This is a genomic window from Streptomyces sp. NPDC127119, from assembly GCF_042677425.1.
In the GTDB taxonomy this organism is placed as follows: domain Bacteria; phylum Actinomycetota; class Actinomycetes; order Streptomycetales; family Streptomycetaceae; genus Streptomyces.
In genome coordinates this window covers 1-57,671 of sequence record NZ_JBHXTO010000013.1, presented here as the reverse complement: position 1 = coordinate 57,671, position 57,671 = coordinate 1, and the positions used below count along the sequence as shown (strand labels likewise).

General features: G+C 71.1%; 47 protein-coding genes (1 of these 47 running past the window's edge). 24 read left to right on the top strand and 23 right to left on the bottom strand.

Translation table 11 applies throughout. The features are described 5' to 3' along the window. Nucleotides 1-204, bottom strand: partial view of a GntR family transcriptional regulator gene (locus ACFVH5_RS09240; RefSeq protein WP_385832922.1) — the start only. The gene continues 561 nt to the left of window position 1, outside the view; only the first 204 of its 765 coding nucleotides appear in the window; it begins with the start codon at nt 202-204; its stop codon lies off the left edge, out of view. A gap of 134 nt (nt 205-338) precedes the next feature. Between ACFVH5_RS09240 and ACFVH5_RS09235 the strand changes: the two genes are divergently transcribed. The 14 genes from ACFVH5_RS09235 to ACFVH5_RS09170 all read left to right on the top strand — a co-directional run bounded on the left by ACFVH5_RS09235 (nt 339) and on the right by ACFVH5_RS09170 (nt 15,606). Further along, nucleotides 339-2,282 (top strand): primary-amine oxidase, encoded by a 1,944-nt coding sequence (locus ACFVH5_RS09235; protein ID WP_385832920.1) that lies wholly within the window; start codon nt 339-341, stop codon nt 2,280-2,282. 228 nt (nt 2,283-2,510) lie between these two features. Then, nucleotides 2,511-4,178, top strand: a complete 1,668-nt coding sequence (locus ACFVH5_RS09230) for an ABC transporter substrate-binding protein (protein WP_385832919.1) — start codon at nt 2,511-2,513, stop codon at nt 4,176-4,178. Beyond that, nucleotides 4,171-5,088: an ABC transporter permease gene (locus ACFVH5_RS09225; RefSeq protein WP_385832918.1), complete on the top strand. Its 918-nt coding sequence runs from the start codon at nt 4,171-4,173 to the stop codon at nt 5,086-5,088. Before ACFVH5_RS09230 ends, ACFVH5_RS09225 begins: the two co-directional genes overlap by 8 nt. Further along, nucleotides 5,085-6,170, top strand: coding sequence for an ABC transporter permease (locus ACFVH5_RS09220; RefSeq protein ID WP_384797293.1), 1,086 nt, complete (start codon nt 5,085-5,087; stop codon nt 6,168-6,170). Before ACFVH5_RS09225 ends, ACFVH5_RS09220 begins: the two co-directional genes overlap by 4 nt. Before the next feature lie 5 nt (nt 6,171-6,175). Further along, nucleotides 6,176-6,865, top strand: coding sequence for an alpha/beta hydrolase (locus ACFVH5_RS09215; RefSeq protein ID WP_385832917.1), 690 nt, complete (start codon nt 6,176-6,178; stop codon nt 6,863-6,865). Then, entirely contained in the window at nt 6,862-8,001 is a 1,140-nt protein-coding gene (locus ACFVH5_RS09210; RefSeq protein ID WP_385832916.1) for an ABC transporter ATP-binding protein, read from the top strand. Before ACFVH5_RS09215 ends, ACFVH5_RS09210 begins: the two co-directional genes overlap by 4 nt. Next, nucleotides 7,998-9,068 carry an ABC transporter ATP-binding protein gene (locus ACFVH5_RS09205; protein ID WP_385832915.1) on the top strand — a complete coding sequence of 357 codons (1,071 nt, stop codon included), beginning with the start codon at nt 7,998-8,000 and terminating at the stop codon, nt 9,066-9,068. The genes ACFVH5_RS09210 and ACFVH5_RS09205 overlap by 4 nt, the downstream gene beginning before the upstream one ends. A 6-nt stretch (nt 9,069-9,074) precedes the next feature. Beyond that, entirely contained in the window at nt 9,075-9,839 is a 765-nt protein-coding gene (locus tag ACFVH5_RS09200; RefSeq protein WP_384797305.1) for an amidohydrolase family protein, read from the top strand. Continuing rightward, nucleotides 9,836-10,333, top strand: coding sequence for a cytidine deaminase (locus ACFVH5_RS09195; RefSeq protein WP_385832914.1), 498 nt, complete (start codon nt 9,836-9,838; stop codon nt 10,331-10,333). The genes ACFVH5_RS09200 and ACFVH5_RS09195 overlap by 4 nt, the downstream gene beginning before the upstream one ends. A 64-nt stretch (nt 10,334-10,397) precedes the next feature. Beyond that, nucleotides 10,398-11,282, top strand: a complete 885-nt coding sequence (locus ACFVH5_RS09190) for a creatininase family protein (RefSeq protein WP_385832913.1) — start codon at nt 10,398-10,400, stop codon at nt 11,280-11,282. After that, nucleotides 11,279-11,911 (top strand): cyclase family protein, encoded by a 633-nt coding sequence (locus ACFVH5_RS09185; RefSeq protein WP_385832912.1) that lies wholly within the window; start codon nt 11,279-11,281, stop codon nt 11,909-11,911. Before ACFVH5_RS09190 ends, ACFVH5_RS09185 begins: the two co-directional genes overlap by 4 nt. A gap of 2 nt (nt 11,912-11,913) precedes the next feature. Beyond that, entirely contained in the window at nt 11,914-13,413 is a 1,500-nt protein-coding gene (locus ACFVH5_RS09180; RefSeq protein WP_385832911.1) for a gamma-glutamyltransferase, read from the top strand. An 83-nt stretch (nt 13,414-13,496) separates the two neighbouring features. Beyond that, nucleotides 13,497-13,847 (top strand): hypothetical protein, encoded by a 351-nt coding sequence (locus ACFVH5_RS09175; protein ID WP_385832910.1) that lies wholly within the window; start codon nt 13,497-13,499, stop codon nt 13,845-13,847. A gap of 157 nt (nt 13,848-14,004) precedes the next feature. Further along, complete coding sequence (locus ACFVH5_RS09170) at nt 14,005-15,606, top strand: hypothetical protein (protein WP_385832909.1); 1,602 nt, start codon at nt 14,005-14,007, stop codon at nt 15,604-15,606. A 79-nt stretch (nt 15,607-15,685) separates the two neighbouring features. On the opposite strand, the gene ACFVH5_RS09165 is transcribed toward ACFVH5_RS09170, so the two are convergent. From ACFVH5_RS09165 to ACFVH5_RS09140, 6 genes are all read right to left on the bottom strand, one after another. Further along, nucleotides 15,686-16,564 (bottom strand): TauD/TfdA dioxygenase family protein, encoded by an 879-nt coding sequence (locus tag ACFVH5_RS09165; protein ID WP_385832908.1) that lies wholly within the window; start codon nt 16,562-16,564, stop codon nt 15,686-15,688. An 81-nt stretch (nt 16,565-16,645) separates the two neighbouring features. Continuing rightward, complete coding sequence (locus ACFVH5_RS09160; RefSeq protein WP_385832907.1) at nt 16,646-26,065, bottom strand: amino acid adenylation domain-containing protein; 9,420 nt, start codon at nt 26,063-26,065, stop codon at nt 16,646-16,648. Further along, nucleotides 26,065-30,132 (bottom strand): amino acid adenylation domain-containing protein, encoded by a 4,068-nt coding sequence (locus ACFVH5_RS09155; protein ID WP_385832977.1) that lies wholly within the window; start codon nt 30,130-30,132, stop codon nt 26,065-26,067. The genes ACFVH5_RS09160 and ACFVH5_RS09155 overlap by 1 nt, the downstream gene beginning before the upstream one ends. A 741-nt stretch (nt 30,133-30,873) precedes the next feature. Then, nucleotides 30,874-34,422, bottom strand: a complete 3,549-nt coding sequence (locus ACFVH5_RS09150; RefSeq protein ID WP_385832906.1) for a substrate-binding domain-containing protein — start codon at nt 34,420-34,422, stop codon at nt 30,874-30,876. Between the two features lie 168 nt (nt 34,423-34,590). Next, nucleotides 34,591-35,562, bottom strand: a complete 972-nt coding sequence (locus ACFVH5_RS09145) for a polysaccharide lyase family 1 protein (RefSeq protein WP_385832905.1) — start codon at nt 35,560-35,562, stop codon at nt 34,591-34,593. Nucleotides 35,563-35,768: 206 nt separating this feature from the next. Further along, nucleotides 35,769-36,182 (bottom strand): NUDIX hydrolase, encoded by a 414-nt coding sequence (locus tag ACFVH5_RS09140; protein WP_385832904.1) that lies wholly within the window; start codon nt 36,180-36,182, stop codon nt 35,769-35,771. Nucleotides 36,183-36,326: 144 nt separating this feature from the next. On the opposite strand from ACFVH5_RS09140, the gene ACFVH5_RS09135 reads away from it, so the two are divergent. Together ACFVH5_RS09135 and ACFVH5_RS09130 are read left to right on the top strand one after the other, a co-directional pair. Then, complete coding sequence (locus ACFVH5_RS09135; protein WP_384797346.1) at nt 36,327-36,689, top strand: PRC-barrel domain-containing protein; 363 nt, start codon at nt 36,327-36,329, stop codon at nt 36,687-36,689. Nucleotides 36,690-36,716: 27 nt separating this feature from the next. Next, entirely contained in the window at nt 36,717-36,887 is a 171-nt protein-coding gene (locus ACFVH5_RS09130; RefSeq protein ID WP_385832903.1) for a hypothetical protein, read from the top strand. 49 nt (nt 36,888-36,936) lie between these two features. On the opposite strand, the gene ACFVH5_RS09125 is transcribed toward ACFVH5_RS09130, so the two are convergent. The 4 genes from ACFVH5_RS09125 to ACFVH5_RS09110 form a co-directional block, all read right to left on the bottom strand. After that, nucleotides 36,937-37,734 carry a hypothetical protein gene (locus ACFVH5_RS09125; RefSeq protein ID WP_385832901.1) on the bottom strand — a complete coding sequence of 266 codons (798 nt, stop codon included), beginning with the start codon at nt 37,732-37,734 and terminating at the stop codon, nt 36,937-36,939. Between the two features lie 249 nt (nt 37,735-37,983). Then, nucleotides 37,984-38,433, bottom strand: a complete 450-nt coding sequence (locus ACFVH5_RS09120; RefSeq protein ID WP_384797355.1) for a spore-associated protein — start codon at nt 38,431-38,433, stop codon at nt 37,984-37,986. 353 nt (nt 38,434-38,786) lie between these two features. After that, nucleotides 38,787-39,473 carry an SDR family NAD(P)-dependent oxidoreductase gene (locus ACFVH5_RS09115; protein WP_385832900.1) on the bottom strand — a complete coding sequence of 229 codons (687 nt, stop codon included), beginning with the start codon at nt 39,471-39,473 and terminating at the stop codon, nt 38,787-38,789. A gap of 72 nt (nt 39,474-39,545) precedes the next feature. Next, nucleotides 39,546-39,938, bottom strand: a complete 393-nt coding sequence (locus ACFVH5_RS09110) for an ester cyclase (RefSeq protein ID WP_385832899.1) — start codon at nt 39,936-39,938, stop codon at nt 39,546-39,548. 353 nt (nt 39,939-40,291) lie between these two features. On the opposite strand from ACFVH5_RS09110, the gene ACFVH5_RS09105 reads away from it, so the two are divergent. Continuing rightward, entirely contained in the window at nt 40,292-40,900 is a 609-nt protein-coding gene (locus ACFVH5_RS09105; protein ID WP_385832975.1) for a TetR/AcrR family transcriptional regulator, read from the top strand. Nucleotides 40,901-40,925: 25 nt separating this feature from the next. On the opposite strand, the gene ACFVH5_RS09100 is transcribed toward ACFVH5_RS09105, so the two are convergent. Beyond that, on the bottom strand, nt 40,926-42,155 hold the full coding sequence (locus tag ACFVH5_RS09100; protein ID WP_385832898.1) for a cytochrome P450: 1,230 nt from the start codon (nt 42,153-42,155) through the stop codon (nt 40,926-40,928). Nucleotides 42,156-42,698: 543 nt separating this feature from the next. On the opposite strand from ACFVH5_RS09100, the gene ACFVH5_RS09095 reads away from it, so the two are divergent. After that, nucleotides 42,699-43,295 (top strand): SDR family NAD(P)-dependent oxidoreductase, encoded by a 597-nt coding sequence (locus tag ACFVH5_RS09095; protein ID WP_385832897.1) that lies wholly within the window; start codon nt 42,699-42,701, stop codon nt 43,293-43,295. A gap of 62 nt (nt 43,296-43,357) precedes the next feature. After that, the gene (locus tag ACFVH5_RS09090) at nt 43,358-43,633 is read left to right on the top strand and encodes a hypothetical protein (RefSeq protein ID WP_385832896.1); all 276 of its coding nucleotides are present in this window, start codon (nt 43,358-43,360) and stop codon (nt 43,631-43,633) included. An 89-nt stretch (nt 43,634-43,722) separates the two neighbouring features. On the opposite strand, the gene ACFVH5_RS09085 is transcribed toward ACFVH5_RS09090, so the two are convergent. After that, nucleotides 43,723-43,932 (bottom strand): 4-oxalocrotonate tautomerase family protein, encoded by a 210-nt coding sequence (locus tag ACFVH5_RS09085; protein WP_384797373.1) that lies wholly within the window; start codon nt 43,930-43,932, stop codon nt 43,723-43,725. Nucleotides 43,933-44,081: 149 nt separating this feature from the next. On the opposite strand from ACFVH5_RS09085, the gene ACFVH5_RS09080 reads away from it, so the two are divergent. Next, nucleotides 44,082-44,945: a helix-turn-helix transcriptional regulator gene (locus tag ACFVH5_RS09080; RefSeq protein WP_385832895.1), complete on the top strand. Its 864-nt coding sequence runs from the start codon at nt 44,082-44,084 to the stop codon at nt 44,943-44,945. Here the strand turns inward: ACFVH5_RS09080 and ACFVH5_RS09075 are convergent. After that, the gene (locus ACFVH5_RS09075; protein WP_385832894.1) at nt 44,915-45,952 is read right to left on the bottom strand and encodes a CPBP family intramembrane glutamic endopeptidase; all 1,038 of its coding nucleotides are present in this window, start codon (nt 45,950-45,952) and stop codon (nt 44,915-44,917) included. The genes ACFVH5_RS09080 and ACFVH5_RS09075 overlap by 31 nt on opposite strands. 292 nt (nt 45,953-46,244) lie before the next feature. On the opposite strand from ACFVH5_RS09075, the gene ACFVH5_RS09070 reads away from it, so the two are divergent. The 3 genes from ACFVH5_RS09070 (at nt 46,245) to ACFVH5_RS09060 (ending at nt 49,030) form a co-directional block, all read left to right on the top strand. Next, nucleotides 46,245-46,682: a hypothetical protein gene (locus ACFVH5_RS09070; protein ID WP_385832893.1), complete on the top strand. Its 438-nt coding sequence runs from the start codon at nt 46,245-46,247 to the stop codon at nt 46,680-46,682. Then, nucleotides 46,663-47,397 (top strand): sensor histidine kinase, encoded by a 735-nt coding sequence (locus ACFVH5_RS09065; RefSeq protein ID WP_385832892.1) that lies wholly within the window; start codon nt 46,663-46,665, stop codon nt 47,395-47,397. The genes ACFVH5_RS09070 and ACFVH5_RS09065 overlap by 20 nt, the downstream gene beginning before the upstream one ends. A gap of 202 nt (nt 47,398-47,599) precedes the next feature. Beyond that, complete coding sequence (locus ACFVH5_RS09060) at nt 47,600-49,030, top strand: hypothetical protein (RefSeq protein WP_385832891.1); 1,431 nt, start codon at nt 47,600-47,602, stop codon at nt 49,028-49,030. A gap of 168 nt (nt 49,031-49,198) precedes the next feature. Here ACFVH5_RS09060 and ACFVH5_RS09055 read toward each other — a convergent pair whose 3' ends face one another. The 9 genes from ACFVH5_RS09055 to ACFVH5_RS09015 all read right to left on the bottom strand — a co-directional run bounded on the left by ACFVH5_RS09055 (nt 49,199) and on the right by ACFVH5_RS09015 (nt 56,288). Next, complete coding sequence (locus tag ACFVH5_RS09055; protein WP_384797388.1) at nt 49,199-49,327, bottom strand: LPFR motif small protein; 129 nt, start codon at nt 49,325-49,327, stop codon at nt 49,199-49,201. A gap of 504 nt (nt 49,328-49,831) precedes the next feature. After that, a complete protein-coding gene (locus tag ACFVH5_RS09050; protein WP_385832890.1) occupies nt 49,832-50,140 on the bottom strand; it encodes a hypothetical protein in 309 nt (102 codons plus the stop codon). Between the two features lie 137 nt (nt 50,141-50,277). Next, nucleotides 50,278-51,057, bottom strand: a complete 780-nt coding sequence (locus tag ACFVH5_RS09045; protein WP_385832889.1) for a DUF1963 domain-containing protein — start codon at nt 51,055-51,057, stop codon at nt 50,278-50,280. Nucleotides 51,058-51,185: 128 nt separating this feature from the next. Then, nucleotides 51,186-52,151: a bile acid:sodium symporter family protein gene (locus tag ACFVH5_RS09040; protein WP_385832888.1), complete on the bottom strand. Its 966-nt coding sequence runs from the start codon at nt 52,149-52,151 to the stop codon at nt 51,186-51,188. A 112-nt stretch (nt 52,152-52,263) separates the two neighbouring features. Further along, a complete protein-coding gene (locus ACFVH5_RS09035) occupies nt 52,264-52,758 on the bottom strand; it encodes a lamin tail domain-containing protein (RefSeq protein WP_384797400.1) in 495 nt (164 codons plus the stop codon). Nucleotides 52,759-52,866: 108 nt separating this feature from the next. Then, on the bottom strand, nt 52,867-53,718 hold the full coding sequence (locus ACFVH5_RS09030) for a DUF4184 family protein (protein WP_385832887.1): 852 nt from the start codon (nt 53,716-53,718) through the stop codon (nt 52,867-52,869). Nucleotides 53,719-53,859: 141 nt separating this feature from the next. Next, nucleotides 53,860-54,762, bottom strand: coding sequence for a hypothetical protein (locus ACFVH5_RS09025; protein WP_385832886.1), 903 nt, complete (start codon nt 54,760-54,762; stop codon nt 53,860-53,862). Beyond that, nucleotides 54,759-55,100 carry a PadR family transcriptional regulator gene (locus tag ACFVH5_RS09020; RefSeq protein WP_384797409.1) on the bottom strand — a complete coding sequence of 114 codons (342 nt, stop codon included), beginning with the start codon at nt 55,098-55,100 and terminating at the stop codon, nt 54,759-54,761. Before ACFVH5_RS09020 ends, ACFVH5_RS09025 begins: the two co-directional genes overlap by 4 nt. Nucleotides 55,101-55,427: 327 nt before the next feature. Continuing rightward, nucleotides 55,428-56,288, bottom strand: a complete 861-nt coding sequence (locus ACFVH5_RS09015; RefSeq protein WP_385832885.1) for a helix-turn-helix transcriptional regulator — start codon at nt 56,286-56,288, stop codon at nt 55,428-55,430. Nucleotides 56,289-56,467: 179 nt separating this feature from the next. Between ACFVH5_RS09015 and ACFVH5_RS09010 the strand changes: the two genes are divergently transcribed. Then, nucleotides 56,468-57,463: an aldo/keto reductase gene (locus ACFVH5_RS09010; protein WP_385832974.1), complete on the top strand. Its 996-nt coding sequence runs from the start codon at nt 56,468-56,470 to the stop codon at nt 57,461-57,463. The last annotated feature ends 208 nt before the right edge of the window (nt 57,464-57,671 follow it).

Here is a 57,671-nt window from a genome sequence, read left to right as displayed (position 1 = left end):
GCCCGCCTGGAGCTGACGCAGCGCCTCCCGCACGGGAGTACGGCTCACCCCGAGCAGCTCCGCGAGTTCGACCTGGCGCAACTGCGCCCCGATGGGGATCTCGCCGGACAGGATCCGTGCCCGGATCGCGGCCGCGGTGTCGTCGACGAGCGCCTTGCCCTTTCCGGCCGGCGAGTCCGCGTCGGGGAGCGGGGCGGTGTCCATGAGGTCTCCGTCTGGTCGGGAAGGGCGAAGGCAACGGCGCGGGCCGGCGGTGACCGCCCCTCACAGCTTTATGTATCCATTCTAAAGGTTGCAGGATCCAAGGACTGCGGCCGTGCAGATGAGCGGAGCACACCATGCACAACCCGCCCGGAAGTGTCAGTACTCGTGTCCATGCCCGGCGTGCGCGCACCCATCCTCTCGACCCGCTGTCTCCCGCGGAGATCGACGCTGCCGTCGCCGTGGCGCGGGCCGACGGTCGGCTCGGTGAGCGGACCAGGTTCTGGGGCGCGGTGCTGGACGAGATCTTCGCCCGCGAGGTGATGGCCGGCCGACAGCCCGCGGACGAGGTGCGGGTGGGCCTGGTGGCCATGGACCACGATCTGCCCGGCGCCTGGGAGATCGACGTGCAGCTCGGCGCCGAACCGCGCTGCCTGGAGTGGCGGCCGGTGGACATCCGGCGGCCCGGCATCACCTCGACGGAGGCGCGCGCGGCGGCCCAGGCCTGCCGGGCGAACCCGCAGTTCCGCGAGGCACTGGCCAAGCGGGGCATCCACGACGTGTCGCTGACGGTGATCGACGCGGAGTCCATCGGCGGCTTCGTGCCGGAGAAGTACAAGGACCGCCGGATCACCTGGGGGTCGGTCTGGCACCGCGTCCAGGAGGACGACAACGCCTATGTGCGCCCCGTGCAGGGCGTCATCCCGATCATCGACATGGCGACCATGGAGGTCCTGGAGGTCGAGGACCACGGTGTCGTGCCGGTCTCCGGGGAGCCGGGACCGCTGGCGGCCGGCGGATTCGGCCCGGACCGCGCGGGGCTGAAGCCGCTGGAGGTCGTACAGCCGGAGGGGCCCAGCTTCACCGTCGACGGGCATCGGGTCAGCTGGCAGGGCTGGGAGTTCCGCGTCGGCTTCACCCACCGCGAGGGCCTGGTCCTGTACGACCTCGGCTTCCTGGGCCGCTCGGTCCTCAAGCGGGCCGCCTGCAACGAGATGTACGTGCCCTACCTCGACCCGAGCAGCACGCAGTTCCGCAAGAACTTCTTCGACTGGGGCGAGTACGGCGCCGGCCCGCTGACCAACTCGCTGGCGCTGGGCTGCGACTGCCTGGGTGTCATCCACTACTTCGACGCGGCCTACCTCGGAGGTGACGGCGCCGCGCAGGAGATCGAGCAGGCGATCTGCATGCACGAGGAGGACGACGGCATCCTCTGGAAGCACAACGACCTGCGCCGCGGGGTGAGCGAGGTGCGCCGCTCCCGGCGGCTGATCATCTCCAGCTTCGCGACGGTGGCCAACTACGACTACGGCTTCTACTGGTCGCTCTACCAGGACGGCCGGATCGAGCTGGAGATCAAGCTGACCGGCATGCTGTCGGCCTCCGGCATCGAGGAGGGCGAGGAGGTGCGGCACGGCCGGGTGGTCTCGCCCACCGTGCAGACGCCCACGCACCAGCACTACTTCGGCCTGCGCCTGGACGCGGCGGTGGACGGGCCGCTCAACCGCCTCGTGGAGGAGAACGCCCAGGCGGAGGACGACCCGCGCCACGACCCGTACGGCAACGCGGTCCGTATGGTCCGCACCCCGCTGCTGTCGGAGTCGCAGGCCGCCCGCCGGACCGACCCGGCGACGTCGAGGCACTGGCGGGTGGAGAGCGCCGACCGGCAGAACCGCTACGGGGATCCGACGGCGTACCGGCTGCTGCTGCCCAACACCACCCGGCCCTTCGCGCGGCCCGACTCGGTGATGGCCCGCCGGGCGCCCTTCGTCCACCAGCATCTGTGGGCGACGGTCTCCGACCCCGCCGAGAGTTACGTCGGCGGGCAGTATCCGAACCAGGCGGAGCCCGGCGAGGACGGCGTACAGGTGTGGCAGCGCAAGGACCGTTCGCTGGACGGGGCCGAGCTGGTGCTGTGGCCGGTCGTGGGCAGCCATCACTTCCCCCGGCCCGAGCAGTGGCCCGTCATGCCCGTCGACCGGGTGCGGCTGGTCTTCGAACCCGATGGCTTCTTCGACCGCAACCCGGCCATGGACATCCCCGACCCGTCGGCCGGCGCCGACCACTGCTGCGGAACCTGACAGCCGGTCATGGGTCCTGCCTGTCAAGAGATGTAGGCAGATAACACCCAAGATCCCGGTTTCATGTGCTCGTAACACACGGGACACGGCTCGGACTCGCGAGCCGGACACGATGATTTTGGATCCAATCGGTACGAGATTAGATCCATTCCCCCAGATTTTTCAGAGTCTCAAGAGTTTCAAGAGTCTTCAGATTTCTCAGAGGAACGGCGCCCCAAGGAGGCCCTCATGCCGGATCAGTCGCAGGGAACGCCCGCACTCCGCCCGGCCGAACCGCAGGTCGCCCGCCGGACCGTGCTGCGCGGCGCCAGTGTCCTCGGTGTCGGAGCGGGCTTCGGGCTGACCCCGCTGCTCGCCGCCTGCGGGGTGGCCGACGACGGGTCCGAGGAGTCCGGCGGTGGATCCAAGAAGGGCGGCACCCTCACCCTCGCCATCGACTCCACCAGCGCGGTCAACGACCCCGCCTTCTACACGACGCTGGGGGACTGGATGGCGGTGGACTGCGTCTGCCGCGGTCTGACCTTCATCTCCTTCGAGTCCAACGAGCCCGCACCGGACCTGGCCGAGAGCTGGAAGATCTCCGACGACCGGCTCACGTACACCTTCGTCCTCCGGGACGGCGTGAAGTTCCACGACGGTACGACGCTGTCCTCGGCCGATGTGCTGGCCACCCTGAACCGGCAGTTCGACCCCGAGAACAAGACCCTGCCGAAGGGCGCGTCCAGACCGCTCGCCTCCCTCGGCAACAACGTGGCCTCGCTGACCGCGGAGGACGACCTCACGGTCAAGCTGGTGCTCAAGGCGCCCGACCGGACCGTCCTCGCCCAGCTCTCCGACATCGGCGGGCGCGTCATCTCCAAGGCCGCCCTCGACAAGTACGGGGACGCCATAGGCAAGCACCTCGTCGGCACCGGCCCCTTCAAGTTCGCCTCGGCCACCTCCGGCCAGTCCATCACCCTTGAGGCGTTCGACGACTTCCGGCTCGGCCGGCCGCCGATCGACCGGCTGGTGCTGCGGCAGGTGCAGGACCCCTCGGCGATCGTCAGCTCCCTGCTCAGCGGGGATGTGTCCGCGACCCAGTTCACGCCCTACTCGGCCGTCGCGCAGCTGAAGTCCGACCCGTCGGTCACCGTCCACGACACCAAGGAGGGCTTCGACGCGATCCTGATGATCGACGCCCGGCGGATTCCCGAACTGAAGGTGCGCAAGGCCATCAACCTGGCCATCGACCGCAAGGCGATCGTCCAGCAGGCGTTCTTCGGCGTCGCCAGCGAGCCCGAGGGGTACGCGATCCCGCCCGCCCAGAACGGTTACGACACCGGCCTCGCCGACCTCAGCACCAAGAACCTCGCCCAGGCGAAGAAACTCCTCAAGGAGGCCGGAGCGGTCGGCCGCGAACTGGGACTGATGGCGGCCAGCGACTCCTGGCACCCCAAGGCCGCGCAGATCGTCAAGCAGAACCTGGAGGACGCCGGCTTCAAGGTGAAGACCACCTCCGTCGACCCCGCCTCGTACTTCAGCCGGCTCAGCGACGGCAAGGACGACCACCACGACCTGATGATCTGGGAACGCAACTCCTACGTCCCCGACCCCAACAACATGGTCGGCGCCATGGCCAACCCCGCCGGTCTCTACGGCAGCACCATCACCGGCCTGGACACGCTGGACGGCGTCGACACCCTGGCCGAGGACCTCCTGACGGCCAAGAACCTCCCCGTCGGCAAGAAGCGCACCGCCGCCTACTCGAAGATCCAGCGGCGCTGGGCGGAGGAGTACATGGTGATCGCCATGCTGGCCTGCTCCACCAACCTGGTCGTCAGCGGAGCCAAGGTGAAGGGCATCAACACCGCGGCACTCGGAAACCACCGCTGTTTCATGGAGAAAGCCAGTGTCTGACCACGCGGGGGCCCACGCGGGGGCCGTCACGGGCCCGAGCGGCGGCCCCACGACGGCCCCCGCCGGTCCGGGCCGGCCGGCCAGGCTGCGGCAGCGCGGGATCGGCACCTCCTGGCCCGCGTTGGTGTCCTGGGTGTTCCTGGTCGCGATCGTCCTCGTCGCGCTCGTCGGGCCGCTGCTGATCCCGGCCGACCCGGTCCGGCAGACCTCCTCGGCGATGCTGCCCTTCGGCTCGTCCGGCCACCTCCTCGGCACGGACGACCTGGGCCGGGACGAACTGGCCCGGCTGGTGCACGGGGCACGGCCGCTGCTGTTCGTGGCGTTCGCCTCGACCGCGCTGGCCGCCGTGCTCGGCACCGGCATCGGGCTGCTCGCCGGCTACGCGGGCGGTGTCGTCGAACAGGTGCTGATGCGCGTCGTCGACCTGGCCCTGGCCTTCCCGTCGATCCTCCTCGTCATCCTGCTGGTCGCCGCGGCCGGACCGGGCACCACCAGCCTCGTCATCGGCGTCGGCGTGTCCCTCGCGCCGGGTCTGGCGCGGCTGGCCAGGGCCCTCGCGGCCAGGGAGACGGCCCGGGACTACATCGTCGCCGCCCGCCTGGGAGGCACCCGTACCCCGCGCATCCTGGCGCAGGAGATCCTGCCCAACATCGCCGGGCCGCTGGTGGCCCAGGTCGTCATGACCCTGTCGGTCGCGGCGGGCTTCGCCGCCGGCCTGTCCTACCTCGGCCTCGGCATCCAGCCGCCCACCCCCGACTGGGGCTACATGGTCCAGGCCGGACAGGAGTTCCTGTACTCCGCGCCCCGCCTGGTGGTGCTGCCGGCGGCCCTGACCCTGCTGTTCGTCGTGGCCTGCAACTTCGTGGGCGACGACCTGCGGGACGCGCTCGACCCGAAGGGCTCCGCATGAGCACCCTCCCGCTGCCACGCCTGCGGCGCCCCGCCCGGCCCCGGTCCGAGCGCGCCGACACCCTGTGGGCCATGGCCCGCAGGCTCCTGGGCATCCCGGTCGTCCTGTTCGCCCTGGCGACCCTGGTGTTCGTCGCGATGCGCCTGCTGCCCGGCTCGCCCACCGCCTCCCTCGCGGGCGGCGGAACCAACCTCACGGCGGCGGAGATCGCGCAGAACGAGGCCAGGGCCAGCGAGGCACTCGGCCTCGACCAGCCGCTCCTCACCCAGTACGGGACCTACCTCGACAACCTGGTCCACCTGCGCTTCGGTGAGTCGTTCTTCGGGTCCAACAGCGTCCTGAGCCTGCTCGGCGACGCCCTGCCGGGCACCATCGAACTGACCCTCGCCGCGATGACCGTGGCCGTGATCCTGGGCGTGGTCACCGGCGTGGTCGCCGCACTGCGCAAGGGCACCTGGATCGACACCGCGACCCGGACCGTGGCGACCGTCAGCTTCTCCCTGCCGTGGTTCGCGCTCGGCGTGATCGCCATCGTCGTCTTCGGCGTGTGGCTGCGCTGGCTGCCCGTGCTGGGACGGCTGCCCAGTTCGCTGGACTACCGGCCCACGACCAACTTCGTCGTCCTCGACGCGATCCTGCAGAACCGCTTCGAACTGATCGGCCCCTGGATCCAGCACCTGATCCTGCCCGCCACCACCCTGGCCCTGTCCATGGCCGGGTACATCACCCGCATCGTGCGCGCCTCCGTCCTGGACGTCCTCGGCGACGATTTCGTCCGGACCGCCCGCATGAAGGGGCTCGCCGAGTCCGCGGTGATCCGCCGCCATGTCCTGCGCAACTCCTGGCTGCCCATCGTCACGGTCCTCGGCCTGCAGTTCGGGTCCCTGCTCGGCGGCTCCGTGATCACCGAGACCGTCTTCTCCTACGGCGGGGTGGGCCGGCTGCTGGTGCAGGGCGTGCTCCAGCGCGACTACCCCGTCGTCCAGGGAGCCGCGCTCGCCATCGCCCTGCTCTTCGTCCTCGTCAACTACGCGGTGGACGTGCTCTACATGATCCTCGATCCCCGTATACGGAAAGGCTGAGCCGCATGGACATCGTGCTGGTCCACGGAGCGGGCGGACGCCCCACCACCTGGTCGGAGGTCGAGCCCCTGCTCGCCGCCCTGGGACACCGGACGGTCGCCGTCACCAACCCCCTGACCTCCCTCGACGCGGACGTGGCGCACACCGCCGCAGCCGTGGCGGAGCTGCCGGGACCGGTCCTCCTGGTCGGCCACTCCTACGGCGGCGCGGTCATCACCAACGTCGGCCACCACCCCGCGGCCCGGGGCCTCGTCTACATCGCGGCCTTCGGACCGGACGAGGGCGAGACCGTCAGCGGCATCGTCGAACGGTACGAGCCCGCGGAGATCTCCAAGTACATGCGGCGCGGCCCGAACGGGGAGTGGAAGTCGGAGGCGAGCGAGGAGTTCTGGGCCGAGATCGGCCCCGACCTGTCTCCCGCGCAACGGGCCGTCGTCGAGGCCGAGGGACGCAAGGCGGAGAACCTCATCTTCACCCAGCCGACCGGCAAGCCTGCGTGGCAGACCCTGCCCAGCTGGTACCTGGTCGCCGACGACGACCGCACCCTTCGTCCGGACGCTCAGCGCGACATGGCCGCCCGGATGGAGGCCGTCACCGAGCACGTACCGGGCAGCCACTACACGACGCTCGTGCATCCGCGCCGGGTGGCCGACCTGATCCACACCGCGGCCACGGCCGTGAGCGGCACACCGTGAACGGGCCCGCGCCCGCCGGAGTCCGCGGGCAGGAGGGGCAGTCTCCTGTCGTCCTGGAGGTGCGCGGGCTGCGGGTCGGGTTCGACGTCCCCGCGGGCCGGCTCCCGGCCGTCGCCGGCGTCGACCTGACCCTCCACCGGGGCGAGATCCTCGCCCTGGTCGGCGAGTCAGGCTCGGGCAAGTCCGCGCTGTCCATGAGCCTGGTCGGCCTCAACCGGGGCCCGCGCACCCACATCAGCGGCGACGTCGCCTTCGGCGGCCGCAACCTCGCCGAGACGTCCGAGCGCGAACTGCGTTCCATCCGGGGCAAGGACATCGCCGTCGTCTTCCAGGACGCGCTGGCCGCACTCAACCCGCTGCACCGGGTCGGCGCCCAGGTCACCGAGATGATGCGCGCGCACCGCCGGATGCCGTACGCGACGGCCATGGACCGGACCGTTGACCTGCTCGGCGAGGTCGGCATCGCCAATCCGCGCGCCAACTCCCGCGCTCTGCCGCACCAGTTGTCGGGCGGTATGCGTCAGCGCGTGATGATCGCGATGGGCCTGGCCAACGACCCCGCCGTCCTGATCGCCGACGAACCCACCACGGCGCTGGACGTCACCATCCAGGCGCAGGTCCTCTCCGTGCTCCAGCGGGCCAGCGCCGACCACGGCACCGCCGTCCTCCTGATCACCCACGACCTGGGGGTCGTCGCCGAGGTCGCCGACCGCGTGGCCGTGATGTACGCCGGCCGCATCGTCGAGCAGGGCTCGCGCGACGAGGTGCTCTTCAACCCGCAACACCCGTACACCATCGGCCTGTTGGGCTCGGTGCCGCCGATCGAGGGACCGGTCGCCGACCGGCTGCCCGCCATTCCCGGCAGCCCGCTGACCGGTGTGGACCGCCCCGAGGGATGCGCGTTCGCCGCGCGCTGCGCCCAGGCCCACGACGCGTGCGCGGAGCAGCCCGAACTGCGCCACCGGAACGGCGAACCCGGCCACCTCGACGCCTGCGTCCTGACCGGGCCCGTACGCCGTACGGCACGGGATGCCGGACCGGACCCGCAGCCGGCGGGGGCGGAAGAGGGCGTGACCCGCCCGGTGGGGCCGGTGCACCCGGCGGACCTGGTACGCAACGAGAAGGGGCGCTCATGACCTCGCCACCGGCCACACCGCCGGCCTCGGCCGACGCGGTTTCCGCCCCGATACCCCCGGCGCCGCCCGGAACCCCGCTCATCCGGGCCGAGAAGCTGCGCGTCGAGTACCGCGGCCGTTCCGGCGGCAGGGTACGCGCACTGCGCGACGTCGACCTGGAGATCCTGGAGGGCGAGACGCTGGGCCTGGTCGGTGAGTCGGGCTGCGGCAAGTCCACCCTGGGCCGGGCCCTGCTGAGGGTCATCGAGCCCGCGTCCGGCACCATCGACTTCCTCGGCCTCAACATCACCCGGCTCAGGGGTACGCGGCTGCGGCGCACCCGGGCCGACCTGCAGATGGTGTTCCAGGACCCGTTCGGCTCGCTCAACCCCCGGCGCAGGATCGCCGACATCGTCGCCGAACCGCTGCGGCGGGCGCGCGGCGCGAGCCGGGCCGAAGCCGGGCCGGTGGTGGGGGAGTTGCTGGACCGGGTGGGTCTCGGCGCCGAGGCAGGCCGGCGCAAGCCGCACGAGTTCTCCGGCGGCCAGCGTCAGCGCATCGGCATCGCCCGGGCGCTGGCCTCCTCGCCCAGGTTCGTCGTGGCGGACGAGGCCGTGTCCGCGCTGGACGTCTCCATCCAGGCACAGGTGCTGAACCTCCTGTCGGACATGGTCCGCGAACGCGGTCTGACCATGCTGTTCATCTCCCACGACCTGGGCGTCGTCCGGCACATCGCCGACCGCGTGGCCGTCATGTACCTGGGCCAGATCATCGAGGTCGCGTCCCGGGACGACTTCTTCGCCGGTCCCGCACACCCCTACTCCGAGGCGCTGCTGTCCTCGGTGCCGTCCCTGCACCCCGGCGGGCGGCGCGAACGACGGGTCCTGGAGGGCGAACTGCCCGATCCCGCGAACCCGCCCGAGGGCTGTCTGTTCCAGACCCGCTGCCCCTTCGCCGAGGACATGTGCCGTACCCGTATGCCGGAACTGCGGACCGTCGCACCCGGCCGCACCGTGCGCTGCCACCTGCCTCTGGTGCCGAGCGACAGCACCAGCACTGTTCCGCACAGCTCAGTTCAGAAAGGCTGATCCCGCGTGATCATCGACGCGTACAACACCACCCAGGACGTCCGGGGACGCTCGGACTACCTCACCGGCGTCCGCAAGGGGGAGGCGCCGCCGCCCTACACCCCGTTCGAGCCCCGGCGCATCCTGGACCGGATGGACGCCGCCGGCGTCGACATGGCGATGGTCTGCTCGCTCGCCCAGCGCATCGAGAACGACTTCATCAGCTCGCTGGTCGCCGCCCACCCCGACCGCTTCTTCGGCTTCGGGCAGGTCCTCCCGCAGGCCGACGACGCCATCGAGGAGATCGACCGCATGGCCGACGCCGGTCTGGTGGGCCTCAAGCTCCACCCCAGCCTGCACGGCTACCACGTCGCCGACCACGGCCTGCTCGACCCGCTGTTCGAGGCTTGCGCCCGCCGCGGACTGATGGTCCTCATCAACGCCCTGGACGACTCCTTCTGCGCCCCGCTGTCGATCGAGGAGATCGCCCGCGACCACCCCGGCGTGCCCACGATCATCGCCCACATGGGTGCCGTGTGGAACGTCCCCGAGGCGATCATCGTCGCCGAGCGCCAGCCCCACGTGTATCTGGAGACCTCGGCGACGCTGATGAGCGACGTGAAGCGCGCCTACGCCCGACTGGGTCCGGAGAAGATCCTCCTGGGCAGCGAGTGGCCCGGCTCCGACTTCGACCTGGAGCGTATGAAGATCGCGAAGGCGATACCGGACGACAAGGACCGCGCGCTCGTCGAGGGCGGCAACATGGCCCGGCTGCTGGGGATCACCGCGTGAGTGGCCCGTCCTCCGGCGAGGCGCTCTCCGGCACGGCGCTCGCGGCAGGCCCGGAACGCGTCACCGTGCCCGCCTCCATGAGCGAGGCCGACGCCGAACTGCTTGTCCTGGCACAGGAGTTGCTGGCCCGCGTCTGGCGCGACGGCCGGCACGAGGTGGCGTCCGCGGTGCGTACGGCCGACGGAGCCGTGCACACCGGGGTCCATCTCGAAGGCTCCTGCCGACGCAGCTCCATCTGCGCCGAGGGGGTCGCCCTGGGCGCGGCCCGCGGCGCGTACCCCGGCGACCGGCCGCTGGACGTCACCTCGGTCGTCTCCGTGCAGATCAAGCCCGCCGGACGGTTCCGGGTGATCGCGCCGTGCGGTGTGTGCCGGGAACTGATCAGCGACTACAGCCCGGACGCGACGGTCTGGATCACCACGGTCGATGAGAACGAGGTCGTCCCGGTACGGGCCCTCGACCTGCTGCCCGACAAGAGCCGCCGCGCGTGGTGACCACCGGCCGTGTGGCACGCCCGCGTACATCTGGCCGCGAGGCCGCGAAGAAGAGGGAAGCACCATGACACCAGCCGTCCCCGGGCCCGATGCGCAGCCCGTCCCCACCGGCCCGGACGTCCCCACCGGCCTCGACGTCCCCGCCCTCGCCGCCGAACTCGGCGGCTCCGGAGTCCCCGTGCGATGGGAGGAACTGACCTGGCAGCAGGCGGAGACCACCGCCGCCGCACGGAACGCCGTGATCATCCCCGTCGGCGCCACCGAACAGCACGGCCCGCACCTGCCGTTGGCCGTCGACACCCTCATCTGCCGGGCCGTCGCCGACGGCGTCTCGGCACTCACCGGCGTACCGGTCGTGCCCCCGCTCAGCTTCGGCGTCTCCGCCTCCCACGGCGACTTCGGCGGCACGGTGGCGCTCCGCCCCGAGACGATGATCGCCGTCGTCGAGGACGTCATCGACTCCCTGTACGCCTCCGGGGTACGGCAGTTCATCCTGCTCAACGGGCACATCTGGAACAACGGCGCGCTCGACGTGTCCGCGGAGAAGCTGCGGGTGCGCCACCGCGACGCCCGCGTACGGGCCCTGGGGTACGTGACGATGTACCCCGGACCCGAGGTCGACGGCCATGTCCAGTACGGCCGGGCGTTGATGCACGCCAACTTCTTCGAGACCTCGGTCATGCTCCACCTCCACCCCGACCTCGTGCGGATGGACAAGGCCACCTCGCACATCGACGTGGACTCCTTCTGGGACTACCGGATGGACCAGGTCAGCGAGACCGGGGTCTGGGGCCGCGACGTGGGCGACGCCGACGCGAAGCACGGCGGCGAGGAGTTCGACCGCTGCCTGCTCACCACCGCCCGGGCCGTGTCGGCCGCCGTCGGCGAACCGTGGCCCGACCCGACCCACCGTCCTGGAAAGACCCACCGTCCTGGAGCCACCGCGTGAAGATCTACGACATCACCCTGCCCATCCACCCCGAGATGCTGCACTGGGGACGCAAGCCCGAGGTCGAGGTCGTCGAGTCCCTCTCCCACGGCGACGCCTCCAACGTCACGCGCTGGCGGCTCGGCGCCCACACCGGCACCCATGTCGACGCCCCCGCCCACTTCCGCGACGGCGCCACGCCCATCGACGAGGTGTCCCTGTACTCGCTGGTCGGACCCGCCCTCGTCATCGACCTGACTCATGTCGAGGGCGACGTCGAACCGCACCACCTGGAGGAGGGCGGGGCGGCCGGGCACACCCGGATCCTGCTCAAGACCTCCAACTCCGCGGGCCCCCTCAAGGAGACCGAGCGGGCCCCGCAGTGGGTGGGCCTCTCCCCGAAGGCGGCCGACTGGCTGATCGAGCACGAGGTCGAACTCATCGGCATCGACTACCTGACCATCGAGAGCCACCACCGCACCGACACCTGGGACGTCCACCACTCCCTGCTGGGCGCGGGTGTCCTCATCCTGGAGAACGCGGACCTCGACCAGGTGCCCGGCGGCACCTACGACCTGACCTGCCTGCCCACGAAACTGGTCGGCGCCGACGGTTCCTTCGCCCGCGCCATCCTCACCACCCGGGACTGACCGTGGCCACGATCGCGATCGCCGCGCCCCATCCCGCCGCCGTCGAGGCGGCACGCCAAGTGACCGCCGCGGGCGGCGGGTTGATCGATGCCGCGCTCGCCGCCGCGGCGGCGCTCACGGTGGCGTACCCGCACCAGTGCTCCATCGGCGGCGACCTCGTGGCCCTGGTCCGCGACGGCGTACGCGGCACGGTCCGCTCGGTGCTGTCGGCAGGGGCCGCGGCGGCGGCCACCGACCCGGCACGGCTGCGGGCGGCGGGAGACCGGATGCCGCCCGGCGGCCCGCTCACGGTGACGGTCCCCGGAGTGGTCGCCGGCTGGGCGGAACTCGCCCGTCTCGGCGCACGTCTGCCGCTCGCCCGGAGCCTCGCGCCGGCCATCACCCTGGCCGACGATGGCGTCCCGGTGAGCGAGGGCCTGGCCCGCGCGATCCGCAACCGCCTCGACGTCGTACGGGCCGACGCGGGCCTCTCGGCGCTGCTGCTGGACAAGGCGGGGAACCCGCTGCCCGTCGGAGCCACCCTGCTCCAGCCGGCGCTCGCCGCGACCCTGCGGGAACTCTCCGACGACTGGCGCCACTTCTACACCGGGCCGACCGCCCGTCGCCTGGTGGCGGGCCTGCGCGAACGCGGCAGCGTCCTCGACGCGACGGACTTCGCCGGCCATCGGGCCGAGAACACCGCCCCGCTGAGCGCGACCGCGACCGCGACCGGCGTCACCTGGTGGACGGCCCCGCCTCCCAGCCAGGGAGCCTCCCTCCTCGCTGTACTGGGACACGGGACGGACCCGCTGACGGCAGCCCGGCAGGCGGAACTGAGCCGGGACGCACTGCTCGGCGACCCCCGCTCGGGAACCGTGGACCTCGACGGCCTGCTGCTGCGCGCGGAGCGTGACATCACCGCGCTGCCCGCCGGCCCCAGACCGGCCGGGGACACGGTCGCCGTCACCGCCGTCGACGACGAGGGCAACGCCGTATCCCTGATCCAGAGCGTGTTCCAGAGCTTCGGATCGGGCATCGCCGAGCCGGCCACCGGCATCGTGCTCCACAACCGCGGCTCGGCGTTCAGCCTGGACCCGGCGCACCCCGGGGCGCTGCGGCCCGGGGCACGGCCCCCGCACACACTGTGCCCGGCGCTCGCCACCGCCCCGGGGCGCGTGGTGGCCCTGGGCTGCCAGGGCGGCAGGGCCCAGGCCTGGATCCTGTCGCAGGTGGCCGAGGACCTGCTCGACGCCCCGGCCCCGGAGGCCGTACTGGCCCGCCCCCGGTGGGTCATCGGCTCCCGCGACCTGAACCGCCCGCACCCCACCCTCGTCCTGGAACCCGGCACCCCGGACACCGACCACCTGACCGCCACCGCCCACCGCCTGGGCCTGGAGGTGTCCGTGACACCGGGCCCGCACGACGAGGCGGGCCACGTACAGACGGCCCGCCTGCGGGACGACGGAATCGACGCGGCAACGGACCCCAGAGCGGACGGAACGACAGCCGTACTCGCCCTGTAGACAGCCCAGTTGACGAGGTGCGGACGCCGGGCGCGGAGCACCTAGGATCTCAAGCCGACTGCTTCATCTGCGGAGGGCTGGGGATGTTTCCTCGAACGCGTACACATCGGCTGCAGGACGGCTCCGAACGGCGAAGACGTGACGCCGTGGCCGTCGCCCTGCTCGTCGGGGTCCTGGCGGCGAGCGGTTGTTCGGCGCAGGATGCCGAAGAGCCGAAGCCCTCCGCTCCGGCCGGGGCACGCTCACTCGACCAGCACCAGTTGGAAGCGGCGAGGCTGACGAAGCCGGAAGCGACCGAGTACGTCAGCGCCACCGGCGGTTTCGGCTCCACCCTGTCGGAGGAGAAGAAGGCGCAGTTCTTGCCGGTGCTGAAGGACGAACTGATCTCCAAGCAGGTCACCAAGGTCGAAGCGGCCCTGAAGGCGGCCTCCTAGGCCGCTCGCCGATGGCACCGCGGACGGCCTGGCGGTCGCCAACTGGGCTGTGGGCGAGGCCCGTTGTCAGTGGCGGCGGTTAGTGTCCGGGACGACATGGAGCACTGGCCGGTCGCCCGACCGTGTGCGGTGCAGTGGACGCTCGTGAGGAAATGCAATGGACCCTGTCTTCGTCGATTTCGCCACCCGGCCCGCCAGGCTGTCGAACGCCGTCGTTCGCCAGCACCGCTGCGCAGTCGCCCCGACCTACGTGGTGGTGGCGTCCGGCGGGCACCTCACTGTGGACTTCATGGTGCCGGACGGGGAGGAGATCGCCGAAGCCGAGCTGCGGTTGTCGGTGCTCGGTGTCGCCGCGCCCCTCACCGCCGAGGTGAACGGGGAGCCGGTGGCCAAGAGCTTCCTGCTGCCCGGCGCCGAAGGGCCCGACACCGTAAGGGAGTACGTGCTGACCGTGCCCGGTACGGCGCTGCGGCCGGGCGCCAACGTCCTGGCGATCCAGAACGCCGCCGATGAGGACGAGGGCGACGGCAACGGAGACGGCAACGGTGTGATTCGGCTGCGGGCCCTCACGGTCGAGTCCGTCGGACACGACGGCCGGGCACGGCGGGCGGCCGGGCGCGGGGCAGGTGAACGATCCGGATGGGTCTTCGCCACCGAGCGCCGCCGTCTGGGAGCCTCCACCTGGCAGCCGGGAGCGGATCTGCGCCTCCAGCTCGACCGGAGCGAGACCCGCGACGCGGCGGGCGAGCGGGAACCCGTCACCCGGCTTGCGTGGCGCGGGGCCACGGGAGCGGAGTCCTCCGTGGCGTTCCGCACGGACCTGTCAGGGTTCCATGGTCACTTCAGGGACGCCGACGGCTCCCTCGGCGAACTGCGCGGCACCCTCACCGGACCGCTGCCCCATGATGGGCGCGCCGCCGGTGCCGTCGCCCAGCACTTCACCACCGAGGAGGAGCACGACGGTGTGTGGAGCCCGGCCGGGCTGCTGCGGCTGCTGCTCGACGACGGCGGCGCCCCGGTGGACCGCGTGACGTGGAGCGACCGCGCCGGCGCGGCCACCTCGCTCTCTCTGCTCCTCCCGGTCGTAGCGGGACGGCCCGTGGCACCCGGCGAGCGGCGTGACGTCACCGAACTGGTCTCGCAGGTGTGGGCCAGCGACGAGTTCACGGACTTCGGGGAGGTCGCGGAGAACCTGGTGAAGTCGGGCGGCAAGTGGCTCGCTCACGAGCAGGACCCCGAGCTGAGCTTCACCTTCGACCTGCCGGTCGCTGTGAGTGCCTACAGCCTGACCTCCGCCAATGACGTCCCCGAACGGGACCCGGCGGTCTGGGCGCTGGAGGGTTCGTCCGACGGCCGGTCCTGGACACTGCTGGACTCCCGCGCGGGTGAGGTCTTTCAAGGACGCTACCAGTGCAAGGAGTTCACGCTCGCCCGCTCCGAGGCCTATCGGTACTACCGTCTGCGGATCACCGACAACCACGGTGCGGACGAGACCCAGTTGCTCGATGTGCGGTTCTTCGACGGGGGTGCTGAGGCCGCCGCTCCCGGCGACAGCGACTTCGTCGGCTACCGCCAGGGTGCGGACGCGCAGCCGGTGGGCTACCGGGGGACGAGGATTCCCGCTCCCGTGTCCGGGGCCGACGGGCAGGAAGGCGACGAGACCGGCGAACTCCTCGCCGTGGACTTCTCGGACACCGCCCGCAACCTCCAGGACGCCGCGCGCCTGCTGGACCAGCTGACGCGGTACCTGCGCCCCTGACACCCCGACACGGGCAGGGACACAGACAGGCGGGCCCGCCCCGGCAGTCCGGGGTCGGGTCCGGCCGTATCGCCCGGGGTCATGCCTGGGGTCGGGTCCCGTCGATCGCGATGCGCTGCCCGTAGCGGGAGTACGGGAAGTAGTCCCAGGTGGCGTGGTGCTGGACGCAGCGGTTGTCCCAGAACACCAGGGTGTTGGCCTGCCAGCGGACCCGGCAGTGCAGCAGGTTCGTGCGGGTGACGTGGTCGTACAGCATGTCCAGGACGGCCTTGCTCTCGCCGGTGGACAGCTGGGTGATGTGCGAGGTGTACGGCCCGTTCACGAACAGGATCTTGCGTCCGGTGTCGGGGTGGCGCACCACGACCGGGTGCTCGTTGCGCGGCACGTCGTACTCCGCCGGGGGCAGCTGCCCCAGCGTGAGCCAGGGCCGGGCACCGTCGTGGACGGCGGTCAGTCCGTCCAGGAACGTCTTCATCGCCGGGGACAGCATGTCGTAGGCGAGGTGCATGTTGGCGAAGAGGGTGTCGCCCCCGCTGCCGATCTCCGGAACCTCGGTCACATAGAGCATCGAGCCGAGCGAGGGCTCGTCGTCGGCGGTCCCGTCGGCGTGCCAGCCGTTGCCGACGACGACCTTGGAGTCCTTGTTCGCACTGACCTTGAGGATGTACGGGTCACCCCCCTCCTCGGGCAGGGAGTCCAGGTGCAGCGGCCCGAACAGCGCGGCGAACCGCTTGTGGTCCTCGGGGGTGAGGTGCTGGTCGCGGAAGACGAGGACGTGGTGGGTCAGGAAGGCCGTCCGGATGTCCTTCTGCTGGGCCGGAGTCAGTTCCTCGGAAAGGTCGAGGCCGGCTATCTCCGCACCGAGGAGCGGTGTCAGCGGATCGACGGTGAAGCTTTCGTAGGTCTCACGGGGTGCCGTCGTGATGCGTGCGATGGCGTCGAGGGTGAACTGATCCATGGGTGTCTCCGATGTTCCGGTGTTCCGATGTGAGGGGCGGAGGAGGGGCAGGGAACGGTTGGCGGCGGCCGTCGGCCGTGGCTACCGGTCGGCGTCGATCGCGCGGGCTATGTCCTGTACGTGCCGTCCGGTGACGATCTCGTAGTGCGTGGCGTGTACGTGGTGCACCTGGGCGGGGTGGGCGAGCAGCGCCGTCCACTCCTCGGCGGCCGTCGGCGCGGGCGGGGCGAGGGGCAGGTCGGGCGTGATCTCGGTGGCCAGCCACAGGGTGCTGGGCGTGCGGGTCAGACGGGGTGCCGTATGGGCGGTCATCGCGGAGATGTTGGCCCGGCAGCACTGGGCGAGCCGTTCGGCGTAGGTCGTACCTGTTGTACCTGCCCCTGTTACCCCTGTCGACGGCGACGCCGACTGGGCCTTGTCGCCCTGGAGTTCGTGCTCGAAGACGGCACGCAGGGCGTCTTCATCGAGACTGTCCGGGCCGTCTTGGGTTCTTGGTTGCGGCGCGGGCGGATCCAGCAGATACAGCCGGTCGACAGGGCGCCCCGCCGCTTCGGCGCCCGCGGCCATGGAGTGGGCGACCAGCGCGCCGAACGACCAGCCCGCGAGCCGCAGTCGGGTCCGCGGGTCGGGGAATCGGGCGCGCAGCGCGGCGAGATAGCGGTCCGCCCGCTCGGCGACCGACCAGGGCGGCAGGCCGGGATCGTGCAGAGCGGGGTCGGGGACGAGGCAGACCGTGGTGCGCGCGTCCAGGGCGGAGACCAGCGGCCGATAGGCCTGGATGTCGCCGCCGACCGGGTGGATCACACACAGGACGTCCTGGTCGTCACCGTTCTGCCAGGTCTCGACGGTCACCGGGTCGTCGGTGGGCTCCTCCGCCCGCGCGGGTCGGCCGAGGCGGGCGAGGAGATCGTTGACGCTCACCTGATGGCTGAGATGAGAGAGCTCGATGTCGACCCCGTACAGCCGCTTCACCTCGGAGAGCAGATCGAGCAGGGTGAGGGAGTCCGCGCCCAGGTCGTACAGGGACGCTGCCGGGTCCAGTGTGTCCGTGCCGAGCAACTCCCGTGCCGCCTCGACGAGTTCGGTGGCGTCGGGTGACGTCGCTGCCCCGGCCGGTTCCCGGGTGACCTCATCGGCGGTCTGTGCCTCGGGCTCGTAGAAGTACCGGGAGGCCTCCAGCGGCGTACTGGACACGAGCAGGTGCGGCAGCTGGAGTTCCATGGCGTCGGCGAAGACGCGCAGTCCCTCGGCGGTCGACAGCCCTGTCCGCAGATGTGCCTGGTGGCGCGCGTCGGTGCCGAGCGCGTCGAGGGCCATGCCGGCGTCCCGCCACACGTCCCAGCCGATGCTGAGGCGCACGGTCGCCGAGGAGGCCTCGCCGCTGTGGTGGGCGAAGGCGTCGAGCACCCCGTTCGCGGCCGCGTAGTCGAACTGGCCGACCCCGCCGAACAGGGCCGACAGGGACGAGCAGTAGACGGCGTAACGCGGCCCGTGGCGGGCGATCAGCCGCTCGGTGAGCAGGACGGCGCTGAGTTTCGCCCGGTCGGCGTTGCGCATGGCCTCGCTGTCGCGGCGGACCAGGAGGGCGCCGGACGCGCTGCCCGCGGCATGCACGATGCCGTGGAGGCGACCGGTGTGGGGTGCGAGCCGTTCCAGGATCCCGTCGAGCGGCTCCTCGGCGAGATCGGCCGCCACGAGGCTGACACGGTCGGACCAGCGGGTGAGAGCGGACGGCAGCCGGGGCCGGCGCGCGAGCAGGACGACCCGCCCACCGGTGTGTTCGAGCAGCCAGGTGGCGATGCCGGTACCGATGCCACCGGTGCCGCCGAGGACGAGGTGCGCGCCGTCGCCCTCCATGAGCCCGGCGCCTCCCACGAGCCCGTCGGAGTGGGGGAGCGGGCGCGGTACGGACCGGGCGACCGGCCGCCACCAATAGCCCTGGCGCAGGGCGATACGGCGCTCCGGGGCCGCCCCCGTGGCCGTGTCCGCGAGGACGACCGGCAGCAGATGGGCCCAGCCGGCCGGGTCGGCGCCCGGCAGGTCGATCCAGCGCGTGTCCAGGCCGAGTTCCTGGCGCGGCACCTCCACCGCCGCGGCCAGCAGGCCCAGTTCGGGGCGCGTCACCTCGCCCGTCACCGGTTGCGCGCCGTGGGACAGCCACCACAGGCGCGGACGCGCGCCGGGCGGCAGGCTCGCCACGGCCTGGCACAGGGCGGCCGTGTGGTCGAGGCAGACGCGCCGCGCGTCCTCCAACGACCCTTCTCCGACCGGCCCTTCGACGCCGAGAGGCAGCGTGTGCAGCCACTCGAACCCGTCGGGCGCGTCGTGTCCGACGTCTTGGAGCAGCCGGGCAAGGGAGGCGGGATCGGCGGGGTCGACCTCGTACCGGTCGGTGCCGGACCGGGCGTACGCGGTACCGGTCGTGACGTGGACGACGCGGCTGTGCGCGGAGTGCAGTGCCTTCCAGTCGACCGGTGTCGAGGTGCCGTCGGTGACCACCACGACCGGACGCCCCGACAGGGAGCCGGTGTACGGGACGGCCCGTCGCAGCCGCGCCCACGCGGTCTGGTGCAGCCACTCGCCCTCCGGCATCCGCACCGGCGGCGTGGCGGCGGCGGGGTCGGCCGCCGTGACGGGCTGCCCGGGTTGCCGGGCGGCGCGCGGGAAGTCGTGGTCGGTGAGGGCGAAGGCGGGGGGCGGGAAGTCCCAGGGCGGCGGAGCGGAGTGAGCGCCCGACCGCGGGCCGCCGCTCGCGAAGGCCGACTCGGCCGACCCCTGCTCCAGTTCCACGACCGCGCCCGCAGCACGCCCCGAGCCGTCCACGCGCTCCGAGCCGTCCGCGACCGTCCGCAGCCACGCCACGGCTGTCGCCGCGTCCGGGCAGTCGGCCGCGACCCGGTGCGTCCGCGTCGGGCGACCGTTCCGCAGATGGCGCAGGACCTGGTCGTACGTCTGCGGGGCCGCGGCCAGATGGTCGGCGATGCGCCGGGCATCCGTACGCAGGGACTGCTCGCTGCTGCCGGACAGCACCAGGCGCTCGGTGGGGGCGCCCCGGCCGGTGCCCTTCGGCGTCCGCGCGGATGCCGGTACGGGGGGCGAATGCTGTTCCAGGATCAGATGGGCGTTGGTGCCGCCGATGCCGAAACTGCTGACGGCCGCCACGCGCGGACGCCCCGTCGGCCAGGGCTGCGCGCTCGTCGGAATGTGGAAGGGGCCCGGTTCGGCGCCGATCTCCGGGTTGAGGCGCCGGAAGTCGACGTTGGGCGGGATCACCCCGTGGTGGACGGCGAGCGCCGCGCGCACCAGGCCGACGACGCCCGCGGCGGCGCCCAGGTGACCGATCTGGCTCTTCACGGACGACAGGGCGCACGAGGCGGAGTCGGGCAGGTCGAGAGCCTGCCGCAGCGCGCCGACCTCCACGGGGTCGCCCAGCCGGGTCCCGGTGCCGTGCGCCTCCACGTAACCGAGGTCGGTGGCAGGCCGGCCGCTGCGGCGCAGCGCGGTGCGGATGACCTCCCGCTGCCCGGAGACGGAGGGCGCGCTGTAGCCGAGCTTCGACGCGCCGTCGTTGTTGAGGGCGGACCCGGTGACGACCGCGTACACGGTGTCGCCGTCGCGCTCGGCGAGGCTCAGCGGTTTGAGGACCACGACACCGACGCCACTCGCGCCGACGGTGCCCGCGGCGTCGTCGCTGAACGGCCGGCAGTGGCCGTCGGGCGAGAAGATGTGCTGCGGCCGGTAGGTGTACCCGTCCGTCAGCAGCGTGTCGACCAGTACTCCGCCGGCCAGCATGACGTCGGCCTCGCCCTGCCGCAGCAGTCCGGCCGCGATGTGCACCCCCACGAGGGAGCTGGCACAGGCCGCCTGGACGGTGAAGGCGGGGCCCGTCAGGTTCAGGTGGTACGCGGCCTTGGTGGCGAGGAAGTCCTTGTCGTGGTGGAGGGCCAGGCGGAAGCCGTCCGGGAGGGCGGCGGGGTCGGCCTCGCGCAGCATGGACTGGAAGTACGTGTTCTCGCCGCAGCCCGCTATCAGGCCGACGCGGCTCTCGGCAGGGTCGGCGATGCCCGCGTGGGCGAGCGCTTCGACGCAACTCATCAGCAGGTGCCGCTGCTGCGGGTCCATCAGCCGTGCTTCCTGGGGGCTGATGCCGAAGTGCTGGGGGTCGAAGGCCAGCAGCCCGTCCAGCTGGCTGCGGGCGCCCACACGCCCCTCGGCGGCCGGGAAGTGCTCGATGCCGCGTTCCCCCGACTCGACCATCCGCCAGAACGACGCCAGGTCGGGGGCGCCGGGCAGCCGTACGGCCATCCCGATGACGGCGATCGGCTCGGCGTGCGCGCCGCTGTTCCGTTCGACCGGTTCACGCGCCGCAGCCGCAGCCGCAGCCCTAGCCGTGGCCCCAGTGCCGGCCCCGGACGAAGCCGGGTCCGACGTGTCGAGGAACCGGCTCAGGCTGCGTACGGTGACGTGCTCGAAGAGGTCCGCGACCGTGAAGGACAGGCCCAGGTCGACACCGCACCGCAGCTGGAAACGCATCAGGTCGAGGCTGCCCGCGCCCGCGTCGAAGAACCGCTGGTCCGGAAGTATCCTCTTGCCCGTCACCGTGGCGAACAGCTCGCAGAGGCGGGTTTCCCGCGTGGACACGGCGGATTCCAAGGCCCCCGGGCCCAGGGACTGAGGCGATTCGGGCGAGTCGGTCGACTCGGTCGGCTCGGACGGCAGCCCACTCCCCAGTTCACGGCCCTGGGTGGCGACCGCGCGGCGGTCGAGCTTGCCGCTCGGCGTACGCGGCAACGCCTCCACCCTGCGGAACGTGCGGATGCGGGCGAAGGGCGGCAACTCCCCGGCGAGATGCGCGTTCAGCTGCTCCAGATCCGGGTCGTCGCCGCGGCACTGCAGCAGCGCCACGAGGGAATCGCCGTCGCGGGACACCAGGGCGCCGATGACCGACGGGTGCCCCAGCAGCGCCGCTTCCAGCTGCCCCAGCTCCAGCCGATGACCGCTGATCTTGATCTGGTCGTCGTCCCTGCCGTCGAAGTGCAGCAGCCCGTCGGTGTCGAAATGCGCCAGGTCGCCGCTGCGGTAGAACGTTCCCCTGCCGGGCAGTTCGGTGAACCTGGAGCGGTTGAGCTCGGCGTCGCCGAGATAGCAGGGCGAGGCCATCGGGCCTCCGATCAGCAGCTGGCCGACAGCCCCGGGCGGGAGCGGCTCGCCGCTGTCGTCGGCCACACGAAGGACCGCGTTGGCCACCGGGCGACCGACGGCCGGGCGGGCGGGCCACAGCATCGGGTCGCCGTCGAGGCACAGACCGCTGACGACATGGGTCTCCGTGGGCCCGTAGTGGTTGAACAACCGGGCGTCCGTCAGGCCGGCGAACCAGCGGCGGATGGCATCGGTGCACGTCAACTGCTCGCCGGCGGTGACCACCTCACGCAGTCGCGACGGGAACTGCCCCAGGTGCACGGCGTGTTCGGCCAGCAGCTGCAGCGCCACGAAGGGCAGGAACAGCCGCTCGACACCGGCCTGTTCCAACTGGTCGAGCAGGGCGGGCAGATCCTGCCGCCACGCGGGGCGCACGAGGTGCAGGCGTCCGCCCGAGCACAGCGTGGTGAAGATCTCCTGGAAGGAGACGTCGAAGGACAGCATCGAGAACTGCTGGGTGACCGCGGCCTCACCGAGGCCGCCCGCCTCGGTCTGCCAGTGCAGCAGGTTGCACAGGGTCAGGTCCGGTACGTCGACACCCTTGGGCGTGCCGGTCGAGCCGGAGGTGAACAGCGTGTAGAGCGGTCTGAGGCCCGCGTGGGGAACCGGTCGCGGCGCGGACGGCACGGCGGCGGCCAGGTCGATCGGGTGCCGTGGCAGCTCCGCCGGCGCGATCCCGGCCACGTCCTCCTCCGCGCCGACCGCGGTCAGGACGCACAAGGGGGCCGCGTCCACCAGGACCCGGCGCAGCAGCGAAGGCGGGTAGGCGGGATCGAGCGGTACGACGGTCAGGTTGAGCTGCGCGGCGGCGAGGAGCGCCACGATGTGCTCGGCCGACGGCGTGAGGTGCAGCGCGACCCGGGCGGGCGCCCCGGGATCGGACGGCAGCGGAAGCAGGGCCGCCAACTCGGCTGCCAACGCCCGTGCGTGCGCGTCCAGTTGCGCGTACGTGAGCGTGCGGTCGCCCGTGGTCAGGGCCGGTGCGTGCGGAGTCCGTCGTACCTGTGCGGCGAAGCCCTCCGCCACGGTCGTGAAGGCGGGTGTGCTCCGGGCCCCTTGGCCGGGATCGGGGAGCGTACGCCGGTAGGGCGCGACGAGGGCCGCCAATGTGGGCTCGCCCTGACCCTGGCTCCAGTCCTCGTCCTCGTCCGCGGCGGTGAGCAGGTCGATCGCCCGTACGAACAGTCGATGGGCGGACGCCACCACCTCGGCGTCGAAGCGCCCGGCCGCGTACTCCCACAGGCAGTCGAACCCGAAGTCCTGGTCGACGACGGACAGCGTGAGCGTGCACTTGGTGTCGACGGGCTGCGGCCAGGCGGGGCGTACCCGGCAGTCCGGCAGCGACAGCGCGCCGAAGTCGGTGTTCTCCAGGACGAACATGAAGTCGAAGAGCGGGCCGCCGCCGAAGTCGTGGTCGGTCAGTACGTCGGCGAGCGTCACGTCCTGCCGGTCCAGGATCCGCTGGACCTCGGTGGCCTGCCGGCCGAGCTGTCGGCGCAAGCCGTCGCCCGGCTGGAGCTTCAGCGGCAGCAGCACGGTGTTCGCGAACATGCCGACGGTGGAGGCGAATTCGCCGACCGGCCGGCCCGAGACAGGGCTCGCCACCAGTGGACGGGCCTGGCCCGTCACGCCGTACAGGCTCCAGGAGAAGGCGGCCAGCAGAAGCTGGAAACGGGTGAGCCCGAGTTCCGCCCCGAGCCGGTCGAGCCGGGAGCGCTGGACGAGGTCGAGGGACGCGGTGAACAGCCGGGCACCGGAGTCGGCGGTGGTCGTGACGGCGGGCGGGGGCGGGGCAGGTTCCAGGGCCGCGTAGTGGCGGCGCAGGCCCGACCGCTGCTCGTCGTAGGAGGGCTCCAGGTGCCAACGCGCCTGCCACAGCGCGAAATCGAGGGGCGTGTGCCGGGACCCCTCCTCCTCTGCTTCGAGACCGGCTGCTTCGAGTCCGGCGTCTACGAGTCCGGCTGCTTCGAGGCCGGCCGCTTGGGCGGTGAAGGCGGTGAGGTCACGGAAGAGGACGTTGAGGGACCAGCCGTCGACGGCGATGTGGTGCAGGTGGAGCAGGAGGACCGGGCCGTCGAGTGTGCGCAGCAGGCCCGCCCGCAGCATCCGTGCCTCGGCGAGATCGAAGGGTGTGGCGAAGAACCGCCGTGCCGCCGGCTCCCAGCCCTCACCGTCGAGGACGTCGGCCGGCTCCCAGGGGTCGAACGGGCCGCCGATCTCCTGGAGCAGCCCTTCCGGGGTGGCCCGGAAAGCCGTACGCAGGGCGGGGTGTTCGGCGACGAGACGGGTGAGTGCGGTGCGCAGGGCGTCCTCGTCGACGGTGCCCTGCAGGTGGAAGGCGAGCGGAACGTCGTAGGCGCGGCTGTGCGGGTCGCTCCGGTCGAGGAGCCACAGGCGCTGCTGCTCGGAGGTGGCCGGCGCGGAACGGCGTCCGCCCGGCTCCGGCACCGCCGGGTACGGCGGAGCGGACTGCCCTGTCGCGGAAAGGCCGGAGGAGCCAGGAGTCCCGGAGGCGGCTCCGGAGGTGATGGCCTCGGTCAGCGCGGCGAAGTCCTCCCGCAGGACGACCGACTGCGGCACCTCGACGTTCCAGCGGCGCCGGATCCGGAACCGCAGACGCAAGGCCTTGAGCGAGTCACCGCCGTTGGCGATCCAGCCGTCGTCCGGCCGAAGCCCCGGTACCCCCAGCACGCTCCCGGCCATCTCCAGCACCTCGCGCTGCGCGTCCGTCACCTCGACGGCCGCGCCGGAGGTACGACGCCACGCCGGCGTGGTGGAGCCCAGCAGTGCGGCGTCGTCGACCTTGCCGTTGGCGTTGCGCGGCAGGGCGTCCACGAGATGGGTGCGGTGCGGGCGCATGTACGGAGGCAGGGTGGCCGCCAGATGGCGTTCGTAGTCCTCGTACGTCAGCTCGGCACCCAGTACGAGGTAGGCCAGCAGTTCATGGGCGCCGTCCACGTCGTGCCGGGTGCAGACCCGGGCCTGCCGGACGGCGGGGTGTGCGCCGAGCTGCTGCTCGATCTCTCCGGGCTCGATGCGGAAGCCGCGTACCTTCACCTGGCGGTCCGCCCGCCCGACGAAGGTGAGCAGCCCCGTGGCGTCACGGCGCGCGAGGTCGCCGGTGCGGTACCAGACGGCGCGGCCCGCGTCGTGCCACGGCAGCGGGGCGAAGCGGTGGGCCGTCTCCTCGGGCAGGTTGCGGTAGCCGGTCGCCAACCCGGCCCCGGACAGCCACAGTTCACCGATCTCGTCGGTCCCGGCCGCCCGTGAGCCGTCGGCGACCAGCAGTGCTTCCGTGGCGGGCACGGGTCGGCCCACGGGAACGGTGTCGCCGTCGAAGTCACGGGGCACCGGGTGGTGCAGGGCGAACGTCGAGGACTCGGTGGGCCCGTAGGCGTTGACCAGGCAGGTCCTGGTGCCGGGGTTGTCCCGGTACCAGCGCTTCACGCGGGTGGCGTTGAGCTGTTCGCCGCCGATCAGGACCTGGTTGACGGAGTCGAAGCAGTGCGGTGCGCTGTCGGTGACGGCGTTGAACAGGGCCGCGGTGACGAAGAGGGCGTCGATCCGCTCGTGCCGCAGGGTCTCGGCGAGCAGACGCGGGTTCTGGACCTGTTCGTCGCTCAGAACGACACAGGTCCCGCCGGTCAGCAGCGGCACCCAGACCTCGTAACTCAGGGCGTCGAAGGCCGGGTTGGAGATGCTCGCGTACCGTGCGCCCGCGGTGGGGGAGAGGAAGCCGGGGTCGGCCAGACGCATGATTCCGGCGTCCTTGACCTCGACTCCCTTGGGGCGGCCCGTGGTGCCCGAGGTGTAGAAGAGGAACGAGGTGGCCGCGTCCGTGGCAGGGGTGACCTCGTCGAAGGGCCCCGTCTCCGCTCCGGGGAGATCGCCGAGGAGGTCGTCGACGGCCAGCAGGACACCGGGGCCTTCCCCGAGCGCCCCGTTCGTCGTCCCGCCCGTGCCGTCGTGCACCAGGGCCACGGCGGCCGAGTCGTCGAGGATGTGCCGACGGCGTTCGGCGGGGCTCTGCGCGTCGAGCGGGACCACGGTGGCTCCGGCGCGGCGGATGCCGAGCATCACGCACACCAGCTGCCAGGACCGCGGCAGGCGGACCGCGACGGCCTGCCCCGCACGGACTCCACGGGCGCGCAGGCCGCGCGCCACCCGCAGGGAGGCATGGTCGAGGCCCGCGTAGTCGAGGCGGTGGTCCCCGTCGGCCACGGCGAGGGCGTCGGGGGTCAGACGGGCCTGATCGAGTACGGCGTCGGCCAGCAGCGGACCGGACGCGGCGGAACCGGACATCACGCCTCCTCGATGACGGCGGGCCCGGCGGCGGACGCGGCGGCGGGCGCGACGGAGAGCGCGGCCAGTTCGGCGCCGAGCACGGCCGCCACCTGCGGCGAGGTACCGCTCTCCAGCACCTCCCAGTGGCTGCAGTCCAGGGGTTCGACGCGGAAGCCGTTCTCCGCGCGACGCCGCCAGAAGTCGCGTACCTCGGGCTGGGGCGCCGGGCCGGTGGTCGTGCCGCCGACGGCCTGCATCAGGACGAGACGGGCCGCCGACGGCGCCGGCAGGTGGTCGCGGGCCGTCTCACGATTGTGGTTGTAGATCCGGTAGTACCGGTCGATCTGCTCGTCGTCGATCCCCGGATACATGCCGTTGAACTTCACGAGCTTGTCCCGGAACTCGGCCAGGTCCACGGGCGCGGCCACCGTGGCGCGTACCTCGGGGTCCTCGGTGGCCTGGGTGTCCAGCAGCACCACGCTCACGTCGGTGCGGCCGGCGTCCGCCAGCCGCCGGCCCATCTCGTGCGCGATCACGCCGCCGTAGGAGAGCCCGGTGAGGACGAGAGGGCCGTCGTCGAAGGGTTGGACGAGTCGCAGATAGGCCTCCGCCATGGCCTCGACGTCGGGGAGGAGGGCCTCGCCGGGGTTCACTCCGGGGGACTGGATCCCGTACAGGCCGATCTCCGTGGGCAGTGTCCTGGCCAGGGGGAGGTAGCAGAATGCGGTGCCGCCTGCGGGGTGGACGCACACGACGTTGCCGCCGGTGCCGCCCTTCCGGAACTCGATGAGGTTGCTCGGCGGTGTCCCCGAACGGCCCCGGCGGATGAGGCCGCCCAGGCCTTCGATCGTCGGATGGAGCATGAGGTCGCGGACGGGAATCGTGGTGCCGAGCGTCTCGCGGATGCCGTGGGCCATCTTGATGGCCGACAGACTCGTGCCTCCGATGTCGAAGAAACTGTCGCGTATGCCGAAGTCCGGGCCGAGAAGAATGCCCCGCCATATATGAAGGAGCGTCAGTTCGATCTGATCGCGGGGGCTTTGGGTGTTGACCTGGCCGGTGCCCGATCCCGCCGCCTCACGCAGCAGGGCCGCGCGGTCCAGTTTCCCGTTGCGGCTCAGCGGCAGGACGGGCAGTTCGACGACCACCGCGGGGATCATGTAGTCGGGCAGCCGGTCCGCCAGGGCCGCGCGCCACTCATGCGAAGGCCGGGCGGGCAGTGTGCCGACAGCCACCGCCGCCACCAGCCGGGGTTCGGCACCGGTGTCCCGGTCGACCACCACGGCCGCCTCGCGCACCTCCGGCAGGGCGAGCAGCGCGGCCTCGATCTCGGCCGGTTCGATACGGAAGCCGCGCAGTTTCACCTGGTCGTCGACGCGCCCCACGTAGACGGCGTTGCCGTCGGGCAGATACCTGGCGAGGTCCCCCGTACGGTAGACGCGCTCGCCGGGGAGGAACGGGTCCGGCAGGAAACGCTCGTCGGTGAGGTCGGGGCGGTGCAGATAGCCGGCCGCGAGACTCGCGCCGCCGAGGTGCACCTCCCCGGCGACACCGACCGGGACCGGCTCCATGTGCTCGTCGAGGAGGTACATCCGCGTTCCCGCGAGGGGCCGTCCGATGGGGCACTGCCGGTCGAGGGGCTGCGGGTCGTAGTACGCCGTGCTGTACAGCGTGGTCTCGGTCGGCCCGTAGCCGAAGCACACCTTGAGGCCCGCGAGATGCTCCCGCATGCGGTACAGCGCGGACTCCGGCAGGGACTCCACGCCGGTGAGCAAGTGGCGCAGCGCGAGCCCGTCGAGCCGTTCGCCGGGCTCCTCGTCGATCCACCGGATGTAGGAGGGCGGCAGGAACGCCTGCACGATGCGGTGCTGCCGCATCCACTCCATCAGTTCCTCGGGGTCACCACGCAACTCCTCCGGTACGAGGTGCAGTTCGGCGCCCGTCGTCAGCGGCAGCAGCAACTCGTGGACCGAGGCGTCGAAGCCGATGCTCGACCAGGCGGAGGTGGCCTCTCCCGGTGTCGTACCCATACGGGCCGCCCAGTTGTCGAACAGGTTCAGGACGCTGCGCCGGGTGACGGCCACGCCCTTGGGGCGGCCGGTCGAACCGGACGTGTAGAGGACGTACGCCACCTGCTCGTCGTCCGGGACCGGCGCGGGCGGGACATCGCTGTCCGCCGACGCCTCGACCGTCGGCAGATAGCGCCACGCGGTCGGCCGCCGCGCGCCGGGAAGGTCGCTCAGCACCAGGACGGGGGCCGCGTCCTCGACCATCGCGGCGAGCCGGGCGGGCGGCTGGGCCGGATCGAGCGGCAGATGGGCGGCACCTGACTTCAGGATGCCCAGGACGCCGACGACCAGCTCGACGGAGCGTCCGGTGTGCAGCCCGACGATGTCGCCGGGGCCCACACCCTGGTCGGCGAGGGCACGGGCCAGCCGACCGGCCCGCCCGGCGAGCGTGGCGTAGTCGAGCCGTTCGTCGCCGCACACGAGCGCGGTCTGCGTGGGGCGGGCCGCGACCTGCTCGTCGAACCGCTCCACCAGGCCGACCGCGCGGGAGCCGGGACGAGCCGCCGTGCGGGACTCCGTTCCGCTCGCCGTGCCGGACGAGGGCTCGGCCGTGAGCGGTCGGCCGTTCGCGAACTCCGTGAGCAGCAGCCGCCGTTCCCGCTCGTCCATCAGCTTGAGCGTGCCGACGGGCGCCTCGGGCCGGGCCACCATGTCGGTGAGCAGATGCTCCAGCTGACGTACGTACCGCCGCGCGGTGTCCTCGTCGAACAGCGCCGACGCGTAGTCCAGATGGCCGACGACACGGCCCTGCGACTCGGTCAGCGACAGCGCCAGCTCGAACTTCGCGGGAGCGTCCGGGATGTCGAGCGGAGTGACGTCCAGGCCCGACAGTTCGAGCAGTCCGTCCCGCTCGGGGACCCAGGCGACCATCGTCTGGAACAGCGGTGTGTGGGCGGCGCTGCGGACCGGGTTGACGAGCTCCACGATGTGCTCGAAGGGCAGGTTCTGGTGGCCGAGCGCGTCACGCAGAACACCTCCCACGTGCGCGAGGGCGTCGCCGGCCGTCGCCGTACGGGAGAAGTCGGCGCGCAGGGGCAGCGTGTTCACGAAGAAGCCCATGACGTCCGACAGGTCCTCGTTGTGCCGCCGCCCCGCCGTGGGGGTGCCCACGACCACGTCGGTACGGCCGCTGAGCCGGGACATCAGCAGCGACCAGCCGGTCAGGACGGAGCCGAACAGCGTACGTCCGCGCTCTCGTGCCAAGGCCCACAGGGCAGAGGTGAGTTCGGCGTCGAGGGCGAACTCCACCCGGCCGCCCCGCAGATCCTGCTGGGCGGGACGCGGTCGGTCGGTGGGCGGCCCGGACAGCGGCGGGGCGTCGGCCAGTTGCCGCTGCCAGAAGTCGGCGTGCTCGGCGAGCCCGCCCGCGAGGACCAGTTCCCGCTGGGCGCGGGCATGGTCGGTGTACTGCAGCGGGAGCGGCGCCAGCGGCGAAGGCCGTCCGTCCAGCAAGGACGCGTACAGGGTGCCCAGTTCACTCATCATCACGGTCATGGAACGGCCGTCGAAGACACTGTGATGGACCGTCAGCAGCAGGACGTGGTGGTCCTCCGCCAGCGTGAGGAGACGGCCTCGGCAGAGGGGACCGCGTGCCAGGTCGAACGGGGCCGAGGCTTCCTGGAGACGCAGTTCGTCGAGGCGCGCCGCGGAGTCGGGCAGCCCGGTGAGATCGTCCGCCGCGAGGGCGAATCCGGTCTCCGGCGGATCGATGTGCTGGTACACCTCGCCGTCGACGGCCACGAGCCTGGTGCGCAGTGCCTGCTGCCGGACCACGAGCGCGTCGAGCGCGCGGCGCAGGACGGCCGTGTCGAGAGGGCCCCGGAGGGTGAAGGTGACGGGTTCGTTGTACGCCTCGTTCCCGCCCGGGAGCTGGGCGAGGAACCACAGCCGCTGCTGGGCGAAGGAGGCCGGAGCGAGGGTGGTGGGGGCCGAGGGCTCACGCCGTGGGGAGTCGGCGGGGTGCTGTCGGGGAGACGGAACCTGGGGGGCGTACGGAGCCTGGGGGGTGTCATGCACGGACAAGGCTGGGTCTTCCCGTCGTCAGGGTTACTGGTTCCGAGAGTCACGCTGGCGGTACGGCCGCCCGTGCGGCGGGCCGCCGAGGCTGCTCTACGTCCGGTTGCCGGGCGGAGCTGCGGAGTCGGGGCGGGCGGCGGATCGGTGTCTCATGGGGGTGGGGGGCGGTACGACGGCGGGGCGCGCGGAGCACGACAACAATGGGGGGACTCCGTGAGGTCCGGCGAATCGGCAATTCAGTGCGACAACGTTGCCAGCCGATAACGACGGCGAGTTCATGCCTTCGTCGTACGGCATTCTGCCCACCAGCTTTCTTGCTCACGGCGCCCCACGGGTGCGGAGACGTCGTCCGACTGGTGTACCGATTGGGAACACCTGGACGCACGGCGATAATTGATCAGCGGACCAGAGCCTGTCAACGGTCTCCGGGCGGGTGGAGCCGAACGCCCGGAAACATACCCATGCGACCGGTTTTTCGGGAAGTGAGGGCGTTCTGAGATGCAAAGATCGCCCGGTTTCGGCAGGTGTTCAGGGCGCGTACCCCGAGGTCGGCGAGAAGTCGACAACTGTCCCGACGGACTGGAAACGTCCGCCGCCCCATAAACAAGCAAGCCTCATTCTTTAATGAGACTTGACGGACTGTGAGCGCTTGCTTCCGCAATATCCGCTGCGGATTCGACGGCGTTTCAGTGCCGTTTCAGCGCCGGTCGGGCGTGGGCCGAGTGGGGGGTGAACGCCGCTTCAGCGGTGGGCCGGGCCGGCGGACACGTCCCGTACTCCCTCTCCGGAGGCGGTCTTTTCCCGGTAGTGGTGCGGGGCCGCCCCCGTGACCCTGCGGAACACCCGGCTGAAATACGCGCGATCGCGGAAACCCACGGCCCGGGCGACGCTCTGCACGCTGTCGTTGCTCGACCGCAGACGCTCCGCCGCCCGCCGGATCCGCAGGCGCGTCAGGTACTCCCACACCGTCAGGCCGTACCGCTGCTGGAAGAGCTTGCCGAGGTGGTCGGGGCTGACACCGGCGGCCTGCGCGACCTGCCAGCGGGAGATCGGCCGACGCCAGTGCTCGTAGAGGAACACCAGGGCCTCGTCGAGGACGTCCCTGGTGCGCGGCGGCAACCGGGAGCCGTGGGCGGCCAGTTCGCGGACGAGCGCGGCGGCCTCCTGCGGCGCGAACACGTCCATGTCCAGCATCAGCAGCGCCGGGTGCTGACGGCCGCGCCGGGCGTCCGCCGCCGTCATGCCCTCGTGGTCGGCGATCACGACAGGACACAGGGCCCGGCCAGAGCCGTCGTGCAGCCGGTCCACCACGTCCAGCGCCTGCAGATCGGGCAGCGCTCGCTCCAGCACCACCAGCCGTGGCGTCTCCTCCGCGACCAGCGCCAGCAGCGTCGTCGCGTCGGTGGAGACCCGCGCCGGATGGTCCGGCAGCGCCGACTCCGCCAGCCGCCGCAGCGCCTCCCGGGACTCCTGCGAGCCGCCCGCGACGATCACCGGCTCGGCGAAACCGTTGGGCCGCAGCGCACGCAGGGCCTGCGGCAGATCGGTCCCGTCGGCGCCGAACAGCACGAACGGCGTGTGCCGCAGCGCCGGATGGTCGTGCAGCCGCTGCACCGCCCGCCACTCCTGGGGCCGGTCCGGCTGCGCGTCCCACACGACGGCGCCGGGCGTGCGCCGCGCCACCGACGGCATGGGGTCGTGCGCGGTGTCGGGCCGGAACACCTCCAGACCGTGGCGGGCGGCGTGCGCGCTGATGTCCGCGCCGAGTTCGCCGGGAGTGACGACCAGCAGCGGGGCGTCGCCCGCGGCGGCCAGATGCGCCTGCCCGTCAGGAGAGGGCAGGGCCAGTTCCAGTACGTACTGGGCCCGGTCCGTCGCGTCGGAGACGGTCAGCGCCCCGCCGTGCATCATGGCCAGCCGCCGGGCCGTGGTCACCCCCACGTCCAGGAGCTGGCCGGGCTGCGCGATCGGCGTACGGGCGTCCGGGACGTCGACCGTGATCCGCACGCCCGCCGGGCCGAGGGCCGCCGCCACCCGGGGCGGTGCGTCCTTCGCGCGGGCCGCCGCAGAGATCAGCACGTTGTGCAGGATCTGCTGGAACCGCGTCTCGTCCACCCACACCGAGGGCAGCCGCTCGGGCAGGTCGAGCCGCCACCCGGGGCCCGCGGGCAGCGCGGAGGCCGCCGCCGCGCACGCCCGCGCGAGGACGGGCAGCGGATCCATGAGCCGCCGGGTCAGCAGGAGGTCACCGGCCTCCGAGCGCGCCAGGTCCAGGAGGTTCTCCATGAGGTGCAGCACGCGCGCGGCGTCCCGCCGGACCTCCAGGAGGGCCGCCGCGGGGTCACCGGACCGGTGCAGCATGGCCTCCACCGGAGTACGCAACTCGTCGCCGACATGCGTCAGCAGCCGCGTCTGGAACCTGCTCGCCTGCTCCGCGGCGTCCCGTGCGCGCCGCACCTCGTCGAAGAGCCCGATGCCCTTCAGCGCGGCACTGATCTGATCGCCCAGTTCCCGGTACAGGGCTCCGTCGGCCCCGTCGTGGTACGCCGCTCGCGCGGAGGTGGCTTCGAACACGGCCACGCCCAGATGCTCCTCGCCGATGTGCAGCGGTTCGAGCACCAGCGTGAAGCGGTCCTCGCCGGGCAGCAGGGAGTCGGGAAGCAGCAGGGCGGGGGAGAAGGCGGGGCTGCCGAGCGGGCCGGTGGGACCGGATTCCCGGCCTGCCTCCCGGGCCGCCTCCGCACGGGCGAGAAGAGGCCGCGCCATGCCCAGCGCCGCCGGACCGGAGGCGTCGGCGTCGCGGTCGTACAGGACGATCCGGCAGTGCGGGACGCCCGACTGGCCCAGATGGCGTTCCAGTACGTCGGAGAGCCCCTCCAGGTCCACGACCGTGGTGAGCGCGGTCCCGAACTCCCGCAGTCTGCGCGCGCGTTGGGTTCCCGACCAGCGCTCGTACTCAAGGAGGGCACGCGACCGTTCCGCCACGACGAGCCTGGCCTGGCCGAACAGGACCTCACCGGCCCGGCGCAGCGGGTCCGGCAGCGTGTCGACGACACCACGGCGGGCGCTCTCCAACGCCTGGTGCCAGCGGTCGACGTCGGCCTGCGTTCCGGCGTTGCTGTGCAACAGCCGCTCGACCAGGGAGAGGAAACTCCCGGGCCGGGCACCACCGTTCACCGTGTCCTGGCCGCCGCCACCGGTGCTCACCTGCGGGTACGGATCGCTGTCGGCGCGGGCGAGTTCGGCACGGAAGGCCGCGGCCAGGCGGACACCACCGGACGGCAGTACGCCGTCCACCGCGTCCCAGCCCGCCGGGTGCCGCGCGGCGGCCGGCGCCGGGGCGACGAGCGGGGGCTGGTACGACGTCGGGTAGGGGCAGCCGCAGGAGCGGCGCGGCACCAGCGTGGCCGGGATGGTGGTGCGATCGGGCGGTCGGGTGCCGCGCAGCCGGGCGACGAGGGTGTCCACGGCGAGCGCGCCCAACTCCTCGAAGGGCAGGGCCACGGAGGTCAGCGGCGGGTCGCCGAGACGGGCCTCGGGGGAGTCGTTGAAGCCGACCACGGCCACGTCCTCCGGCACCCGGATGCCGCGTTCGGTGAGATGGCGCAGTGCCCCGGCGGCGAGGACGTCGCTGCACGCGAGCACCACGTCGAAGTCGACGCCGGGTGTCAGTCCGCGGGCCTCCAGCAGTACCTGCATCGCCGACGCGCCGGCCGACGCGGCGAAGTCGACGGCCGCGCCCACGTGTTCGTTGCGGATGCCGTGGTGGCGCAGCGCGTCGACACACGCGCGGTAACGCTCCTCGGAGACCGGGTTGGCGAGCGGCCCGTGGATGCAGGCGGGCCGTCTGCGGCCGTGCTGGACGAGATGTCCGACCAGTTTGCGCATGCCCGCGTGGGAGTCGATCGACAGCACGTCGGTCTGGTCGCTGAGCGGCTGATTGAGGCTGATCAGCGGCAGATGGGCGAGCCGGCGCAGCAGACGGCGGGCCCGGGGTCCGGCCGAGGGCAGCCCCAGGGTCGAACTCCAGCAGACGACGCCGTCGAGCCGGGCCGGGCCGACCAGTTCGTACAACTCGCTGCGGGCCACGTCACCGTGACGCAGGTTCCCGCCCGGGAAGCAGATCAGATTGACGTCGTTGCGTTCGGCGGCGGCGCGGGCCCCGGACCAGAGCGTCGCCCCCACCCCCAGATGGATGTTGGCGGTGAGCAGCCCGACGGTCAGCGGCCGGTTCGCCCCGGGCGACGTACCGCCCACGGCGTACGGCCCGGTGTACGGCCCCGGGTCCATCGGCGCCCCCTCGCTCGGCCTCCGTCAGAAGCCCTGTAGGCCCGCTGGGCCCTGGGCAACGTAGGGGAGGCGGCAGCGCGGGGCAAGAGCGGTGACGCGTCGGTCACCGGTCCTGCCCCGCGCCGTGTGGTGCTGTGCGGAGGTCGTGATGCGGTGCGGAAGCCGGGATCAGATCTTGCCGACACCCGCACCGGCGGTCACGGTCGCCTTGACGCCGGAGGCCGACTGGGCGGTGTAGCTGTACGGGATCGAGGCCACGGAGCCGCCGGTCTGGCCGGAGCCCGAGTTCACGAAGTAGTTGTTCTTGGCCACGAGCGAGCCCGCGTCGGAGGAACCCTCACCGAGGTGGTAGGGGTCGTCGGTGTTCTCGAAGTAGTTGCCCTCCACGAGGACGCCCGCGTTCTCGGTGGACGCCACGCCGTACGAGCCGACGTTGCTGAAGTAGTTGTTCAGCACGTGGACCGGGTTGCCGAACCGGACGCGCGGGTTGCGCTGATTGGTGCCGTCGAACCAGTTGTGGTCGTACGTCACCTTCAGCTTGCCGGTGTCCTCACTGGAGTTGTCGTCCGAGTGACCGAGCAGCATGTTCTTGTCCTGGTTGTGGGTGCGGTTCCAGGACACCGAGATGTTCGTCGAGGAGCGCTTGATGTCGACGGCCCCGTCGTACGCGCCGGAGATGTCGTTGTGGTCGATGTGGACCTTCGTCGAGTACTGGACGTTGATGGCGTCGTCGTTGGACCCGGTGAACGTGAGGTTCTGGATGATCACGTTGCTCACGCTCGCGATGTTCAGCCCGCTGCCGGTGATCTTCCCTGCCGTGCCGACACCGACGACGGTCTTGTTCGATGCGACCTTCGTCATCTCCGTCAGCGCGATGGTGCCGTTGACGCGGACGATCTGGGTCGCGCTGCTCTGCACAGCAGTCTTGAAGGCGGAGGCGGTGGTGACGGTCACCGTGCTGCCGCCGGCACCACCGGTGGTGCCGGCTCCGAAGCCGATGGGCGCGGCGGCAGCGGCGACCGCCGGCTCCAGCTGGGATGCGGTGGAACTGCTCGCCGTATTGGCTCCGATGACAGCCAGTGCGACGGCACTCGCGGCCGCGGCTCCGGTCAGGGTGAACCGTGCGCTCGTCCTGCGCATGTGGATCTCCGTCCGTGGGGTTTTGGAGAAGTGACGTGCCAGTGCGGGTGCTGTGCCGGGGCCGCGCGGTCGGCTCGCTGTGAGACTAGAGCGACGCATGTGGACAATGACGTGCCGTGTGTGGACTATTGCGTGCTGCGCCGTGGAGCGGCGGGGCGGGCCAGGGGGAGAGAACCGGGCACGCGCTGTCACGCGCTCTCCGGTCGTCAGGGACCCGGCCGGAGAGCGCTCAGCCGGAGGGCACACTGCTGCATGCGCGGACGATCGTCGGCGAACCACCCCTGCCACGGCTCGTCTAGCCGGTGCCGGCCGGCCGGCTGATCCCCTTCGGCCGACAACGGCGTCCGCCGGTCGACGACCGCCACGTAGGAGATGCCCACGGTGGCCGGCCAGTCGGGACGATACGACCGGACCTCGGCGGCCGCGGGCACGGCCTGCGGTTCCGCCTGTACGCCGGTCTCCTCGAACAGTTCCCGACGAGCGGCTTCCCGTGGCGTCTCCCCGGCATCCACCCTGCCGCCCGGCGGCACCCACCCGCGCCAACGGTGCCGTAGTGGACGGATGGGTCTACTTCGACGCGGCAGTAGGAGCGTCGCCGGCGCCCGTGCCAGCCCCGTCACTCTCCGTGTAAGCGCCGCGCGCCCTTCGGGACCGTTGCAGCGCCGCCAGTGGCCGCGAAGGCCTCGTATCCCGGCCGTGCGGCTGTGGTGTCAGGGGCGGCAGCGGGGGAACTCGTCGCAGATGAGTGGCTCAGGAGGCGCAACATGAGCAAGATCCAAGCGGCCGATGTGCGTGAGTGGCGCAATCGCGATGTCGTCGACCTCAAGGGGCACAAGATCGGCGTGCTCGAATCGATCTATGTGAACACCGCTACCGACGAGTCGGCCATGGCGACGGTCCGTATCGGCTTGCCCACTCGGCAGCGACTGGCTTTCGTCCCGCTCGACGACGCGGTCCTCGGACCCGACTACGTGAGGGTCGCCTACGCCAAGGCCCTGGTGAAGAAAGCACCCTCCGTGGGCATGGACGACATCCTCCCCGCCGAGGAAGAGGAAGCGATCTTCCAGCACTACGACCTGGCCTATCAGACGGGCGCGAACGGAGAGAGGCAACTCGCGCGTCGCTGATCCCCTACTCGGTCTGAAGGTACTGCCATGGCTCTCTTCCTGTTTCTCGTCCTCGTCGCCGTCGTGCTCGGAATCATCGGGGTGGCCGCGAAGGGGCTGGGCTACCTGCTGGTGATCGGCATCGTGGTCCTCGTGGCGGCCCTGGCTCTCACGGCTGTGCGCTGGTCCCGGCGCTCCAGCCGTCGCCCCATCCGCTGACGGCTCCGTCCGTCCCGCCGTCCGCCCCCCCCGGGCCCTTGGCGGTGCGTCACGCGGCGCGTCGGTCGCCCTTCTTGTCACAGGGCAGATCGGCGGCCTCATGGTTGGCGAGGAAGTCGCGGGTGGACTGCCGTTCGATCTCCGTGATGGCGGTGGGGTCGACATCGATGATGCCGCCGAAGGGCCGGTCGACGTCGCGGATGATGCACAGCGTCGTCGTGAGGAGCGCGGTGATGACCGTGAGGACGACGAGCTGACCGCGGTTGTTCCTGCGGGGCACGCACACGGCGAGGGTCACGATGGTGAGCGTGAGGGTGGCCAGCAGGAACCAGAAGATGGCGCTCGGGATGCTGGGAGTGGCCTGGGTGAGGCGCTCCGCACGTTCGTCGGAGCGCTTGTTGTCGGCGCCGATCAGCATGCCGAAGACCGGCTTGCCCTCCAGATCACGAAACGAGCGTCGCAGATCGGTCGACCACACGCTGGGCTCGGCGGCCCCTTTGCCGTCGGCCATGGCGGGCCATTCGTAAACGCGCACGGCACGGGCGTAGCAGACGGTGTCCGCCTGGACGCGTTCCCGCTCCGCCGTCGGCGTGTAATCGGCGATCTCGGTGAGCTGGTCCAGCGCGCGGGCCTCGCCCCGTGCGGCGACTTCGGCCTTGCCGTGCGATCCCGAGGCGGTGACCAGTACGAAGGCCAGCAGCAGGACGGTCAGCGTCAGGAGGGGGCCGACGAGGTCCTTGACGGCCATGCCGGCGTCGTCGTCGCTCATCAGGCGGGGGCGTAGGTACCGGTTCGCCGCGAGTCCCGCGATCAGGGCCACTGCGGCGACGACGATGACGAGAATCATGGCAACTCCTGAGCGGACCGAGGACTCTCACCGTCGCGAGAACCGCGGTGATCATGACCTGGCCAGGTAGTGCCCAAAAGCGCGGAAACGTTCGTCCTCCTCGAACGAGCGAACCACGTGCGCCAAAAAGCCCCGCCACCGCCCCGGCAGAACTCGGTGAGTCTGCCGGGGCGGTGGCGGGGCGGGCCGGACCGGTGCGGGTTCCCGCCGATTCCCACGGGAGCACGCGGTGGCCGGGGGAGCGCTGGGTCAGCGGACCGAGGTGACCCGGTGCTCCTTGAGCGCGGCACAGTTGGAGCCCGTCACCTGCACGTACACGTTGCTGATGTGGCCGCCCCAGTCCACACAGTGGCCCTTGCCGTACACGTACGCCGGTCCCGCGTACGACGTGTACAGGCCGTAGTCCTCCGCGCCCTCGTCGGTGTCGGGGATGTACGCCCAGGTGGACATCTCCACGGCCGTGCCCGGGTTCTTGCGGATGGTCGCGACGCAGTTCTTGCCGTTCGAGGCGTTGTACGTCAGATACACGGTGCCCAGCGAGCCGACGGGAGCCGAGTTCACGGTCTTGTAGGCGCTCCCGCAGACCTTCTGCGGCGTGGTGTTGGGTGCGGCGGAGGCGGGCGCCGCCAGGGCGGCCGTGGCCCCCACGGACAGGGCGCCGATTGCGAAGACAGACAGGACGGAACGGTGGAATCCCATATTTCCCCCTTGTGGATCTTTGTGGTCTGTTGCTCCTGCCTGATGTGACACGCGAGGTATCGGAAGGGTTGTGCGTCACTTGTAAAAGATGTGCGGCGTGGGCGGCGCCGGTGGTCGGCGGAGCGATGGGGCGCCCGCCCGGTCCGGTACGCGAGAACGACCGGAGCGGACGGCGCTGGAGGCGCAAGGTTCCCTGCGAAACGCCGGCCGCTCCGGCCGTATCGGTACTCCTGCCCCGCGAAAACGCCCTTATTGGTCCACTGTGGATTTCTCCGCACACGCATCGCGCGGATATGTGGATATGCGGATATGCCGAAGGGTCCCGCGGACTGAACGGCTACGCCGCGACGCGGTCACCAAGGCAGTTCCCCGTTCTCGTCCTGGAAGGTTCCGGTCGGGCCGTCGGAGCCGAGAGTCGCCAGCCGTACGACGACGCCGGCACTCTCCTCCGGCGACCTTCCGATTCCGAACGCCGCCGTCATGTCGGTCGCGGTCGTGCCGGGCTCGACCGCGTTGAACTTGATGCCCGGCTGGGACTTGGCGTACTGGACCGTGAGCATCGTGGCCGCGGACTTCGAGGCGGAATAGAGCGCCAACGGCAGGCCGAATTCCGGCCGGTCCGGATTGGTCACCGCCCAGAACGATCCCGCGCTGCTCGACACGTTGACCACGGTCGGGTTCGAGGAATTGCGCAGGAGGGGCAGCGCGGCTTCCGTGACGCGCACGATCCCGACCGCGTTGGTGTCGAAGGCCCGCAGGGCCGTGGGCCCGTCGACGACCCCGTCCCCGAGGACGCCCGCGTTGTTCACCAGGACATCGAGTCGGCCCTCGGCGGAGTCGATCGTCGCCAGCGCGCGGCTCACCGACGCGTCGTCGGTCACATCGAGCTGCACGAATCGTGCCCCGATTTCTGCGGCGGCCTTCTCGCCCCGCTCAATGTCACGCGCGCCGATATGGACGACGTGGCCCAACGCGATGAGCTGTCGGGCTGTTTCGAAACCGATGCCCTTGTTGGCCCCGGTGATCAGTGTGACGGTCATTGCGTATCCTCGCGATTCATAAGGCCCAGGTGGGGCGTTGGTGAAGTGGTGGAATGTTCTGCGATCGGCCGGTCAGCCGGTCAGTTGCCGGAGAAGTTCACCGGCGTCGTGCAGGGCGGTCATGTGTACGAATCGCCCGTCGCGCACCTGGTAGATGGCGTACTCGACGATCTCGAAAGAGGCGCCGGTGGGGGCAACGCCCAGCCATTCCTTCACCGGAGTACCGGTGTTGACCAGATGGGCGGCCAGCCGGTCACCGTCGAAGAGCAGTTCCTTGAGTTCCCAGTGAAGGTCGGGAACGGCGTCCACGTCGTGCTTCTGAACGGCGAGAAGGTCGTCCCGGGTAGCCGGCTCCCCGTTCAAGGTGGTGCGGTCATCGATGAACTCATCCATACCGTCGAACTCGTGGGCGTTGAGCGCCGCGATATAGCGCAGGTAGAAAGCACGCAGATAACTCTCGGACATCAACTGACCTTTCCTACGCGAAGCGATTATCCGTAAAACTGCAGTCACACCAGGCCCCATCCCTCCGCCCCACTTCCAGCCCAGCGCAGGCTTTCAAGGGGCGCGGGGAACGGCGCGGCGCACCCCCACGTGGCCGCACAGAACACCGACCCCGCTTTTAAGGGGCGCGAGGAACTGCGCGGCCAGCCCCCACGCAGCCGCACAGAACCCCCAGCCCGCACCAAGCCCCCGCGCTGAACGGTGAGCGCCCCCACACAACCCCCCTCTCCAACTTCCGCAACGATCGCTGCAGAACTCCGACGGTAGTACTTCCGCAGCGATCGCTACAGAAGCAGTACAGTGGGGGAGTGGACGTGGAGAGAAAACAGACCGGCCCGATCGGCCGACCGCGAGGATTCGACACAGACGAGGCTCTGGAGCGCGCCATGCTGGTCTTCTGGAGGCACGGTTACGAGGGAGCCAGCACCGCCAACCTGACGACCGCGATGGGCATCTCCACCACCAGCATGTACGCGGCCTTCGGCAACAAGGAGAAGCTGTTCCGCAAGGTGCTGGAGCGCTACACCGAGGGCCCGAGCGCATACATGGCCCGAGCCTTGAAGGAGCCGACAGCCCTGGGTACCGCCACCGCGATCCTGGCCGGCACCGTGCGCACCACCACCCGCCCGGCCAACCCCCACGGTTGCCTGGGCGTCCAGAGCGCCCTGACCGTCAGCGACGCCGGGGAGGAGGTCCGTGACCTCCTCGTCGCCTGGCGCAACGACGGCCACTCCTGCCTCCGGGAGCGGTTCCAGCGGGCCGTGGACGAGGGAGACCTGCCCGCGGACGCCGATCCGGGGCTGCTGGCCCGCTACATCACCACCTTCGGCTACGGCATCGCCGTACAGGCCGCGAGCGGTGTCGGCCGGGACGAACTGCAGGAGATGGCCGACGCGGCCCTGCGCAACTGGCCACCCCTCTGAGACCCGGCCGCGTTCGGCACGGCGTCTACCAGCTGACGGGAAGGCGCGAAACGCAGCAGACCCGGCTTCCGCTGATCCACGTGAGTTCCTGCGCGCCGCCGACGAGCCCGAGGCCGGGGAACTCGCGGATCACCGACCCGATGGCGACCTGCAACTCGACGCGCGCGAGATTGGCGCCCAGGCAGAAATGGGGGCCGTGCCCGAAGGCGATGTGCTTGTTGTCGGCACGCCGGACATCGAACGTCTCCGGGTCCGGGAAGTGCTCGGAATCGTAGTTCGCGGCCACGACAGGAGCGAGCACCCCCTGCCCTCTGCCGACTGCGCCTCCCGACGGAAGCGAGAGCGCGTCGGTGGCCACGCGCAGCAGACCTCCATGCCCGGGAACCTCCGTACGGAGGATCTCCTCGACGGCGCTGGGCAGGAGCGCCGGATCCTCGCGCAGCGCGGCGAGCTGGTCCGGGTGCCGCAGGAGGGCGAGGACGCCACGGCCGATGACATTGCCGGTGGTCTCGTGGCCCGCGATGATCAGCCCCCGGACGATACGGGCCAACTCGACCTCGCTGAGCCGGTCGTCCTCGTCATGAGCGCTGATCAGCTCGTCGAGCAGGTCCTCACCGGGCGCGCTGCGACGGGCGGCGACGAGGTCGTCGACGTACGCGGCGAACTCCGCGCCGGCCTTGGCGCGTTCCGGTGCCGCGGCGGTATTCGTGGACAGGAACATGTCCGACCACCCACGGAACAGAGGACTGTCCCGAGTCGGCACACCGAGCAGATCGCAGATGATGTCGATCGGTAACGGGAAGGCGAAGGCGGTCATCAGATCTGCCGGAGGCCCGCCCGCCCGCATCTCCGCGAGCAGCTCGTCCGCGACGGCTTGGATTCGAGTACGCCGGTTCTCGGCCCGCCGGGGTGTGAAGGCCGCCTGTACGATCCGCCGCAGCCGCGTGTGTTCGGGCGGGTCCATGTTGACCAGCGCGTGCGGATCGTCGGAGAAGTCGGCGGCGGGCAGCATGCGTGGGGCGCCCGCGTAGCGAAGGTTGCGACTGAAGCGCTGATCCCCGAGGACCGCGCGCACGTCGTCGTAGGCGGTGGCCAGCAGGACTTCGTCGCCGCTGGGCAGGACCACGGGGGCCAGAGGGCAGGCGCTTCGCCGGTCGGCGTACGCGTCGGGCGGCCCGCCGTGAGGCCCCGGCGGAAAGGGGAACGTCATCGCATCGCGGGCCGTCTCGTCATGGGACATCGCATCCTCCGACACTCTCGGACTCCTCCCTTACGGGCAGCGAGCAGCAAGCGCGGTCCGCGCCGCGGCCTCGCACTCACCTGATGGACCATCACCTCCCTTCGAGGCTCCTCAGACGCACGACGCCCGTCAAGGCCGCGCTTTCCCAGCACGCGGCGACCCACCCTCGGCCCCTGTGGGACCCGCCGGGAGCAGGGACGATGGAGGACATGCCCTGCAACGTCGACCTCAGCCGGTTCCTCCACCGCTGCCGCACCCGGATCGGCCCGCAGCCCACGGGGCTGCCCGAGCCCGGCGCGTACCGGCGTGTGCCGGGCCCGCGCAGGGAAGAGGCCGCGCAGCCGGCCGGGGTGAGCACGGGCTACTGCACCCGGTTGGAGCAGGGACACGACATCACTCCGTCGGACGGCGTCATGCCGGCGATCGCCGAGGTGCCGCGCGTGGACGACGTGGAACACGGACCGGACCACCGCCACCCCACCTTCGAGGCCGCCCCTTCCCCCTCCACGAAACGGAGCACCCCGTGCACAGCCCCGCCACCCTCGACCCCTCGCCCTGGTGACCGGAGCCTCCTCCGGCATCGGTTACGAACTGGCGTTCCTGTTCGCCCTCAACGGCTACGGCCTGGTGGCCACCGGACGCAGTGAGGAGACCGAAACGGCAGCCACCGAGCTGGCCCGGCACGGCACGGACGTCATTCCCGTACGCGCCGATCTCGCCCGGGCCGACGGCGTCGAGGCCGTCTGGCGTGCGGTGGAGAAGACGGGCCGGCCGCTGGACGCCGCGGTTCTGAACGCCGGGCGCAGCATCGGCGGAGCCTTCCTCGACACCGACCTCGACGACGAACTCAGCCTGATCGAGCTGAACGTCACCTCCGTCGTGCACCTGGCCAAGCACGTCGCCCGGCACAGGGCCGCCAACGGCAAGGGCCGCATCCTGATCACCTCGTCGCTGTCCGCCATGCTGCCCACGCCCTACGAGACGGTCTACGGGCCCTCCCGCGTCTTCACCCGCATGTTCGCCCTCGGCCTGCGCGAAGAACTCAAGGAGCACGGCGTCAGCGTCACCACCCGCCGTACCGCCCTCGGCCACCGCTTCCTGCCGGAATCGTTCAAGGCCGCCCGCCACGCCCGTGCGGCCAAGCCGCGTCCCTGACAGATGCCCCCTGCGCCGCAGGTGGGACCCCATTGTCAGTGGCGGGTGGAAAGCTGAATGTCGTGAATGGCGACGAGCAACTGCTGCGCGGCCGGATATACGGCCACGACCACGACGACCCCGATCCGGGCCCCCGCCCGGGCCGCTCCTACGTCTCCCTGGTCGGCGGCCCCCTGGACGGCCTGCTCCTGGACGTCACCGACTGGACGCCGGACCAGATCGCCGAGGGCGCCGCCCTGTCCACCGAACTCGGCCACTTCGGCCCCGGCGGCCGAGCCCTGTACGACCCCCGCCCGACCGCGCCGAACCACTTCGACTGGTCGGGCGACAGCCCCTGACACGCTCGTCCCGTGACGCCGGAGGGGCCGACAGACCCAGGCGTACGGGGAACTGCGCCACCAGTGCCCCCGCCCCCGGATGACCGCAGTCAGGCGTCGCCGTTCACCATCGCGGCGGTCAGGACGTTGCCGCCGACGCCCCAGCCGCCGTCGGCGACCTCGTCGATGAGTACGACCGTGGTGGCGCGGGCCCGCTCACCGTAGATCTCCGCGTACAGGTCGGTGGTGCGTTCCACGATCTTCTTCTTGTCCTCGGCGCTGATGGTCCCGGCGAGGAGCTTGAAGTTGGCGAAAGGCATGGTGTGTCTCCTCGGATGGTTCGTGTTGCGGTGTCCTGAAGTCTTGGCCGGTTCGTGGCCACGTCCTCAACCATGGGCGACTCCGGCCGGCGCAACCAGGGGATGTCATCCCCTGGGTCCATGACCCGGCCGGGCACACACTGGACGACATGGGTTCTGCGAAGTACACCGAACTGGGGGCCTTCCTGCGGTCGCGGCGCGACCGCATCCGCCCGACCGACGTCGGGTTCCCCTCCGGACCCCGGCGCCGGGTGCCGGGGCTTCGCCGCGACGAGGTCGCCCAGCTCGCGGGAGCATCCGTGGACTACTACAACGAGCTCGAACGGGGAGCGGGATCCCAGCCGTCCGAGCAGATGCTCGCCGCACTGGCCAGGGCTCTGCGCCTGACCGCCGACGAGCGCGACTACCTCTACCGGCTGGCGGGCCGGCCGGTACCCGTGTCCGGGGGACCCGCCTCGCACGTCCATCCCGGCATGCTCGACCTGCTGAACCGTCTGACGTCGACCCCCGCCCAGGTCATCACCGACCTGCACGTCACCCTCGTACAGAATCCGCTCGCCGTGGCCCTGCTGGGTGACCACTCAGGTTTTCGCGGCGCCCGGGCCAGCCTCGTCCACCGGTGGTTCTCCGAGCCCGACACCCGGCGGCTGTACCCCGAAGCCGACCATGAGGCGCAGTCCCGGGCCTTCGTCGCCGATCTGCGGGCAGCCGCCGCCCGGCGGGAGAAGAAGGACCTCGAAGCCCGTTCGCTGATCAGCTTCCTGCTCGACACCTCCGCCGAATTCGCCGCGCTGTGGGCCGTTCACGACGTGGCGTTCCGGCGGGACGACCGCAAACGGCTCAACCACCGCACGCTGGGCCTCATCGAGGTCAACTGCCTCAACCTGTTCAGCGAGGACGGCCGGCAGCGGCTGCTCTGGTTCACCCCCGCGGTCGGCACCGACAGCGCAGACCTGCTCGACCTGCTCGCGGTGATCGGCACTCAGGAAGTCGTCGAACCCACCACACGCTGAGCGTGTTGCGACGCACCGGCACCTTGAGGGGCGCCTTCAAGGTCGCCTTCAGGGACGGGGTGCGCGTCCGGGGCGCCGAGGGAACGGGCGCGCCGACGGTCGAGCCACAGCACCACCGCCGTGAAGACGACGATCACCGTGATGTCGATGGCCGCCAGTTGCCAGGGCAGATCGGCCGCGGTCTCGTCGGAGTCGAGTCCGCCGACGAAGGCCGCGGACAGCGCGAACGACATCAGGTTGTTCACGGCGTGCAGCGCGATGGCCGCTTCGAGGCCGCCGGTACGCACCGTCAGCCAGCCGGCCAGGACGCCGAAGACGACCATGTCGGCGAACCCCTCCGGAGTGCCCCAGCCGTGGGCCGCCGCGAAGAGCACCGCCTGCGGCAGCACCGCGATCCACGGCGACCGGAAGAGGCCGCCCACCGCTTGCAGCAGCCAGCCCCGGAAGGCGTACTCCTCCGCGGCTGCCTGGAGCGGCACCAGCACGATGAGCATGGCGAGCGCGGGCAGATACCGGTCCAGGCCGACCCAGACCTCACTGCCCGTGCCCGTCACCTCACCATCGACCGGTACGAGCAACATGGCGCCCATACCCGCCGCCACGAGGGGCAGCGCGAGCAGTACGTACTGGCCCAGTCGGCGCAGCCGCAGCCGACCCTGGACGGAGGAGACCGTCCCCGCCGGGCGGCGCCCCACCCATCGCACCACCAGCAGCACCACGGGAATGAGCACAGCCAGGTAGGTGAGGTCCAGGGCGGTGTTCAGCGTGGGGCCGAAGTCGATGGCTTCATCGGAGTCCTCGGGGTATCCCTTGGCAGTGCCCACCCCGTAGGACACGAAGTACACCACCATGAACAGCAGAAGCCACGTGCCGATCACCGTCACGGTCCCGACCAGCGGGCGCCACCAGCGGTGTCTTCCGGTCACATGGGCCAGGCGGTGGTAGGGCAGAGGGTGGCCGGTGCTGAGAACTCCGGTGGGGACGGGAGGGGTTGTCGAGAAGCTCATGGCACAAGTCTCCCTTCGGCCCACCGCCCGGGCGTCGGCCTGAGGCAGGAACGGGGACTCTGTCTCGGGATAGAGAAGGCCCGCGCACGGCGGAAAACGGGGTCCCGTATCGGGCGGGACAGCGGCTTCACGGCCCGGCACCGGACTGTCACCCGAGGAGGTAAGCCCGCAGACCGATGCTCCGGCACCACGAGCGCCCCTATGCTCGCGCCATGTCAGCGCATCCAGGTCGACGCCGCTGCTCAGGCGCCTGTCGCCCGGTCACTGGACGGCGGTCGTCTGGGGCGGGGCCATGGGTTTCGCGTGCGTCGACGAGTTCTTCGTCCTGCCGGGCGACTACGTCCGCGACGGCCAGATCGTCCCCGGCTTCGACCTGACGTATGTGAGCGCCCCGATCCTGCTGGGCGCCGCCGCCCTCGTGCTGACAGCCTGCCGGCTCCTGCGCGGTCGCCCGCTCGTGGCCTACGGCCTCCTGCTGCTGGGCTCTGCCTTCGGAGCGGCGCTCCTCGGCCAGGCCGACGAGTTTCCGCTGGTGCAGTTCCTGGCGCCGGACGTCGCCCTGTACTTCGTCGCGGCCTCCACCGCGCGACGCACCTCGGCCTGCGCGGCAGGGATGGCACTCACCGTACTGATGATCCCGCTGACGGTACGGCTGTCGGGGGGGCAGCATCAACACATCGGCGCAACTGGCCGTTGCCCTCACGGTGTTCGTGGCCTGGCTCCTCGGTAATTCCGCCCGGCAGTCCCGGCTCCATGCCGAGCAGTCCAGGGCCCAGGCCGCCGTCCAGGCCACCACGGCCGAACGTCTGCGCATAGCGCGCGAGTTGCACGACATCGTCGCGCACACCATCGGCATCGTCGCCCTCCAGGCGGGTGCCGCCCGCCGCGTCATCGACACGCAACCGGCCCGGGCCAGGGAAGCACTCGGCGAGGTCGAGAACGCGAGCCGGGAGACGCTGTCCGGCCTGCGCAGGATGCTCGGCGCGCTGCGCCAGGCGGACACCGCGGGCGCTTCACCGCATGAAGCACCGAGCCTGTCGGACATCGACGGGCTGGCCGCGGCCACCACGGCGGCGGGGGTGCGCGTCGTCGTGCAGTGGCACGGTCGGCGACGGCCCCTGCCGCCGGACATCGACCTGTCGGCGTACCGCATCGTCCAGGAGTCGGTCACCAACGTGGTCAGACACGCGGGTGCCCACTCGTGCCTGGTACGTGTCGACCACCGGGACACGGAGTTGACTCTGGAGATCACCGACACCGGCCGCGGACCGGGCAACGACGCATCCCACGCTGGCTACGGCCTCGCCGGCATGCGCGAGCGAGTCGCCCTGCTGCAGGGCCAGTTCACCGCGGGCGCGCGCCCGGAAGGAGGCTTCAGGGTGATGGCCCGACTACCACTGCCACAGCCCACACCCCACGAGAGACCGAAGCCCATCGCGTCGTGACCAGCTGTACGCCCGTCCCCGCCGTACGGGCCGCCGCCGACCAGTCGTTGTCAGTGGCGGTCTCTAGGCTGCTGGACATGGCTTACAACTGGACGCCGGCGCACGCATGTCCGGGGGATTCTCGTGGTCCTCTCTCCCTTGATCCACCGATCACTCGCTTACGGTCATCCGCTGGTCCTTGGCCTGTGACGGATGGCGGCGCGTGCCACCGTCGGCAGACCTGGGTGCGGGGGAGGTCGTAGTGGTGCGCAGGCCGGTCGAGGGCGAAGTGCATGTGCACTACAGTCAGATCTATGTCGAGAGCGACCCGGAGAGTTTCGGCCCGGGTCTGACGGAGGCGTTCGCGGGTCAGGCATCCGGGCTGTGCGGAGCCGCGATCCCCGGTGCGCTGTGGCTGTCGACCGGTCTGCACACCGGCTCGGTCGGCTTCACCGTCGAGGTGCACGACGAGGCTCCGCCGGTGGATCCGGTGTGGGAGGAGGTCGTGGAGGTCTCCTTTCATCCGGTGTCCGAGCGGAGCACCCTGACGCAATGGGCGGGTGAGGCCAGTTGGGAACTGGACCTGGCCGAGATCGACTACCGGGTGCGCTACTGCGGCCGTGGCATGGACCAGGCCCGGCGGCGGGACACTCGGACATCGGAGGAGCCGCAGGTGGACTCCTACCTGCTGCAGTTCTGGCCCGCACCGCCAGGCCCGGACCGGGTGGTCCGCCAGACCGCGGAGATCGCCGCGTACTGGCACGACTACGCCAGGAAGCAGCCACCGCCTCCCACTCCCGAGGAGCGTGCGGAGGCCGAGCGCCAGGTCCGTGAGGCGCAGGAGCAGGCCGAGCGGAAGCGGCTGCTCGCGGCCGAACAGCGGCGCTGGGGCGGCCGGTTGCCCAGCGAGGCCTTGCGTGCCGTCCGTGGAAACGTCCGCGGGCTGCTCGGTTTCGACGCCGACCTGGTGCACACACTGGATGCAGTGGGGCCCGAACGCCAGCGTGGTGTGGCGTTGTTGGCCGCTCGGCGCGCGTGCGCCGCCGCCGGTCTCGACGGCCTGGACTGGGTTGCGGCCGCGCTCACGGCCCTGGACGAGGGGCGCCCGCTGCCGTCACCCTTCGACGACACCGCACACCTGTGGGAGACCCTGCAACGCGACCCGGGCGTCCCCCACCGGACCGTCGGCCAGGCCATCCCGCCTGAGCGACCTCCTTTCGACCCACCCGAGATCCTCGGAGCGCGTCTACGCGCAGGAAGACACGTACTCGCGGTCGCTCCCGCCCTCGAGCCGCAGCCCGCGCCACGGCCCAAGGAACTGGGTCCGGCCGTCGCCGTACCGCTTTCGCCGCTTGCGCAAGGCCTGCCGCAACTGCCGCAACTGCCGGATCTGCCAGGACTGCCGGATCAGCCGGGCCTTCGACACCCGCCGACCGACGAATCGGCCGAGTACGGCGTGATGGTGACGATGGGTCCGCCGGATCCGTCCCTGCGGGTGTCGCAGCCGCACATGGCGTTGCCCGCCGTGACCGGTGCCGCCGAAGCCGATCCGCTGCAGGCGGCCCTGGACGCCGTCTACGCGGCCGTGGTCACCTACGGCGAGGACTATCAGGCGCTGCTGGACGAGGTCCGCGCCGCGTGCGAAGGCTCATGAGGGCAAGGAATCCACCATCCCCGCGCATCGGCTGCCCGAGGGGCACGGATAGGTCTGCGTCGACAATCATGGACCACGGCATACGCATGCCCGGCTGGACGGGGGTTCCAGCCGGGCATGCGTGAGGGGGAGGGGCGGCGCGTCACCGCGCGCTCGGGGCCCCGTCTGTCAGTGGTGTCCGTGGGCCGAGCTCGATGCGCCGCCGAACAGGCGTGCCACGGCACGGAAAGGCAGGGTGACGACGGTGGCGATGGCTCCGCCGATGGAGCGAATGACATCTGCGATGGCCTTCAACACGGTGGTCCTCCGTACTTCTGGGCGCAGTGCGCCGGGTCTGGCTTGCCGCTGTACGGCCGATCATCCGACGGGTGCCCGGTGATCGGTGGAGGAAACCGGCCCAGCTTGCGGGCATATAGCCATGCGTCGGCGTCGGTGTCTGACGAGGCGTGGGGCCGTGGTCCATGCCGCGCGCTTTTGGGCCCCGGGCAGTAGCCGGACGTCGAGGCCGGCCGGAGCCGCATCGCCGACTACGCGGCTCCGGCCTTCGTCCTCCAGGCGCGCCCAGAGAGGCAACTCCCGCCATCTCGCACCGCCGGGAGGGCGCCTCGCGCGAGGTCCGAGCCGGGGGAGATCTTCGGTCCCTCGCGCCTTCCGGCCGTTGCCGCGCACCCGCGCGTCAGCGGCCGGCCACGACCAGCGTCCCACCCTGGGCGCGACATGTCCGCACACCGAACCGGGGCATTCGTCCGCCGAGCGCTCACCACGGCTTTCCCGTGAAAATAGCTGCCGGTGGACACCCGCCTATCGGTCGCTGCCGTCCGGCGCGGAGATCGCGTCGGCGAGCACGAGCAGGTCGCCGTCGGCCGCTGGTTCGGCGACGCTGTGTCCGAGCCGCAGCAGCAGCCCTGACACGGCGACCTTCACGATCACCCTCATGCTGTCGTCGCTCGAAGGGCAGCCGCTCCGCTCACGGGCCAGCGAGGCGAATTCGTCCGAGGCCGTCCAGCTGACCAGGGCGCCGGCCGACACCTCGGTCACCCGCAATCCGGGAACACCGAGCTCCGTGTCGCTCAGTACCTGGAAGCCGGCCTGAACCAGAGCAAACCTCACCTGCGCGACGAGCTCCGTAGATACATAGGGCACCGGACTCGGGTGCCCCCGAGCACGGAGATCATGCCTACGCATACGCCACTAAATCTGCATGCGCCCACACCGAACAGGTCAGAGCGGGCGCTGTCTGTTCGACGTCAGCACTGTTGCTCGTACTGGAGGTTGGCGTACCGCCCGGCGGCGATGTCCTCGCGGGTGCCCACGATCAGGTTCATCGTGTAGACGTTGTAGTCGATCGCCTGCCCGGCCATCTGCGCGAGGAGTACGAGGTCGCCCTCGTCCGGTGCCACGTCCCACGAGTTGGAGAAGCCGCCGATCTGCACGCAGACGCCTGGGCGGGCCCCGCCGGAGGCCGCGTCGAGGACGGCCTCCTCGAAACTGTCCAGCGCGTCACCCTTTCCGCCGTCCTCCAGGAAGGCGCGGGTGGCCGGCGAGTCCCGCCAGTCCTCGTCGAGGGTGAGTCCGGCCAGGGGGTACAGGGTCTGTGGTTCATAGACCGTCACCTGCATGGGCTCACCGTCGAACTCGTACGTCGCGGCGCGCTCGGAGGTGGGCGTTCCGGCAGGAACGTGCACCACCACGGACGACTCCGGCGGGTACTCGATCTCGGTGAAGAGCAACAGGTGGCCGTCGGCGGGCAGTTCGATGTCCAGAGCGCCGTGGGGCAGGGCCTCGCAGTCGACGCTGAGCACCAACGGCCCTTTCCCGTCGGGCCAGTCCACCCCGTCCGGCAGGGAGGGGAGCCCGCCCGTTCGCGCGGCCGGGCGGGCGTTCGCCTGCTGGGACGTGGGAAGTTCCTCGTACGGCACCAGGTAGATGCACGGCCGCGATCGGGCCGTCAACTCCTGTGCCACGGGGCCGGGAACGCCGTACGCGGCGGCTGTCTCGCGAACGAACTGCTCGTCGATCGATGTCATGCCCGCGATCGTGCCACCAGCCACTGACAAGCCGCGGACCACCGGCCCCTTCGGCCTCGGCCCGCCGAACCCACCGCCGCGCCATCCCGTCGCCGGATCCGGATCCGAATCCGAATCCGGTGGGACGGTCAGTGTCGGCGGCGTGACAGCCAGGCGGCGGCCAGGGCGCCGGAGATGTTGTGCCAGACGGAGAAGACGGCGGCGGGCAGCGCGGCCAGCGGGCTGAAGTGGGCGGTGGCCAGCGAAGCCGCCAGCCCCGAGTTCTGCATGCCGACCTCGAAGGCCATGGCGCGGCTCGCCGGCTCGCCCATCCTGGTGAGCCGGCCCGCGCCGTAGCCGAGTGCCAGCCCGAGACCGTTGTGGAGCACGACGGCGACGAACACCAGCAGGGCCGCCGACTTGATGGCGTCGGCGCTGCCCGCCACCACCACGGTCACGATCACCCCGATGGTCACGGCGGACAGCCAGGGCAGCACCGGCAGGGCTCGTTGCACATAGCGGCTCGCCAGCAGCCGGACGGCGAGCCCCGCGAGGACCGGCAGCAGCACGGTCTTGAGGATGTCGACGACCATCGAACCGGCGTCGACGGGCAGGTACTCGCCCGCGAGCAGCAGCGTCAGCGGCGGAGTGACGAGCGGGGCGACGAGGGTGGAGACGGTGGCCACGGAGACCGACAGCGCCACGTCACCGCGTGCCAGATACGTCACCACGTTGGAAGCGGTGCCGCTGGGGGCGCAGCCGACGAGGATGACGCCCGCCGCGAGCTGCGGCGGGAGTTGCAGCAGGTGGGCGATGAGCCAGCCGAGTCCCGGCATGATGACGTAGTGCGCGACCAGTCCGAGGGCCACCGCCCAGGGCCGTCTGGCGACACCGCGGAAGTCCTGCGGGGTCATCGTGACGCCCATGCAGAACATCACCACACCCAGCAGGTACGGCACCGACTCGCCCCAGCCGGCGAAGCTGCCCGGGAGCAGCAGCCCCGTGGCGCCCGCGGCGAGAACGAGGACGGGGAAGAGGGTGACGGCGCGGCGCGCGGAACGGTCGCCTGCGGTGTCGTTGTCGGTCACGTGCTGTTCGGGTCGTTCGGTACTCACCGTGAGAGACAACGCCTGGTCAGGGCGTTGATGCAAGCCTGTCTCGCGATGTGATCACGGGCCCGGGCGCCCTCCCGCGGGAAGTCCGGCGGGAGGACGCCCAGGCTGTGCGTCAGCCGTGGTACGTGATGTAACCGTTGCCGTCGCGGTCGTTCGCGCGCTTGGTGTACGAGTGGACGTCCGCCCTGGCGCCGCTGGGCTTGTACAGGTAGATGGTGTCCTTGTCGTTGTTCCAGATGAAATTGCAGTTCTGGCGGTACACGACATTGCCGGCGTCGGAGTCGGTGCCGCGCCCGCCGCGCAGCTTCACGTAGTCGCCGGGCTCCAGCTTGTGGCTGGCCGTGAAAGTGAACTTGTTCCCGGTGGCGTCCTTGACGACGTAACCCTTGAGGTTGACCGTCGCGGTGCGGGAGTAGTTCTTGATGGTCAGGTACTCGTCCTTCGTGTTCCCCCCGGAACAGCGGTTCGAGTCGGTGCCGGGTGCGTCGTACTGGACGCCCTTGACCTTCAGTGCGGACGAGTACTCGGCCGCCTGGGCGGTACCGGTGGAGAGCGCGGCAAAGGTGCCGATGGTGACAACTGCGGTCAGCGCAGAGCGTATGCGCATGAGAAGACCCCCCTCAGTGGTGCGGATGAAGCTGTTGGAGCATACCTAATGTGAACTTAAAGCGTTCATTGTGTGCGAAATGTGGAGACGGATGCTTCAACTTGCGCTTCACTGAGGGGTTCTCCTTGTGGGGCGGGTGGCATCCACTGCCCGTCGGGCCGATGTGACGGTGTGCCAGATCCACCATCCGGCCATGTAGAGGACCCCGAGGCCGATGAGGATGACGCCCGCGCCCTTCGCCACGTCGGACAGCACTCCTTCGATCACGTCGCCGAGCGGCAGTCCGGTCGGCGTCGCTTGTGTGGCGGCGCGCCACCAGGCGTGGGCGACCGCTCCGGCGAGCGTGAGCGCGGCGATGGCGAGGACGGTGAGGCCCCGCGTCGAGTTGCTGGGGCCGGTGTGGACCTTGTCGGTGAGGAGGTGGGCCCGCCTGCGCCACACGTACACCGTGGTGACGGCCAGGCCCCCGACCGTGCTCGCATGTTGCAGCGCTCGCGCCCAGGTGAGGCTGCCCGCCAGTGGGGAGCTGAGCCAGGGCGCATGGGTGACGAAGAAGCCGTCGTGATGGGTGAAGGCGTCCCAGGCCAGGTGCGTGGCGATGCCGATCAGGGCGGAGAGGACGATCCACCCGGCCCGACGGCTCAGCGCGCCAGTCGTCCGGGGCGGTGGTCCGGGGGCGGGTATCGGCAGCAGGGATGCCAACGGGCGGTGGCCGAGGTGGAGCAGGGCCCAGAGTGCGAGGGCGTACGGCAGGGAGACGGTGACGGCGCCGAGAGCGGTGTGCGAGGTCGTGGCGTTGACGAAGGGTTCGTACCAGGACTGCGCGCTGACGGGCAGGCCCGTGGTGACCACGAAGTAGGGCATGTCCGGTGCGAGGGCGCCGGCGACCAGCGCGGTCCGGCCGAAGGGTCGTCGCAGCAGCGGCAGTACGGCCGCGGGGTGGGACAGGGTGAACGGCATGGGCGTCCTCTCGCGCAGACCCGGTAGATAGTCCGTCGAACGGAATGCTACGTCAAACGGAGTATCCGGCGAGGCTCGCTCGCGGCAGGATCTTCGGATGGGCAAGAAGGCCCGGGTGAGTAGGCCGTACAGAGCCTTCGTTCAGAGGGCGGTGCGTCCGGTTCGTGCCGAGCGGCCGGCCAGTGGGGCGATCACCGCTGAGGCCGCGAGTACGGCCGCGAGCCACAGGACGGCAGTCGTCTCGCCCCACGCCGTGGTGTAGACGTGGGCGAGCAGGGGCGGGGACACCAGAGCCATCACTCCCAGCTCAAGGCCGCCTCGCGTTCCGCTGCGCAAGGTCAGCGCGACACCGGTCGCGGCGAGCACGAGCAGCGGCCAGCACCCGTAGTCGGTACTGACCCACGGCACCGCGTGCGCGTCGACGGCCGCGCACGGCACGACGACGAACGCGATCACGGCGCCGGCCGAACCCGCCCGGCCCCCCTCGGTCGCTTCCGGGCGTCGGTCCGGCGGGCATGCGAGCACCACAGCCGCCGTCAGGGCGAACGCGGTCGGCGTGACGACCGGATCACCGTACGCCGGTCCGCTGACCACCGAGGCCGCCGCGAAGGAAAGCAGCCCGGCCACCGTGAGGGGCACCCCCGCGCGCCACCGGCCGGTCAGCGCCGCCGCCGCTCCCACGCATCCGATCAGCGACGAGACGAGCAGCGCACCCCACGCCCCGGACAGGTCCACTCGAAGCTGCACCCAGAACGGGGTGGGGGAGGTGACCAGGGCGGCGTACCAGCGCAGAAGGTGCAGGCCGCAGGCGGCGGTGGAGACGGCCAGGGCGAAGGGGTACGCCAGAGCGAGCACCCGCGCGGCAGGAGAGGTCGGCCCCAGGCCCAGCCGCATCCTCATCGCGTGCGCCGCCAGGCCCGCGCCCTCGCGCAGCCGGGAGCCCAGCGGCTCGCTCGCCGTCAACTCGCGGTAGGTCGCGGCGATCTCCCCGCCATGGGCGCGCCGGTAGGCGGCGGGATACAGCCGCAGCGCGTGCTCGATCAACTGGTGGCGGCCGACGGCCGGGTCACGGACAGCCGGCGCGTGGCTTCCTTCGCGGTCGCGGCCAAGCGCTCGGCCTCCGCCGTCAGCCGCTCCCGTCCTGACGCGGACAAGGTGAAGATCCGCCGGGCCCGGCCGTCGGCGACCTCCTCGCGTTCGATGTCGATCAGGCCGTCGGCCAGCAGGCGGTCCAGGGCCCCGTACAGGGCGCCCGTACGCAGCACGACACGACCGCCGGTCATCGCCTTGACCTCCTGCGCGATCGCGTATCCATGTCGCGGTGCGTCCGCGAGGGCGGTCAGCACCATCAAGGTCGGCTCTTGCATCACACGCTCACTCACCCCTCGACGATAGTCACTCCGCCGGACTGTCTCAATGCGGTACGGCATCCGAAGCGGAGGGGTGCCTTGGGGGAGGGGTGCCGTGCGCGCTTGTTTCCACGGGCGCGGCCGACGACGACGGTGGCGGCGAGCCGGCGGTGGGCGGGAGTGTCGGTGCGGACGTGGACGTCACCGAATCCAGGTAGCCAGGTAGCCAGGTAGCCAGGTAGTCGGGCAGTCGGGCAGGTGTCAGCTGAGCTGCTGGGCCGGTGTGTTCCTGGCCTGCTGCGATGCGAGGCGGGGTGATGCGAGGCGGGGCGGGGAATCGGCGGCCCGTGGGTAGCTGATTCACCGTACGGGCGGGCCCGTGGGTCCCGTGGGGAACTCCTGGACCCCGAGCACCCGCAGCAGGTCCAGCCGCTCACGGGCCTCTGCGTCCGCCGGAGTGAGTACCAGCAGCTGCTGGCCCTGATCGGGGGTGACCAGGGTCTCGCAGTCCATCGTCAGCCGGCCGACCTTCGGGTGCAGGAAGGTCTTGCGGTCGGTGCGCCGGACCGCCACCTCGTGCTCGGTCCACAGCTGGCGGAAGTCGGCGCTCGCGGCTTGCAGCCGTTCGACGAGACCGGCGACCGCGGCGTCGCCCGATCGGCGGCCGACCGCCGCGCGCAGGTCCGCCACGAGCCGGCGGCCGTGATTCTCCTGCTCCTCGGGCGGACAGACGGCACGGGCGGCGGGATCGGTGAACCAGCGGTACACGACGTAGCGCCGGTCGCCGGAGATGTCGGTGAGGTCGCCCGTGAGCAGGAGGGCGGTCCGGTTCTGGGCGAGGATCTCGCCCAGGTCGGACAGCACCAGGGCCGGGGTGTCACCGAGCAGATCGAGCATACGGATCAGGCCCGCACGGGCCAGCCGGGCCACCCCCTCGGCGGGCGGGGGCCGATGCCCTGCCAGGTGGAAGAGGTGGTCGCGCTCGTCGTCGGAGAGACGCAATGCCCGGGCCAGCGCGCCCAGGAGTTGCGTCGACGGCTGACTGCTGCGGCCCTGTTCGAGGCGTACGACGTAGTCCACCGACATGCCGGCGAGCATGGCCACCTCTTCCCGGCGCAGACCGGCGGTGCGGCGGCGCGGGCCGTCGGTGATGCCGACCTCGGCCGGGCGGATCGACTCCCGTCGGCGGCGCAGGAAGTCCGCGAGCTGATCACGTTCCATGCAGCCATGGTCCCTCGCGCGGGCGGACGGAGCCAGGGAGCGACGCTCCCATGATGAACGCTCCGCTCCCGTACCTGGCCGCGCGGACCCACAGTGGGTGGCGACCGACGACGAAGGAGAACGTGATGACGACAGAAGACGTGACGACGACTGAAGACGTGACGACGACGGAGAACGTGATGACGACACGGACCCTGGGCAGCGCCGGCCCGGCCGTCTCCGCGCTGGGCCTGGGCGCGATGGGGATGTCCGGGGCCTACGGTGCCGCCGACCGCGCCGAGAGCATCGCCACCGTGCATGCCGCGCTGGAGGCCGGAGTCACGCTGTTCGACACCGCCGACTTCTACGCGATGGGCCACAACGAGCTGCTGCTCGCCGAGGCGCTGCGCGGGCGGGACCGGGACAGCTACCGGCTGAGCGTCAAGTTCGGCATGCTGCGGGGGCCGGGTCCCGGGTTCGGCGGGCACGACGGCCGCCCCGAGGCGGTGAAGAACTTCCTGGCCTACTCACTGACCCGGCTGGGCACCGACCACATCGACATCTACCGGCCGGCCCGACTGGACCCTGACGTGCCGATCGAGGAGACGGTCGGCGCGATCAAGGAGATGATCGACGCCGGATACGTACGGCACCTCGGTCTCTCGGAGGTCGACGCCGCGACGGTCCGCCGGGCGCACGCCGTGCATCCGGTCGCGGACCTGCAGATCGAGTACTCGCTGATCTCCCGTGCGGTGGAGGCGGAGGTTCTGCCCACACTGCGGGAACTCGGCATCGGCCTGACCGCGTACGGCGTGCTCAGCCGCGGCCTCATCTCCGGGCACTGGTCCGCGGAGCGTGCCGCGGGCCCCGGTGACGGCCGCAGCTTCAGTCCGCGGTTCTCCGACGGCAATGTGGAGCACAACCTCACCCTCGTGGAGGCCCTGCGCCGGGTCGCCGAGGCGAAGGGGTGCACTGTCGCCCAGCTGGCCATCGCCTGGGTGGCCGCACAGGGCGAGGACATCGTGCCGCTGGTCGGCGCCCGCACCCGGGAACGGCTGGCCGAGGCACTGCCCGCGCTGGCCGTGGACCTCACCGCGGACGACCTGACCGAAATCGAGAAGGCGGTGCCGCCGGGCTCGGCACGAGGCGACCGATACCCGTCCGCATTCATGTCCGGCCTCGGCGTGGGGAACTGACTCCGCGCAACTGCCTGCCGGGCGGCTGACATCATGTCACCTACAGGGGTGTCGGGCAGGTCGTGCGACGCGGTTCGGATCTTGGGTCTTGGTCCCTGGTGGTGGGCGGTTCTGCCGTGTAGCGTCATCCCCAGATGTCGTGGTTCGCAGTACCTGCCCGCGCTCCGGTGCGGGCATTTTGCTGTGCAGTGCAGGACCAGGGCGATCA

What these genes read in the sequence shown, in the direction of transcription:
- ACFVH5_RS09125 (WP_385832901.1), bottom strand. Translation starts at nt 37,734, where the DNA reads ATGATTCTCGTCATCGTCGTCGCCGCAGTGGCCCTGATCGCGGGACTC.
- ACFVH5_RS09115 (WP_385832900.1), bottom strand. Translation starts at nt 39,473, where the DNA reads ATGACCGTCACACTGATCACCGGGGCCAACAAGGGCATCGGTTTCGAA.
- ACFVH5_RS09150 (WP_385832906.1), bottom strand. Translation starts at nt 34,422, where the DNA reads ATGGACCCGGGGCCGTACACCGGGCCGTACGCCGTGGGCGGTACGTCG.
- ACFVH5_RS09075 (WP_385832894.1), bottom strand. Translation starts at nt 45,952, where the DNA reads ATGAGCTTCTCGACAACCCCTCCCGTCCCCACCGGAGTTCTCAGCACC.
- ACFVH5_RS09010 (WP_385832974.1), top strand. Translation starts at nt 56,468, where the DNA reads ATGACGACACGGACCCTGGGCAGCGCCGGCCCGGCCGTCTCCGCGCTG.
- ACFVH5_RS09120 (WP_384797355.1), bottom strand. Translation starts at nt 38,433, where the DNA reads ATGGGATTCCACCGTTCCGTCCTGTCTGTCTTCGCAATCGGCGCCCTG.
- ACFVH5_RS09175 (WP_385832910.1), top strand. Translation starts at nt 13,497, where the DNA reads ATGTTTCCTCGAACGCGTACACATCGGCTGCAGGACGGCTCCGAACGG.
- ACFVH5_RS09085 (WP_384797373.1), bottom strand. Translation starts at nt 43,932, where the DNA reads ATGCCTTTCGCCAACTTCAAGCTCCTCGCCGGGACCATCAGCGCCGAG.
- ACFVH5_RS09215 (WP_385832917.1), top strand. Translation starts at nt 6,176, where the DNA reads ATGGACATCGTGCTGGTCCACGGAGCGGGCGGACGCCCCACCACCTGG.
- ACFVH5_RS09190 (WP_385832913.1), top strand. Translation starts at nt 10,398, where the DNA reads ATGACACCAGCCGTCCCCGGGCCCGATGCGCAGCCCGTCCCCACCGGC.
- ACFVH5_RS09030 (WP_385832887.1), bottom strand. Translation starts at nt 53,718, where the DNA reads ATGCCGTTCACCCTGTCCCACCCCGCGGCCGTACTGCCGCTGCTGCGA.
- ACFVH5_RS09035 (WP_384797400.1), bottom strand. Translation starts at nt 52,758, where the DNA reads ATGCGCATACGCTCTGCGCTGACCGCAGTTGTCACCATCGGCACCTTT.
- ACFVH5_RS09205 (WP_385832915.1), top strand. Translation starts at nt 7,998, where the DNA reads ATGACCTCGCCACCGGCCACACCGCCGGCCTCGGCCGACGCGGTTTCC.
- ACFVH5_RS09145 (WP_385832905.1), bottom strand. Translation starts at nt 35,562, where the DNA reads ATGCGCAGGACGAGCGCACGGTTCACCCTGACCGGAGCCGCGGCCGCG.
- ACFVH5_RS09130 (WP_385832903.1), top strand. Translation starts at nt 36,717, where the DNA reads ATGGCTCTCTTCCTGTTTCTCGTCCTCGTCGCCGTCGTGCTCGGAATC.
- ACFVH5_RS09230 (WP_385832919.1), top strand. Translation starts at nt 2,511, where the DNA reads ATGCCGGATCAGTCGCAGGGAACGCCCGCACTCCGCCCGGCCGAACCG.
- ACFVH5_RS09135 (WP_384797346.1), top strand. Translation starts at nt 36,327, where the DNA reads ATGAGCAAGATCCAAGCGGCCGATGTGCGTGAGTGGCGCAATCGCGAT.
- ACFVH5_RS09170 (WP_385832909.1), top strand. Translation starts at nt 14,005, where the DNA reads ATGGACCCTGTCTTCGTCGATTTCGCCACCCGGCCCGCCAGGCTGTCG.
- ACFVH5_RS09235 (WP_385832920.1), top strand. Translation starts at nt 339, where the DNA reads ATGCACAACCCGCCCGGAAGTGTCAGTACTCGTGTCCATGCCCGGCGT.
- ACFVH5_RS09220 (WP_384797293.1), top strand. Translation starts at nt 5,085, where the DNA reads ATGAGCACCCTCCCGCTGCCACGCCTGCGGCGCCCCGCCCGGCCCCGG.
- ACFVH5_RS09165 (WP_385832908.1), bottom strand. Translation starts at nt 16,564, where the DNA reads ATGGATCAGTTCACCCTCGACGCCATCGCACGCATCACGACGGCACCC.
- ACFVH5_RS09080 (WP_385832895.1), top strand. Translation starts at nt 44,082, where the DNA reads ATGGGTTCTGCGAAGTACACCGAACTGGGGGCCTTCCTGCGGTCGCGG.
- ACFVH5_RS09070 (WP_385832893.1), top strand. Translation starts at nt 46,245, where the DNA reads ATGGGTTTCGCGTGCGTCGACGAGTTCTTCGTCCTGCCGGGCGACTAC.
- ACFVH5_RS09160 (WP_385832907.1), bottom strand. Translation starts at nt 26,065, where the DNA reads ATGTCCGGTTCCGCCGCGTCCGGTCCGCTGCTGGCCGACGCCGTACTC.
- ACFVH5_RS09045 (WP_385832889.1), bottom strand. Translation starts at nt 51,057, where the DNA reads ATGACATCGATCGACGAGCAGTTCGTTCGCGAGACAGCCGCCGCGTAC.
- ACFVH5_RS09110 (WP_385832899.1), bottom strand. Translation starts at nt 39,938, where the DNA reads ATGTCCGAGAGTTATCTGCGTGCTTTCTACCTGCGCTATATCGCGGCG.
- ACFVH5_RS09015 (WP_385832885.1), bottom strand. Translation starts at nt 56,288, where the DNA reads ATGGAACGTGATCAGCTCGCGGACTTCCTGCGCCGCCGACGGGAGTCG.